The organism is Mucilaginibacter kameinonensis, assembly GCF_003675385.1.
Lineage (GTDB): Bacteria > Bacteroidota > Bacteroidia > Sphingobacteriales > Sphingobacteriaceae > Mucilaginibacter > Mucilaginibacter kameinonensis.
In genome coordinates this window covers 461,373-519,043 of sequence record NZ_RCWZ01000002.1, presented here as the reverse complement: position 1 = coordinate 519,043, position 57,671 = coordinate 461,373, and the positions used below count along the sequence as shown (strand labels likewise).

The window sequence follows — 57,671 nt, the reverse complement described above, 5'->3', positions numbered from 1 at the left end:
CAGCCAGATACAACTAACAAACAGTAACAAAGAGTAATATAAAAAAGACAAGCAATGAACTCAAGATACACATATACGCTGCTTACCTTAATAATAGCATTATACTTTGTTCCTGCTCAGGCACAAACAAAGAAACCCGCGAAGAAAGCAACTGTAAAAACCGCTACTAAGAAACCGGCTGCCAAACCAGCGCCTAAAAAGGCTGCTCCCAAACCGGTAACTAAAAAAGCTACAGATAGCAAAGGCTTAGGTGATGCCGCTGCAAAAGCCGCGGCAGATACAACTAAAAAAGGCGGTGGCAACAACGCTAATAGCGCTGCCAACGGCGGCAGCTTATCAGAAGAGATTGTAGTGACCACAGCATATAAACCGGTACTGGCCGATGCGGTAAAAATCCGCCGTAACCCGGACCTGGAGGATAAAGTGCCTTTTAAAGCGCCATTAACCTATGCTCCTTTGGATAAACGCCAGGAGCAAAACTCCGAAATCAGGCAGCTGGATCCAATGAAAAGACCGGCTGAGCAGGATTCAATCTTAACTAACAACTATGCTAAAGTTGGTTTCGGAAATCTGAAGAGCATTTATGGCGAAGGTTACTTTGCAAATGGTCGTGACGAGGCTTTACAATTTGGCGGTTTTATCAAGCACCTATCGCAGTCAGGTTCGTTGCAAAAACAAACCCAGAGCCGCGATGACATTGGTGTATTTGGTAAAAGCATTATTGGCGATAACAACATTTCAGGTCGTATCAACTACAATCGTTTAGGTACCTATTTTTACGGTTATAACCAGGATGCTCCTGACAATAATTTTGTGCCAACCAAACAGCATTTCAACACCATTAATGGTGAGGTTGAACTGGCAAAAAACTATAAAGACGTTGAAAATGATTTCACCTATGCGGTAAAACTAAAAGGCTATGCTTTCAGCAATGCTTATAACGCACGTGAAAACAATATCGTGATCTCAGGTTTCCTGAACCAAACTGTTAAACAGTTTTACGCCGGCTTAAGTGGATCATTAGATTTGGCCACTCAGAAAGACAGCCTGTACAACCTTGGTAACAATATAGCAAGGATTAACCCTTACATCAAATTTCAGGGCGATAACTATAAGATTGATGCAGGCGTTAACATCGTTAAAGAATTTGGCGATTTTGGCAAATTTTACATTTTCCCGGCTGCCAAATTAGAGGTACAGGTAATTCCTAAATATGTACGCTTGTTTGTTGAAGCCAAAGGCGATGTAAACCGTTCTTCATTGCATGATTTTGCCATGATCAACCCATTCCTTGGCCAAAATATCAACATCAAAAACTCGGTTGATCAGCTGGATATCAGCGCCGGTTTAAAAGGTACCCTTGCTCCTGGCTTAAGCTTTAAAGCTGCCGTTTATCGCAACAGCATTAAAAACATGCCTTTAATGGTGAGTAATTTCTTAGCCGAAGGCAATAAGTTCACTGTTATTTATGACGATGGCAAAGCCCGCGTAAATGGCTTTAACGGCGAGTTGGACTTTAAAGCGACCGACGACTTTAACATTTTCGGCCGTGTTGAAATCAAAGATTACCAATTGGCATCAGAAAAGGAACCATGGAACCTGCCTAAATTTTTATTAACTGCAGGTACTTCAATACACATTGATAGCAAACTGACTGTTAGCGGTTCATTGCTTATCCGCGGATCAACTACCGATAGATTATTGGTATTAGATCCTACAAGCATTTCAAGTGGTTCACCGGTTTACAACCAGGTTAAACAACCAATTAAAGGCTTTGGCGATTTAAGTGGCAGTGTTGAATACAGGATCAATAGCAGGTTTTCGGTATTTGCCCAGGCTAATAATATCCTGAGCAGCTCATACCAAAATTGGTTGTACTACCCTAACTACGGATTTAATATATTTGGCGGTGTAGGCTACGCGTTTTAAGCCCTGTTTGATGTTTTAAAATTAACTGTATTTTTACCGGATGGATATAGCCAATTATTTAAGCGAACTACTTGGCCGGTACACTGAAGTAAGTGTACCCGGCCTGGGCTGCTTTTCGCGCCTCCGTGTAAATGGCTATTATGATGATGCCCAGGCAACATTGCACCCTCCCGGTCATAAACTGCATTTTGATCAGCAGCTAAAAGACGATGAGATACTGACGCGTTACATTGCCGAAAAAAAGAAGATCTCACTGGCATCATCCAAATATTTCACCGAAAAATATATCAACAGCCTTAAACAGGAGCTTGCCCTACGCGAAGTTCCTTTTGCCGAACTGGGTTGGTTTTATTTACAGGATGGAAAAGTAGCGTTCAGGGCGCAGGAACAGGGTATAGATCCTTTATTTTTTGGTTTGCCTGCAATTAAAATCAACAAGGTAAGCTATATACCGCCACCACCTCCGCCGCCGCCTTTACCAAGTGCAATACCGTTACAGCAAACTTTTACACCGCCACCGGTAGCTACAGTTCCGCTTAATAATGAGCCGGAGTATATTGCCGATGAGCCGGAAGTTGAACGCAGCTCAAACATCTGGATTATTATCGCGCTGGTAATAGTCGCCCTTGCCGCCGCGTTATTTGGCGTTTATAAATATAACCCGGCATTGTTACATCTTAATGACCGGGACACAACAGAACAACCAAAGGTTGAAACTCCGAAAGCAACTCCTGTAGTTAAACAGGATAGTACCCAAAAGGACTCAGTTCCGGCAACCGCAGATACGACCAAGGCAATTTCCAAACCTGTTGAAGCGTTAAATAAGCCAATCGCTAATGCTGATACGGTTGCAAAAACTGAATACGCTATTTTTTTAGGATCATTTAAAACGGAAACTAAAAGCGAAGAGGCTGTTAAAGACTATAAGAGAAAAGGCATTGATGCCCACATACTGAAAGGTCCAGGCACCGGTCCGCGTATTAAAATAATCATCGGAGGATTTGCATCATCTGATGAAGCTGAAACCGCGAGAAAAAAACTCGTATCACAAGGAAAAATAACTAAAGACACATACTCAAAACAAATTACTGATTCTACGAAATGACTTTATTATTAATACAGCAACTTACAGATACCGCCAAACATCTGGCAGACACCGCAAATCACGCCGTAACAACCGCAGCCGCACCTGTTGAAGAACTTCGTTTTGGCGACCTGCTGATTAAAGGTGGCTGGGTAATGATCCCGATAGGTATTTTGGCTGTATTGGGGCTGGTTATATTTTTTGAGCGTTACTTTACCATCCGTAAAGCATCACGCGACGAATCAAACCTGATGGTACAGGTTCGTTCAAGTATTCACTCTGGTAACCTTGAATCGGCTATTGCTATTTGCCGCAATAACAACACCCCGCTTGGCCGTATGTTACAAAAAGGCTTATTACGCATTGGTCGCCCGATAAAAGATATTGAAGGTGCTATCGAAAACGTTGGTAAGCTGGAAGTATCCAAGCTGGAAAAAAACATTGGTATTTTAGGTATCGTAGCCGGTATCGCGCCTATGTTCGGGTTCCTGGGTACTATTGCCGGGGTAATCAAGATCTTTTATGATATCTCAAAAACCGATAACATCAGCATGGGTGTAATTTCGGGCGGTTTATACGTAAAAATGGTGACATCTGCGGCAGGTTTGTTTGTAGGTATTGTTGCTTACGTATGCTACCATGTTTTAAATATGATGGTTGATAAAGTGATCCTGAAACTGGAAACCGATGCCATTGAATTTATTGACTTGTTAGAGGAGCCGAGCAAATGAATTTAAGGAAACGACACAGGGGCGCATCGGCAGAGGTACATACATCGGCAATGAACGATATTATGTTCTTCCTGCTGCTGTTTTTCCTCATAGCATCAACAGTTACCAACCCTAACGTTATTAAGCTGGTATTGCCTAAATCGTCAACCGGGCAATCGGTATCTAAAAAAACGATAACGGTATCGGTAACCAAGGACCTGAAATACTACGTAGATAAAAAAGAGATCCCGGTAGATGCCCTGCAAACCACACTGGCAGGCTATAAAAACCTGGCTACCGAACTTACCATAGTTTTATATGTTGATAAAACCGTAGCCATACAGGATGTAGTACAGGTAATGGACGTAGCACAAAAATTGAATATTAAACTGGTTTTGGCAACAGAACCTAAGGGATAACAGTGGCAGTTTCGGTTTAAGATTTGCAGTAGCTTATTGCAGTAAGTTACTGTAATTGTTTAAGCAAACTGCCACTTTGTAAAAGTAGCAGTTGCAGTTTGCAGTAGCAGTTACATTTTATGGCTTTGTAACCTTTTCAACTGCCGCTGTAAACTGCCACTGCTACTAAAAAAAACTGCTAATTAAAAATTGCACTAATTTAAAAATGGAGTACAGGGAAGAAAATAACTATCCGAAAGCATTTATAGCAACAGGCATTATTATGGCTGTGCTGATAGCGGCATGTTATTTTATTGTGTTTAAAAATCCACCGGTTGAAGAGAATGGCACCGGTGGTATTCTTGTAAACTATGGTACGGTTGATGAAGGTATGGGCGATGATTATATGAGCACAGAAGAACCTTCTGTAGCCGAAAAAGCTAATCACACCAAACCCGATAAGGTTACCGAATCAAAACCTACCGAAGAAAAACCGACTCCCGAAAGCAGCGAAAAAACTGTAGTTACTCAAAATAATGAAGACGCGCCGGAAGTAGCTGCACCTACAAAAAAACCAAGCCAGAATGTAGCTCCTACGCCACCGGTGAAAACACCTCCGGCCAAGCCTACGGTTAATCAAAATGCCTTGTACAAAGGCAAGGCCTCAACCGGTACTGGCGAAGGTGATGGTACTGGCAAAACTCCGGGTAACCAGGGTAAAACGACGGGTACTACCCTTACCAATAACTATAATGGCACAGGCTCAGGCAACGGCGGAAGCCTAAACATGGCGCAACGCAACTTTGTAAGCAGACCTTCTGTAAGCGACGATAACCGTCAAAGTGGTAAAATTGTGGTTGATATTAGGGTTGATAAGGATGGCAACGTAACTTACGCCCGTGCCGGCGCTCGCGGTACAACTATATCAGATGCTGGCCTGCTTCAAAAATGCGAAGACGCTGTAAAGAATTCTAAGCTAAATCCGCTCGATAACGCCCCTGACCAGCAACAGGGTACCGTTGTTTTTGTATTTAAGGTAAATTAATTCGGCGCGAGCTACTGGACCATAGTTCATGGTTCATAGTGACGTCGAAATAATATTACAATTACCCGTTGTCATTTACTAAGCTTCAGTACTATTTTTGCCTGGTCAAGTAGTAGTTCAAACTATGAACTATGAACCATCAACCATGAACTACGAACAAACCATCCAATACCTCTACACCCAGCTCCCCATGTTTACACGTGACGGGGCTTCGGCATTTAAGAAAGACCTTACCAATACGCTTGAACTTTGCAGGCGGCTGGATGATCCTCAGTACAAATTTAAAAGCGTACACGTAGGCGGTACAAATGGTAAAGGTTCAACGTCACACATGCTGGCTGCCATTTTGCAAACGGCCGGTTATAAAACCGGACTTTATACGTCTCCGCATCTTAAAGATTTTCGTGAGCGTATCCGTGTTAACGGTCAAATGATAAGCGAGCAAACAGTTATTGACTTTGTTGAGGATCATAAGGCCGATTTTGAAGAAATAGCTCCCTCCTTTTTTGAAATGACCGTAGCGCTTGCCTTTGACGTTTTTGCAAAGGAAAAAGTAGATATCGCCATCATTGAAGTAGGTTTGGGCGGCAGATTAGATTCCACCAATGTGATTACCCCGCTCCTGTCGGTAATTACCAATATTGGATGGGACCACATGAATATGCTGGGTAACACCCTCCCGCTTATAGCAGGCGAAAAAGCGGGCATAATTAAACCGGGCATTCCGATTGTTATAGGCGAGAAACAAGAAGAAGTAGCCAAGGTTTTCACTGATAAAGCGGGCGAAACTAATAGCAAAATCCGGTTTGCATCAGAACAATGGATCACAGAAAAGGTGAAAGGTGAAAAGCAAAAGGAGAAAGGTAACGCCGAATTATTGGAGCTCCACATCCAAAGTAAAAACTCCGAACTCAAGACTTACGACTTAGCGCTTGACCTCCCCGGCACCTATCAGCTTAAAAATATAAAAACGGTTTTATCTGCAATTGATGAGCTACGTGAGCAAGGTTTCACTATTTCCGACGATGATATACAAACAGCGCTAAAGCAGGTTAAAACCCTTACCGGCCTGCATGGCCGCTGGGAAACCTTAAGTCATGATCCACTTACCATTTGCGATATCGGGCATAACCCGGATGGTATTGAGGAAGTAATGAAAAATATCGCGTCTGTTAATTACAATCGTCTGCATATGGTTATCGGAATGGTGAACGATAAAGATACAGGTAAAGTATTGCCGATGTTTCCTAAAGACGCAACCTACTACTTCTGCAAACCGGACATCCCCCGCGGACTGGATGCTGAAACCATGAAAATTCAGGCACTGGCTCATGGTTTAACTGGAGAAGCCTACCCTTCTGTAAAAGAGGCACTACTATTGGCACAAAAAAATGCCGGTAGTGATGATCTGGTATTTGTTGGGGGAAGCACTTTTGTAGTAGCGGAGGTTGTATAGTCTGAACTCGAATTCATCGAATTAAAGAATTTATTGAATTCGATAGAAAACATTATTATTCTGTCTATTCAATAAATTCTTTAAAATTTCGGCCCTGATAAAAACTGTCAAAAATACCTTTATTAATTACTTAAAGTCCTATTTTTACTCGTCCAATCCTTACCTTAAAATATGACATATATCGCATCTGCCAATAGGTATCAAACCATGCAGTACCGTCGCTGTGGAAACAGTGGCATCAAACTTCCGGCTATTTCATTAGGCCTTTGGCACAATTTCGGTCATGTTGATGTTGCCGATAACTACCGCAAAATATTACATCTCGCTTTCGATAGCGGCATCACCCATTTTGATCTGGCCAACAATTACGGCCCTCCTCCGGGCTCGGCCGAAGAAAACTTTGGCAAGATCCTGAAAGAAGATTTCCGTGACTACCGCGACGAGCTCATTATATCGAGCAAAGCCGGTTATACCATGTGGCCCGGCCCTTATGGTGATTGGGGCTCAAAGAAATATCTTGTTGCCAGTCTTGATCAAAGCCTTAAACGTATGGGGCTTGATTATGTGGATATTTTTTATCACCATCGTCCTGATCCAAACACACCCCTTGAAGAAACCATGGCAGCGCTTGATCTGATCGTTCGCCAGGGGAAAGCTTTGTATGTTGGTATTTCCAACTACCCTGCCGAACTGGCTTCTAAAGCTATTAAAATACTTAAAGAACTGGGCACGCCATGTCTTATTCATCAACCCAAATATTCCATGTTTGAGCGCTGGGTTGAAGGTGGCTTGCTTAATGTTTTAGGTAATGAAGGTGTTGGCTGTATTCCTTTTTCGCCCTTAGCACAAGGATTGTTAACCGATAAATACCTGCACGGCATCCCTGAAGATTCAAGAGCAGCACGTCCAACAGGCTTCCTTCAAAAAGCCCACATCACCGACGAACGCTTGAGCCAGATAAGGGACTTGAGCAGTCTGGCAGTGCAACGCGGACAATCACTTGCCCAAATGGCACTTGCCTGGATTCTGAAAGACGAGCGCGTAACATCAGTATTAATTGGCGCCAGCAGGCCGGAGCAACTATCTGATTCGTTGAAAGCCCCGGATAACATCCAGTTTTCAGCAGAAGAATTAGCGAGGATAGAAGAAATTTTAGCCCCATAAAGGGCTACGCAAAAGAAGAATATTTTTGCCTCCTCAGGGTTCTCTCCGGGAGACCTTGAGGAAACTTAACATCACGGGCCCCCGCTGGGCCTCGTGTTAATAGCTCTAAAACGAACACATTTTTTGGCTCCGTAGGTGCCTCCTATTGAAATTTCAGGTCGGTTTTTTTGAAGTAAAATTCCAATTCAACAGAGCATCTAACGTCGACAATTTTATGCCGATCACCCTACAAAGGAGTATATCGTAATCACAAAAAAATACCTATTTTCAAGTCCCCCTTTACAGGGCGATTTAAAAGGCTAATATGAGTACAATAAACTGGGGTATTATAGGCTGCGGCAATGTAACCGAAAAAAAAAGCGGGCCGGCATTTAAAAAAGTAGAAGGCAGTAAGCTCGTGGCTGTTATGCGCCGCGATGCTGAAAAAGCGGCCGATTATGCTACACGCCATGGTGTTGATAAATGGTACAGCGATGCCGACGCACTCTTAAATGACCCGGAACTGAACGCGGTCTATATCGCTACTCCTCCTGCGTCGCACCTCAGCTATGCTATTGACGCACTAAAAAAAGGCTTTAATGTTTATGTAGAAAAACCGGTAACCCGCAATTCGGCCGAGGCAAAGGCTATGGCGGTAGCCGTAAGTGAAAGCAGCTCGAAACTTACTGTCGCGCACTATCGCAGGGCGTTGCCCATGTTTTTAAAAGTTAAGGAACTGATAGATACTCAACTTGTGGGCGATATTCGTACTGTACAGATCAGGATGTGGCAAAGCCGCAAACCCAGCCTGGTTGCCGATGTGGAAACCAACTGGCGTGTATTGCCCGAGCTATCAGGCGGCGGCTATTTCCATGACCTTGCCCCTCATCAGCTCGACCTCATGTTATATTTTTTCGGCGAGCCTGAAGTGTATCATGGTTTTTCGCTTAACCAATCAAATTCAACACCTGCCGACGATCATGTATGCGGCCAGATCCGGTTTAAAAATAAAGTAGTAGTTAATGGTTCATGGTGCTTTAATGTAGCCGAAAGCGAAACTACCGACACCTGCGAGATAGTTGGCACCAAAGGAAAAATAACATTCCCGTTTTTTGGCAACTATATCAGCTGGAAAACCGACACAGAGGAGGAAACCATAACTATTACCCATCCGGAGCATATACAACAGCCGTTTATCACAAAAATAATAGCTTACTTTAAAGGCGAAGGGCCTAACCCCTGCCCCATTGAAGAAGCTGTAACGCTGATGGATATCATCGACGCGTTTACCTTAAAGAAATAAATGAAAAACCTAACCTTATCGTATCCGCCCATGCCAGCAGGAGCTGATAAAAATGTAGTTAAGCCCTCAAAGGCTTTTAAAAAGTATGTGTACCTTTCAATAGGTGCCATTTTACTATTTATCTTAACTTATTTATTCCTTCTGTGTGGCTCATTGGCCATTGCCGTAGCTTTTGGTATGGTTGGCTATTACATTATACTGGCTGGTATTGGCTTTTGGGGCCTGCTATTGGGCATATCTCTTATGATAGCAGGTGTGTTGCTGGTTTATTTTGTGATTAAGTTCCTTTTTAAAAGATCCCGTACCGATTACTCCGGCATGATAGAAATAAACGCCGGGGATCAGCCCGAATTATTCCGCTTTATTAATCAGGTGACTGCCGAAGCTCAGGCGCCATCGCCCAAACGTATTTTTGTTTCACCAGAAGTAAACGCAGGAGTATTTTATACATCGAGTTTTTGGAGTATGTTTTTCCCGGTAAGGAAAAACCTTAATATAGGGCTTGGGCTTGTCAACAGTGTAAACATTTCAGAATTTAAGGCTGTAATGGCCCATGAATTTGGTCATTTTTCGCAACGAAGCATGAAGTTTGGCAGCTACATATACAACCTTAATAAAGTAATATATAACATGCTTTATGATAATGAGGGATATGGTAAGCTATTGAACCAATGGGCCCGGATTTATAATATGTTCAGAATGATGGCTATGCTGAACATCCAGATCATACGTGGGATCCAATTTGTTTTACGTAAGGTATATGGTGTTTTGAACAAGACCTACCTTGGTCTTTCTCGGGAGATGGAGTTTCACGCTGATGCCGTGGCGGCGTATGTTAGCGGATCAAACCAGGTACTAACCTCTTTAAAACGGATCGATATAGGTCATGCAAGCTATTCTACACTAATAAATTACCTAAACAGCAATTACACGATAATAAAAGGGTGGCTAATATGTACCCCATGCAGCAGGAAATAACCAGGCATTTTTCCTCGCTATATAAAACCCGCATCGATGCTGCCGGTTTACCTGTAATTACCGAAGAGATGATCACACCCAACGAAAGTGAAATCATAATCAGTAACCAGTGGGCATCACACCCTACAATCGATGACCGCGAACAACACGCCAAAAAGATTAACCTTATCACTCCAGACATTACCGAAACAGCCTGGTCGCTTTTCCAAAACGCAGAACAATTACAGGTTTTGCTTACCGATCAACTATACATATCGACAACAAACAAACCAACAAGCGTTTTAAATTTTGAGGCGTTTAAAAACGACTTTTACAGCACAATAACAGCAAACTCACTCAATGAACATTATAAAGGGTATTATGACGAAAGGAATATTACCCAGTTCGATGTAGAGGAAACAGTGTTATCAACTTCAGGCTATCTTATTGTTAACATCAACAATATCTTAACAGATGAAAACTGCAACCTTCCAAAAGCTATAGCAGATAAGCAAAAGGACGTTACCCTACTTGATCAATTAACTGAAGTACGAACAGATATTAAAACATTTGATTTCAGAGGTAGTAAATACCAGAGACTTGATGCCTACCAGATACAGGCAATACTTAATGAAGAAATAGCCCGAGCTGACGAGAAAATTAAGAATTTAGATCGCGAGATCTTTATTTACTACTATAACGCGGCAAAATCTGATACCGATCGTGAGATGCTGATTAGCAAATACAAACAACTATTTGCTTTACAGACCGATGCTTTAGTTGACTACGACCTGATTAATAACATAATGTACGAATTTAACAAGGTATATAATCCGATGCCTGTAGAAAGCATTATCCGCACTTTGGGAAATGTAAGCAGACACGAGCAAAAAATAAAACCCCGAATATCTCAAATATTAGCTGATGATGTAACCAGGCCATACTTTAATGATGAACAGACTAAAATATTGGAGTCCTATATAACCGGTAACTACGTTTACTATTACGAACCAACTTATGATAATGAAGCGATAAACAAGTTTAATAATGCCATAGATACTTACTTTTCCGGCATTGCCAAACGCAATTTTGAAATCAAGAAAAGTCTGCTTAATTTTCAGCTTACACTAATTAGTTAAACTTATCCTAATCACAATGAAAAAGATCATTATCCTGCTTGTAGCAATAGCAGCCTTTGCCTTTACAGCAAAAGCCCAGACATTCCACGTTCCTGAAAATTATACCTTGAAAGAAAAGGCAGACTACGCCAAATACGAAGAAGATGTAATTAAAGGTATTGATTGGCTTCAGGACACGCCTTGGGCGCTTGAAGAACAAAAGCGCATGGAAACCAACGCTTTCCTGATGAAATGGATACAGGGCAGCCCCTCAGTAAACATCGAAATTAACAACAGCGTTGCAAAAATGACCGAAAAGAATCCGCAGTTGATCATGACCTTTATGGGCGGCTTTACCAAATATGCTTTGCAAAACAAAAATGCCTTTGATAAAAACAAGGCAAACCAGGCAGGTGTAAAATCAGTTATTGATAAATATGTTCTTGAAACAGATCATAAAAGCAACAGCCTGCTTAACAAGCTAACCAAAATTGATAAAGAAGGTAAACTGGCCGATTGGATGGCTTCAGATTTCAATAAAGCGAAATAGTGAGAATCGGGCTCATTGAAAAACTCGTAACCATTTTCAATGAGCCTATATCCCGTTATCAACTTTTCTTTTTAGGCACCTTGGCCCCCTCTTTCCTGGCCTCGGAAAGCCCTATCGCTATAGCCTGTTTTTTGCTGGTTACTTTTTTACCGCTCCCGCTTTTCAGCTTACCTTCCTTCATTTCGTGCATGGTTTTCTCAACCTTTTCCCCGGCCTTTTCTGAATACTTTGCCATAATGTTAATTTTTAAGTAAGTGACATTATTACAATGCAAAATATTTGCCAAAATGTAAATTAATAGCAGCGGCAGGTGTTAGTGGTAGTTTATTCATCCTGCTACAGCAGTAAAACTGCTACTTAAAATTGCAACCGTTACTAAGTCAGCCGGTATCGATAAGTCAAATGTTTGAAGCCTTTTCATTCCCCTGTTTCCAATTATTTATTATCTTCAAAACATCTGAAATAATTGCGTGTTAAGCCATCATAAAATAGCCCAACATTTGCCCATATGCCAACAAAAAAACTCTTAGCCCCATTTTACGAACGTCTTGCTTTAGTACTTATCGGCTTCATCGCCCTGGGCTACCTGGTTATTGTGGGTAAAGACCTGCTCGATCCCATGATCTTTGGTTTCATATTCGCGATACTCCTGCTTCCTGTATGCGAGTTTTTGGAAAAAAAACTGAGGCTTCCCCGCAGCATGGCTTCACTGGTTTCAATCCTGCTATTGGTTGGAGTAATCGCGGGAATCCTATACCTTGTTGGCTCACAGATCTCCAATATGGCCAATGACTGGCCTATGCTTCAAAAGCAGGTTAAACAATCCATACAGGACCTCCAGGAATGGATCCAGCATGCTTTTCACGTTAACGCCGCCAAACAAATGGCCTACGTGGATGACACAGCTAAAAAACTGATGGAATCGGGTACCGATGTATTGGGTACCACCTTCGGAGCAATTTCATCGCTGATGTTATTTTACGTGTTCATCCTGATCTTCACTTTTTTCATATTGCTGTACAGGCGTTTACTTATTCGTTTTATAGTATGGGTTTTCAGGGATGAAAACGAGCACGTGGTAATGGACATTGTTGAAAATATTCAAAGCATTCTAAGGCAATATATTTTAGGCCTGTTATTGGAGATGGTAATAGTTGCCGGCGTGGCCATAACCGTTTTCTGGATGATAGGTATAAAATACGCAGCATTGCTGGGCATCATTGTAGGGCTTTTCAATATCATCCCTTATATTGGCATCTTTACAGCCCTGCTGCTAAGTACCGTAATTACTTTTGCTACTGGCAGTCTCAGCAATACTATAACAGTTGCGGTAAGTGTTATTGGTATTCACGCGGTAGACGCTAACTTTTTGCTGCCTACTATTGTTGGTTCAAAGGTAAGGCTCAACGCGCTGATCTCATTTATTGGCATCATTCTGGGTGAAATGATCTGGGGACTTTCGGGTATGTTCCTTTCAATTCCAGTTATTGCCATATTCAAAATTATATTTGACCGGATAGAGACGCTTAAACCATGGGGATATTTGTTAGGAGGTGATTATGAGTACAAAAAATCAGCGGCAAAGGCCATGAAAACAGAATAAAATTCCTAAAAGGAGTAACCAATGGTTATAAACTTTCGTTTAAATAAACTAAACTTCTAAGTTTGCGAAACTATTGATACCCCTATTATAATGGAAATTGTTAGAAATACCCCTCGCGCTGTTTACAAGTGTAAAAAGTGCAACGAGCCTTTACAAAACAGGCGCAAACGCGGCTTGTTATTAAAAACGGCCTTATTTTGGCTTCCTATCCGTAAGTTTTTTTGCGAACGCTGTCTTAAAACACGTTACGTTATGTAACCAAACGCTATAACTGTTTATAAAAACAGGCAGCATTTTACTTTGATTATTTAGGCATATCCTTAATTTAGTAGCGTAGCACATTAAAGCTAAACTACCTAAAAATGAATTTCAAGCGTAAATTACTGCCGCTTTTATATATTTTACTATTCCCTGCAATTGTATCAGCACAAACATCAAAAGGCACGGCTTTTAAGCTTGTTCCTTTAGGGGTGTTGGGAGGTATCGATGAAAGTAATCTGTCGGCTTATATGCTTGCGCCTGCAGGCAGTAATAATTATATCTGCCTTGACGCCGGAACACTATACTATGGTATTAAAAAGGCCGTAGCCAATAAAAGTTTTAATGTACCTGCAAGTACTGTAATGAGGCAGTACATTAAAGGATATTTTATATCCCATTCGCATCTTGACCATATTGCCGGGCTTATCATCAACTCGCCCGAGGATAGCACCAAGAATATCTACGCACTCAACGATTGCATTGAAACCATAAAAACCCACTACTTTACCTGGAAAAGCTGGGCCAACTTTGCTGATCAGGGTGAAACTCCCGCCCTTAAAAAATACCACTATAAAGTATTAGAGCCTGGCGCAGAAACAGCTATCGAAAATACCGAACTTAAGGTACAAGCATTTCCGCTTAGTCATTCCAATTTAACAAGTACTGCCTTTTTAGTAAATAGTAACGATAATTACTTGCTTTACCTGGGCGATACCGGTCCGGATGAAATTGAAAAAAGCAGTAATATGCAAAACTTGTGGCAGGCCATTGCTCCATTGGTAAAAAGCAAAAAACTGAAAGCTATATTAATTGAGGTGTCTTTCCCTAATGAGCAGCCAGATAAAACCTTGTTCGGCCACCTTACCCCAAAATGGCTGATGGCCGAGATGAATAAACTGGCCTCATTTACTGGTAATGATGCTCTTAAAGGTTTAAATATTGTGGTAACGCATTTAAAACCACCAGTTACCAGCATCGGTAAAATTAAAGTCCAGCTAAAGGAAGCCAATAAATTACAGCTAAACCTGATATATCCGCAACAAGGCAAAGCACTTAATTTTTAAACCTGAAATATCTGCACTATGAAAATACTAAAACCTGCTTTTTTATTTCTGCTGATGATAGGCAGCTTCAGTTTGTTTGCTCAGCAGGGCAAAGTACTTGAGGAGCAAAACATAAAAAGCAAAATTTTAAAGCGCAGCGTCAACTACGCGGTGTACCTTCCCCCCGATTATGAATCCGCCAATCGTAGTTACCCGGTAGTTTACCTGTTACACGGCTATACCGATGACCATACGGGCTGGCTGCAATTTGGAGAAGTTAACCGCTATGCCGATAAGGCCATTGCCGATGGCACTATCCCGCCAATGATCATAGTAATGCCTAATGCCGATTCGAGCTGGTACATCAACTCCTACGATGGTAAGGAAAAATATGAGGACTTTTTTATCAAGGAGTTTATGCCTCATGTTGAAAAGATATTTCGCGTTAAAGCCGAGAAAAAATATCGCGGCGTAGCGGGTCTTTCGATGGGCGGTTATGGTACGTTGATCTATACACTTAAACATCCTGACCTGTTTGCGGCAGGAGCGGCTCTAAGTGCCGCCGTATTTCCAGATGATCAATTGATCAGCACTCCAGACGATACTTATGATAAGATATTCGCCCAGCTTTATGGCCGGGGCTTAAAAGGGAAAGACCGGGTTAACAATGCCTGGCAAAGCAATTCGGTTTTAAATATGGTGCAAACCAAAACTACCGATGAACTTAAAAGTGTCAGGTACTGGATAGACTGCGGTGATGAAGATTTCCTGAGCAAAGGCAATTGTTTGTTGCATATCGCCCTTACTGAAAAAAATGTACCGCATGAATTCCGGGTGCGCGACGGAGCCCATACCTGGACTTACTGGCGTACCGGTATCATCAATGCGCTGGCATTTATTGGAGATAGCTTCAGACAGAAATAATTAGGTAGATGTGCAGATTTCAGATGTGCAGATATGCAATTGAATATTTCAAATCTGCAATTGGCCATTTAATTGATTTTACAAGAATATGAGTACTATAAAAAGGATTTTGCTGCTTTGCTTACTATCTATTTCGGTAAGTGCATTTGCGCAAACTACCGGCAAAGTGATTGAGGAACAATACGTAAAAAGCGATATTTTAAATCACAACGTAAAATACGCTGTCTACCTGCCTGCCGATTATGAAACATCCAACCGCACCTACCCGGTGGTATACCTGCTGCATGGCTACGGTGATGATCATACCGGCTGGCTTCAGTTTGGAGAAGTTAACCGCTATGCTGATAAAGCCATTGCCGATGGTACTATCCCTCCAATGATCATTGTTATGCCCGATGCAGGAACAAGTTGGTACATCAATGCCTATAATGGCAAACAGAGTTACGAAGATTTCTTTTTTAAAGAGTTTATACCGGCTATCGAAAATGAGTTCCGGATCAAAGGCACCAAACAATATCGCGGTGTAGCCGGTCTTTCTATGGGTGGTTTCGGCACTTTGGAGTACAGCATAAAACATCCCGACATGTTCTCTGCAGCAGCAGCTCTAAGCGCGGCCGTACGCACCGATGAAGATTTTATGGCGGTGACTGATGAACGCTGGAAAGAAGCATACAGTAAAGTATTTGGCCCCGAGCTTAAAGGGAAAGAACGCCTTAATGCTACCTGGCAGGCTAACTCTATATTAGGGCTGGTGCAAATCAAAACGACCGACGAACTTAAAAGCGTTAGGTACTGGATAGATTGCGGTGATGACGATGCCCTGAGCAAAGGAAATAGCCTGCTGCATATAGCCTTAACAGAAAAGAAAGTGCCCCATGAGTTCCGCATCCGTGATGGCGCCCACAACTGGACTTACTGGCGCACCGGTATTACCGACGCGCTGGCATTTATTGGGGATAGTTTCAGGCAAAAGTAAGAGAAATCCTTAATCAACCATGTCATTGCGAATGAAGCGTGGCAACCGCACGGAAGCTTAGCGGCTCTGTATGGTATGCGATTGCCGCGTCCCCCCAAAAGGCACTACCCGCAAGGCTCCTCGCAATGACATATTTTTTATATCAATCACTCAAAATATCCTCACACTTCCCTTTCAAAGCTTTTAATCGTTTATCCAAGCCGCTTAACCCAACATCGTCTCCGATGTTTTTGTAAAGCGTTTTTATAAGGGCAAGGGTACTATCGTCAGCATCGCAGGCCTGGGCTTTTTCTAATTGTGGTAGTGCTTTCTTAGCGGCTTTAATATATTCAGCATCGGCAGATGGACTGCTCAGTGGCTTATCCGCATCCGGGAAATTTTTGAGATACAGGTATCCTAAAGCACGGTGGGCCACATAATAATCAGGTTCGGCAGCAATAACCCGCTCATATAAAGGTATGGCGTTTACGCTTTGATCATCATCTTCATAAAGCCTGGCCAGTGAATTGAAAAAATTGATTTTTACTTTGGCAGAAAGCTTAGCCGTATCCTGCATGATCTGCCGGGATAAATCCATCGCCTTATCCTGTTCACCCTGCAAGCGCGCCAGGTTAAAGTCGAGATATTTATTGTAGGCATCTTCGGCCGTTTGAGCGTATACTGATGTAACACTCACTAATAAAATTATGGCTACCACTATTTTCCTGAACATGATTACGGGCTTGGTTTTAGCTATAACGCCGAAAAAATTGGTTTAATATGAAGCCACCAGTCTATAAAACTTTGAACATCTTAACCAAAGGCAATATCACACCATCGGGCATAGGCTGATCAATATTTTCCATTGCTCTATAACCCATGGCTTCATAAAGCGGTACACCGGGCAATGTAGCACCCAATTGCAGGCTTTTAAAGCCATTGTTTTTGACTGCTGTTTCACAAACCTTCATGATGTAACTTCCAACTCCCTTCCGGGCGTAATCAGGATGAACAAAAAATGCCCTGATCCTTGCAGCATCATGTTCGGGGTCAAGCAGCGGATCTTCAATTTCTTTATGCTGATCGCCGCCATACAGGGTGTTGCGTTTACTCCAGCCGCCGCAGCCAACTGTGATGCCATCTATTTCAGCAACGTGATAGGTTCCGTCAATAACCAGCTGGGTATCTACTCCAAAAATGTATTTAATAGCGCTTTCAATTTGTTGCTGGTTATAATAATTGGTGCTTAACCCACGAACCGAAAAGGCGATCAGTTCCTGCAGTTCGGGTATATCATCAAAGGTTGCTAAACGTGTAGTAATTGCAGACATGCCGGTAAATGTAATACTTTAGCCAACAGTTCAACATTCGGCATCAAATAATTACCTGATTCTGAAAATTCAATACCTCTGTAAATTATGATTCAGACAGATTTTTCTCCCCAAACCTCACCGTAAAATCATTTTATCCGGGCTATAAATATTTTACAAAAACCGTACATGCACACTGCTTGTTAGTGAGCATATTTGTAAAAAAACAAAAAGTATGTCTACACTTTTTTCTCCTCTGAAAATAAAAAACATCGAACTTAAGAACCGCGTCGTAGTATCACCTATGTGCGAATATTCAAGCCAGGACGGCTTTGCTAACGACTGGCACCTTGTACACCTTGGCAGTTTTGCTACCGGAGGTGCGGCAATGATCATTACCGAAGCCATTGCTGTATCGCCCGAGGGCCGCATTACCTATGCCGATCTGGGTTTATACAAAGACGAACATATTGAGAAATTAAAACAGATCACTGATTTCGTCAAAGCGCAGGGCGCTGTTCCTGGTACGCAATTAGCTCATGCCGGTCGCAAGGCCAGCCATCAAAGGCCCTGGGATGGCGGTAAACAAATACCATCTGATCAGCCCCACGGTTGGCAAAGTGTTTCGGCAAGTGCCGTTTCTTTTACTGAAACTGAAGAAGCTCCAATAGCGTTGGATAAGGCAGGTATTGAAAAAGTGAAAGCTGATTTTAAAGCCGCAGCTGTAAGGGCAATAGCCGCAGGTTTCCAGGTAATTGAACTGCATGGCGCCCATGGTTACCTGATCAACCAGTTTCTTTCGCCATTCAGCAATCAGCGTACCGACGAATATGGCGGCAGTTTTGAAAACCGGATCCGCTTACTGTTGGAGATTATTGAAGATATCAAGCAGGTATGGCCCGAAGAAAACCTGCTATTTGTACGTATTTCGGCAACCGAATGGGTAGACGGTGGCTGGAGCGTCGATGATTCAGTAACTTTGGCCAAAATCTTAAAAGATAAAGGCGTTGACCTTGTAGACTGCTCAACAGGCGGCAACATACCAAATGTTAAAATTCCATTAATACCAGGTTATCAAGTTGAATTTGCTGAGAAAGTTAAAAAAGAAAGCGGTATACTTACAGGTACGGTAGGTTTGATCACCAAATCTGACCAGGCCAATGAAATTATAAAAAATGAACGTGCCGATCTGGTGTTTTTTGCAAGGGAAATGCTCCGCGATCCGCATTTTGCCCTACGCGCGGCACATGAACTTGGCGAAGAAATAAAATGGCCGGTACAATATGAGCGGGCCAAATGGCATTAATTGGTTAATGGCTAATAGTTCATGGTTCATAGCAAAACCTAAAACTATTACCTAAAAATCAAACCATGAACTATGAACCATAAACTATGAACTAAATACACAAAAACCACACACTATGAAACGTACAGCAAACGCCCATTGGAACGGTACATTACAGGCAGGTCAGGGAGAAATCACTACCCAAAGCACTGTATTAAACAAAACCCAGTATTCATTTAAAACCCGCTTTGCCGATGGCATTGGCACCAACCCTGAAGAGTTATTGGCTGCTGCCCATGCAGGCTGTTTCACTATGGCTGTTGGCGCTGCTTTAACCCAGGCAGGCTTCACACCTAACGACCTAACTACTGATGCTATCCTTGATCTGGATATGCAGGCTTTAGAAGTAACCGGTATTCTTTTGCAATTAAAAGGAGCGGCAATTGACGGTGTGTCTGAAGAGCAGTTTAAAGAAATTGCAGAAGGCGCTAAAGCTAATTGCATTATTTCAAAAGCATTGAGCGTGCCAATTAGTTTAGAAGTTACTTACGCTTAATTTCGTTCAATAGAGCAATAAAAAGGGGATTGTGCAGTGCACAATCCCCTTTTTATTTTATCCCGGATACCATAAAGCCGCCGGTTTCGCTCCCGGCGGCTTTTCAGCACAATATTTAATTAGGGGTAAAATAAGCGATATTTATAGCATAAATACCAGCAACATGGTAATATGTACCAAAACGCTGAATGCAAACAAACCGAGTAAGCTCCGGATGCCTAAACCACCCATGCCGGCTATAATGTTACCAAAGAACAGGACAAGTGTAACAGCCAGTATAGCTATCGGAGCATTATAGTAATAAAGCAAAAAAGCAGGTATAGGTAAAAAAAGAACACCCTGTGAAACAAGAGAAAACATAAACCAGATGGTTTTATTAGGAGCCTGGCTATCGGCAAAGGCTATTAGTTTAGTCCAGATATTGTTATTGGCTTTAGCAGTATTGGTATTTGCAGCGGTCCATTCAGGAGCATTTATTTTTAAAGTTGCCATGATTGTTATCTTTTATTGATACAAAGATGGCCTGAACGGCTCAGTTGTACCATGACGATAGCGCGTTCAAAAAGTGATCGTAATCACTTTTAGCACAAGTCACGTTCCTCAGAAAAAAAATGTCATTGCGAGGCACGAAGCAATCGCATGCTATACAGGGCAGTCGTACTTCTTTGCAATGATATAACCCTTGTTTATTTACAAGGCAAAAGCTCTTACCTGGCTGTATTCAGAAATGCAAGGATCTTCTTGGTCTCGTTTGGATAAATAGCGATGCGATGGGTACGCACCAGGTAAGGTGATGAACTTTTACCCGAAGTATCATTAACGGCAATAGTATTTGATGGCTTAAGCGGCATGTGGCAGTCAATACAATTATTTTGCATCATGGCACTTAATTTAGGTGCAACCTTACACAGGTTATGATTGGCTTCGGTGTGGCAGTTCATACATTTTTTAGAGTACAGCGCAAGATTACCGCCGTTATTTACATGCGTGTTATGACAGGTACTGCAATCCATATTGCTCATTAAATAACACTTGCTGGTGGTCAATAGCCCGTTCTGGTTACCATGCACATCAAGCGAAGCCGCGTTGGTTTGTATATTTAAATAATCGGGCTCCTTGAAGCGGGCCAGGGTATCCCCCATCTTAAATTTAAAGGTTGATAGCTGGAACGCCTGTTTACTGCTTGAATGACACACCCCGCAGGCATCCATTTTTTGAGCTCGTGTAAGCGATGCAAAACGGGTGATATATTTAGCGGTCTTTTCTTCGGGATAAGCCTCGTGATAATTTACGTGGTTGGCTGCCGGACCGTGGCAGCGTTCACAGTCGATACCATAAATAATCGAAGCGGGTTCAAACTCGATCTTGCGATTTTGCAGATCTATATTTTGTTGGGATGCCTGCCTGATAAATGATGCATGGCACTCAAAACATCTTTGCAAAATTGGCCGGTTAAAATCCGGCTTAGTACCATCATAACCGGGGCTGTTAGCCCAGCCATGTACCGTATTAAAGTAAGATACCGGCAATTCAAACAACTGCTTATCCTGCCAGTACATATAGGTTTGCGCCTTGGTTACCCCAAAAGTGATATCCATTTTATGGGCAACAGTTTCTTTATTGTTGGTATAGCTTACCTGGTAAAGCTCGCCGTTACGCTTTTCCATTTTAACAACAGTGCCATCGGCATATTGCAGCGTGTTATTATGAGGGTCGAAACTTCCGTGTACAATTTCGGCAGATGTTGGCCGCGAAGAAAGATAGTGCGCTGTATGCAGATAACTATCATAAACGTCCTTATGGCATTTCTGACAACTTGCCGATCCCGCGAAGATCTCAGCTCTTTGATCCTCCGGTTTGTCGCTAAAGCACTGTACCAGTAAGAAACTCAAAGGAATCAGTAACGACAAAGCCAAAAAGAATGTGCGCTGCTTAAGCATAATAGTACGTGTAAAAATTGACGAGGCAATGTGATACCCCTCCATATAAAGATAAAAAGGCTGCCATGTAACATGACAGCCTTTTTATTAATTAAACAGGTTAAATTAATAACCCGGGTTTTGTTTAAGCTTTGTACCGTTAAGCGTTTCGTTTAACGGGATAGGCAATATCTCGTTCACGCCTGCTTTAAAGTTTTTAAATGCAAGTACACTTGGCGCCTGTCCCCAGCGTACCAGGTCAAACCAGCGGTGGCCTTCAGTAGCCAGCTCAAGCCTTCTTTCATCATAGATGTTTTGAAGTGTAGCGGGTTTTGAAGCTAAGCCAACACGGGCACGTACAGCATCAAGCAAAGTTTGCGCACGTCCCTGATCGCCGCCACCATTCAATTCTGCTTCAGCTTCCATCAGGTAGGTATCAGCCAAACGGATCTCAATATAGTCGTTAGGCCAGTTCAAATCGGTGGTACCGGTTGTAACTTTGTTAGCCAACACCGGTGCATACTTTTGGATAAAGTAACCGGTATTCTGATAACTTGGTGAATAGCTTGTTTTAGTAGCTTTTGTTAAACTATCGATATTAACAACAGTATAGCCATAACGCGGGTCGCCTTTTAAGGCGGTAGCCAGCTGCGTTGTAACCGGATTAAAACCATAACCACCACTGTAATATATCGGGCCTGTATAGCTACGCGGACCAATCATTTGTGTATAAATGTTTGATTTAAATTGGTTCCAGTTGCTCCAGGTATAGCTTTGTGAACCTGAGTGAACCAATTCAAAAATCGACTCGCTGTTGAATTTATTTGTCGGGCTGAAAATAGCACCGTAATTAGTTAACAGTTTATAGCCATAATTAGTATTCACATCTTTCAGCATGGTAGCTGCATCGGCCCATTTCTTTTCATACAGATAAACTTTACCCAATAAGGCCTTAGCTGCGCCTTGTGTTACACGGCCGCCATCACTTGTAGGTACAGTAGCAGGTAAACCCGGGATAGCCGCTTTCAAATCGTTTTCAATTTGAGTATAAACAGCTTCAGGAGTAGCTTGTACCTGGTCGTATACGTTAGTCAGGTTTAATGAATTAAGGATCAACGGCACATTTTTAAATAACCTTACCAGGTCAAAATAATAGTGTGCACGTAAAAACTGACCTTCAGCAGTATAACGCTTTAACAAATCAGCGCTTAAGCCTGGTACTTTAGGCAAATTTTCAAGCAATACGTCGGTACGGTTAACACCCTGAAAGTTGATAGCCCAAAACTGGTTTTGCGGTCCTTGTGCCGGTGTAAGTGTATAGTTGTTGATCACCTGCCAAGGGGTAACGTCTGATGCGCTACCACCGCCTGCAAAGCAATCATCAGAAGCTGAGTTTAATGCACCAAGGGGATCTGAATAGGTATTGTCGATACCACCGGTTTCAGTTACCAAAGGGTCATAAGCAGCAATTACCGCTGCAAAAGCCTCATCGGGGTTTGCATAATAGTTTGATTCTAAGAACTGCCCTTTAGGTTGCAGTTCAAGGAATGATTTTTTGCATGATACCATGGCACCCATTCCCATCAACGCCAGCCCTGTATATATAATATGTTTCGATTTCATGATAATTGTAATTTGTTATTATAAAGTGATATCCAAACCAGCCATAAACGTGCGGGCCTGAGGATAAAGACCCATATCAATGCCACCGCTGATTTCCGGATCAAAGCCTTTGTAACCTGTAATAGTTACCAGGTTATTGCTGCTCAAGAATACCCTTACCCTTTTAATATCAGCCGATTTTAACCATGTTGCAGGCAAATTGTAACCTAACTGCAAGGTTTTAATACGGAAGTAAGCACCGCTTTGCAGGTAGAAATTTGATGGGTTTTTAAAGTTATTATTCGGATCGGCATCACTTAAACGCGGGTAATTGCTGCCACTGTTGTCTGGCGTCCAGGCGTTAAGTGCTGCAATAGGATAGTTTGCAGATGGGATATCTAACCTGCGGTAAGCCTGGTAAATTTTGTTGCCCCAAACACCTTGTCCAAATAATTTGATATCAAAGTTTTTGTAGTTAGCATTAAAGTTAATACCGTAAGTAAATGTAGGCAGCGGATTGCCCAGGAACTGGCGATCTGCCTGGGTGATTTTGCCATCACCATCAGTGTCCTGCCATTTAAAATCGCCTGGTTTAGCGTTTGGCTGTATCAGCTGACCATTTTTGGTATAGGCGTTAATCTCGGCCTGCGAATGGAACACGCCCAACTCTTTGAAACCGTAAAACTCGCCGATAGGTTGTCCCGGAGTGATTCGTCCAATTTCGTAAGTAGTGCTTTGCACTGTACCTTGTACAAAATGATCAATCTGGTTGCCTAAGCTTACTACTGTATTTTTGTTGTATGAAATGTTACCGCCAACGCTGTAATTAAACTCACCGATTTTGTTGGTATAGTTAAGGCTTAACTCCACACCTTTGTTTTCCATGTCACCAACGTTATCAGATGGCTGACCGGCAAAACCCGCGTATGAAGGCAACTGCACATCCTGTAACATACCTTTTGTAAGCTTTTTGTACACGTCAAACGTTACGCTCAGGTTATTGAACAATGTCGCGTCGAAACCGATATCTGTAGTGTGGGTTTCTTCCCATTTCAGGTTCGGGTTAGGTGGCTGGTTAGGGCTGTAACCAATACCCACAGCATCGCCGAAAATAGCATTACGACCGCTACCGATGGTTGCAGCATATCTGAACGGACCAAGTGCCCTTTCGTTACCTACAGAACCATATGAAGCACGTAATTTGAAGAAATCAACAAATGTATTTTTAGGGAACCAATCCTCACGGCTCACTACATAACCTACCTGACCGGCAGGGAACGTACCATAAAGGTGGTTAGCACCAAAACGTGATGAACCATCACGACGGATAATGCCAGAGAACAGATATTTTTGATCGTAATCATAAGTAACCCTGCCAAAGTATGAAGCAAGGGTATGTGGCTGCACATCATCCAAACCAAGCGCGCTTGCCGCAATCCTGTTAGCTGCAGGCAGAGCATAAAGTATCGACGCGTCGGCAAGTGAAGTTGCAGGTTCGCCCAAGAATGAGCCTTGCAAGCCTGAAGCAGTAGTTTTTTGAGCGCTTGTACCAACCAAAGCTGTCAGGTTGTTTTTACCAAAAGAACGGGTGTAGGTAATAGTATTATCTACGTTCCATGACAGGTTCCTGTTGTAGGCCTGGGTTTGGTTGGTTGTAGTATTTGATGTACTTGAGTTAAGATAGTACAAAGGCGTAAAACCGTCAGAGCCGTAGTAAGCTTGTTTTGCACTAATCTGTGACCTTAATTTCAAACCCTGAATTGGTTCAACTTCAACAAAAGCGCTACCTAATAAGTTGGTAGCATCGCTGTAGTTACCCAAAACAGTTTGAGCATAAGCCAATGGGTTAGTGATTTCCTGACCTACATAGCCAGATATACCGTAAGGCAAACCTTGTCCGTTACGGATGATATTTGCTTTCTGATAATCACCCACATTTGGCTGACCATTAATATCGCTAACGGTAACCGGGGTTATAGGATCAAGGTTTAACGATGAACTTAACGGACCGCCAAATACGCTGTTGGTATTACCGAAAGCTTTGTTTTTGGTGTATGAGTAAGTAAAGTTTTCGCCAATGGTTAACCATTTTTTAGGCTTGTATGAAGTGTTAACTGTAAAGTTAAACTTTTTGTAACCTGAAATATCCGGCATTACCACACCTTGCTGATCAAGGTAACCGAAAGATGTATAGTAGTTAGCTTTATCGGATGCACCACTGATGTTCAGGTTATGATTTTGAATAAGCGCATTGTTATCAAAAATCTGATCCTGCCAGTTGGTACCAGTACCATATGACGCAGGGTTAGCAAAAATTGCCGTTCCTCCATCATTTATTTTAGACTGATTTCTTAAAGTAGCGTATTGAGAAGCGTTAGCTAATTTAACCTTGCTAACCGGCGACTGGATACCTACATAGCCATTGTAAGAGATCTGCGCATCACCTTTTTTACCTTTTTTGGTGGTTACAATAATTACACCGTTTGACGAACGAGAACCGTAAATAGCAGCAGAAGCATCTTTCAATACCTCAATTGATTCAACATCATTAGGGTTAACGTTATCTAAACCGCCGTTATCAACCACAATACCGTCAATAACATAAAGCGGGTCGCTGTTTAACCTTGAAGTAACACCCCTCACCCTGATTTGAGGCGAAGAACCTGGCGAACCAGAGCTTTGTACAACGCTAACACCAGTTACACGACCGCGAAGCGCGTCGTCAACACGGGTAACCTGCTGGTCTTGCAGATCGCTGGCTTTAACGCTGCTGATAGCACCGGTAACCGTTACCTTTTTCTGGGTACCATAACCTACAACTACAACTTCGTTAATGGCTTTCACATCTTCGGCCAATACAACGTTGATAACAGTTTGGTTACCAACTACAATTTCCTGTTTGGCGTAGCCGATAAACTGCACTACGATAACAGATTGCGGACCAGCAACCGACAATTTAAAGCCACCATCGGCACCGGCTGTGATACCATTTGTAGTACCTTTTTCGGTAATGGTAGCTCCCGGAACAGGCTGACCTGTGTTATCGGTGATTTTACCTGTAATGGTAACGTTAGCGGCAGCCTGCTCGATGATTACCACACCTGGCTCAGCGGCGTTAACAGTTGGCGTGGTAGCAGCCTTTTTTTCAAGCACTACCCTATCGTTCATTACATCGTAATTGATGCCGTTGTTTTTAAACACCTGGTCAAGTACGGTTTTTAATGTTTGGTTATTGATATCTAATGAAAAGTGCTTATTAGCATCCAGTGAGCTGGCGCTGTAAATAAACTTTACATTGTTATTTTTTTGAAGGTACTGTAAAGCCTCAAGCATAGTTGTGTTGCTGAGCGTAACATTTACCTTTTTGTTAAGTATACCCTGAGCTTTAATTGGGCTTGCGTAAGTCATGCTGCTTACCATTATTGCTATCAGGACCTGGCTAAAAGTGATCTTCATGATTTTACCCCATGGGATGGGCCTTCGTAAACGAAAATTCATATATTTGTTATGTTTCTTTGTTAAAAATGAGACAATTAATAGCCCGCACACCTCCTTGAGGTGTTCTTCGCGGAACGGGCTTTTGATCCTTAAAACTTAGGGGTGCTCGCAACACTTCTAAGTTTTTTTATGCAGATCATTTCGGGTGTGTTTTGCTTTCTTCTTTAGGTTTGTAGTTTTTTGTGCATCTTATAATTTTGAGCGTTTAATAGGATTGGTTATTTAAGTTCGATATGGTTGTTCACAATAGCGTAGTCAACGTTGAGCGATTTCTTTAGCGCGTCAAGCACGTCAGGTAAGTTAAAACCTTCAAAATCGGCATTCAGGATATAATGGTTAAGTCTTTCGCTGCTTACTTTAATATTAACATTAAAACTTGAGTCAAGCACCGGGATGATATCCTTCAACGGTTTATTATCAAACACCAGGCGGGTACGCTGGTATTGTTTTACTGTCGATTTTTCTTCAACAGCCTGCGCAGTCAGGGTATGCCTATCGTTCAGGTAAACTGCCTTTTGATGCGGATAGATCATTACCTCATTTTTGGTAAGCCTGGTTGTAATAGCACCGCCTTTAGCGCTTACCGAAACTTTACCGGTCAATACAGATACATCGGCTACATTACTCTGCTCGTTATCACGTACCAGGAAACTGGTACCCCAAACTTTGGTAACTATCGACCGGCTGCTGATAATAAAAGGACGCTGAGGATTCTTAGTCACCTCAAAAAAACATTCGCCGGATATGCTTACCATCCTTGAGTTAGGGGCAAACACATTAGGATAACTAATTTTTGCCGATGGACTTAACCAAACGGCGCTGCTATCGGGTAGGGTAACTTTATAAATATGACCAGTGTTATTGGCAACATTAAACAAATGCACCTCGCTTATTGTAGATGCAGCCAGGTGCTGGTCTTTCGCTTTCTGAGTATACAGAACAGCCACAGCGGATACGGCAAAAACAACAGCAGCGGCAGCCGCGGCAGCATACCACCTCCGAAACAGCCTAACTTTTGGCTGCTCTTCAGTTGCAGGCAGATTAACAAGATTAAGATTGCTTATAATACTGAAATAGATATTCTCCTCCAGTTGCTTTTCTTCGGCAGGCGAAAGATCCGAAACATGATCATTTTCATGCTCAAAGCTGAAATACCATTGCTTAACCAAAGCTATCTCGGCCTCGGTGCAATCGCCTTTAATGTATTTCTCAAGCAAATCAATGCGTATAGGTTCTTTCATGAAAGAAAATAATTCCGGTTTATAAATCACATGACGTACGGGAGATAGTGTACCCCCTACACCCTTGTAATATTTTTTTGAAAAAATATTACAAGGGTGGTATTGCAATCAATCCATACAGAATACAGGGTTTTATAATTTAAATTTTATGCCGCCATTAACCACAAATCCATCCAAAGGCGCATAAATATCCTTAAATGTGGGATTGGTAATGCTTCCGGTATATATCGAACCGAATTTAGTTTGGCGGGTATCAGTAAGGTTTTCGAAGTTTATAAACAATGAAAAACGCTTCCACATCTTCTCCGCCATAAATCCGGCCGTCCAGTATCCACGGCCTACCGAACCATCACTCAAATGCTGCGGACTGAAATAGTATGCTTCGGCTCCAAGTTTTAATTGATCTTCTATTTCGTAAACCAATACGTTGTTAATCCTATGGCGGGACACCAAAGGGTAGTTAATTATCTTATCACCAATATGTTGAGTAACATCTGCAAAAGTATAACCTATAAATAGCTTAAACTCATCATAGGTTAGTTTAACATTGGTTTCCATTCCTTTGGTATTTAAATCACCGGGAGGTTGCTGGTATTGCAGGTTGCCATCGGCAAGTAGGGTAAGCAAAATAGGCCTTTCAATACGGGTGTAAAAGAAAAGCTGGTTAATACTCAGGCTTACCATGTTATCAAACAAACCGGTTTTGTAAGTTATATCATAGTTGGCACCATAAGATCGTTCGGCTTTCGTATTTGCCACGTCTATAGGCAATACATTCCTGAACTGTATCCGCTCGGCATCTTCAGTAAATACGGTTGGTGCTTTATAGCCCAATCCGCCGCCTAAACGGGTCGAAAAATGATCATTTATCTTATACAGCCCCGAAATTCTCGGCAATAAAAAGAATCCATACTTATTATGATAATCGCCCCTTAACCCCGACTCTAAGGTAAATTTACCTGTCAGATTCCAGGTATTTTGTACAAAAGCCCCAATGGTACCATAATTGTAGCTTCGTAACGCGAAAGCACTATTCCTGTCTTCGGAAAACTTATCGGTCAGGTAATTTATTCCGGCAACCCAATCGGTTTTACTGCTATTATAAGCGTAATTAGCCTCGGTGTAAGAGGAAACCTGCGAGCCCGAAAATTTGTAAGACGGCAGGCCGATGCTTCGGTCAAAATAACTCAGGCTGTTTTTAACCGTAAATTTCTCCTGGTCATTAATGGTATGATTAAGCTCCAGTTGAGAGCTGTACCGGCCCGTTTTATTCACTTCAAAATAAGAATGCTGCGCATCGCCATTGCCCCGGAGGTATTGCATATCTCCACCTATCCTGTTTTCGACGGTTGAATTTATACCAGCGATTAGTTGCGTGCGATCATTAAGATAGAAAAACAATTTAGGGTTAAGTGTATAGCGGTTAAACCGGGGGATGGCCGATAAACCAATATCCGAAGGATCATAAGCCGTACCATGATTATACGCGGCGTAAACCGTTGCGCCAATTTTATTAAACTTTTGCGAATAAAACCCGCTTGCGTCAAGCCCCAAGGCCGATGTACCGTTTAACAGGAAACTTAACTGGCGCTCTTTTGTGGGCGTTTTAGATACCAGGTTTACAAGCCCGGCAATAGCACCGCCACCATAAAGCGTAGACGACGAACCTTTAATAACCTCAACTTGCTTCAGATCAAGCGGGGCTATTTGTAATAAGCCAAGTCCACCAGAAAAACCAGAGTACAACGGAAAGCCATCACGGATGATCTGTGTGTATTTACCATCCAAGCCCTGTATCCGGATGCTCGAATTACCACTGGTTGCCGAAGTTTGTTGTGTTTGGATACCCGTACTCTCGGCGAGCAACATACGGATATCTCCTGGTTTCATGTTTCCTTTTTCGTCCAGTTCTTCGCCCGAAATCACTTCTACCCTCGTAGGTATATTTGCGATAGTGCGACTGCTTCGAGTAGCGCCAACTACAACCTCGGCAAGGCTTTCCCCTTCCTCTTTCGCAGGTTGCAAAAAAATAAATAAAGGAACCTTCCCACTAAGCGGGAAAATAAGGGTATCTGTTCTGGTTTGATATCCGATAAAGCTATACCGGATAATTTGTTTACCATCCGGAACGCCATTAATAATAATCATTCCGCTTGTATCGGCTGCAGCGCCTTTAGTTGTTCCGGATATTAAGGCGGTGGCGCCAATTAATGGTTCTTTTGTTTTTTCATCTTTAACGATGACTTTAAATGTGTTTTGAGCGTAAGTTAAAGCAGTATATAGCAGTGCAATAAAAAGCACAGTTATTTTTTTCATGATGTTGGTATAAATTAAGTGAATACAGAATTTGGGCCGGGCGGCCGGGTATTAACTTAATTTGGGAGGTAACCAGATAGTAGAAGAAATTTTAGTAATACGTGGCTGGCGGTACGCGGCATATTCATTTGATGTGCTTTCAACAAGCATTGGTAAGCTGATAATAACAGCTTTGCCGGTAATAAAGCCCACGCATGATCCACATGTAAAAAAAGGAGAACAGCCTAAACATTCTTTTTGAACCGGGGCCTGTTTGCTAGTCTTCTCCTTGCTCAACGCCAGGCAATCACTATCCGTACAGCATGGTTTAGCTGAAAGGATAATAACATACAATGACAAAATGAGGCAAATAATTTTCACTTGCCAAAGCTATTTAATTATTACCGGCTTGAAAAATAATTTATAAAAATCAATTAATTTGGATTGATTAAAAGAGATTAAAGCCTGTGCAACAGCGCTGCAATCACCCAAAGCAAATGGTGACTTAAACCAACCCGAAGCCTTTTTATAGCCTTAGTAATCTGGTTTTCAACAGTTTTTTCTGATATGCCGAGCAATTGAGCTATTTCCTTATTGGTTTTATACTCTTTACGGCTCAACTCAAAAACCGAGCGGCACTTATCAGGCAGGTGGCTTATTTCGGTTTCGAGGGTATGGGTAAGATCACGCAGCATGATCGTATCTTCGGTTCCGGTATCGGTCTCGGTACTTAATAATTTAAGCGCCTCGGTATGTTTTGCGCGGATGCTTTGTTTGCGGTACTGATCAACCACCTGATTTAAAACCGCCAGGTGCAGGTAACCGCCAATAGTAGTATTAATTTGCAGCGTATGCCTTTTATGCCAAAGGTTTGAAAATATTTCCTGGACAACTTCCTCGCACAGCTCCTTGTTTTTCAGGCGCTTGTAGGCATCTCCATACAGTTTTTTCCAATAACGCTGGTAAATCTCCCTGAACGCACTAAGCTTATCCTGCTGCAGCAATCCCAACAAATCCTCCTCAGTCAGCCTGGTAAAATCGTTCATTTGTTAAATAACGTGGCAATTAGTGTTAAATGATTGGCAAAACTGAAAATAATTATGTCAACTAACAAGACGTGAATTGTAATACTTTTAACATAAAAGTCCTCATTATGTAGCTTTGACACAATGAGATAATAGATTTACTGTGTTGATTTTACAGGGAATAAATTGAGAATTTCCGCTTATTTCATTCGATTTTAAGCGAATTTATATTGACCATAAATTGACGTAACGCAAATATTTCTGCCGCTTAGTGGGGTAAAATATCGTTAAGGAGATAGGGCAATTTGATTTAATAACGGGAGATCGAGTATTTATTATGTAATAGTTTGGTTAGGAGATGCTAAGTGGATATCGCTTATTAAAGTTCACGCAATATCAATTTGTTGAGTTTTGCCCAAAATTGATGTTATTTATTTTTAATTAATAATGGCGCTCCCGTCAGCTGACGGCCAGGCAATCCGCTCATACTGCACGGGCATTATCCGCCGGCTTACGGACGGTATCCGCTCCTATCCCTAACGCAAATTGAGAATGTATTATATGATTTAATAATTTAGTGAATTCATAAAGCTTTAACCAGAGCCGAATTATTCCCGGCCAAATCCACCGCCCTCACACTCAATTTACCATTTTTACCTGCCACAAAGTAGTTAAGTGGTGTAAACCCTATCCTTTTGCCATTGCTGTAAATGTTATAACCCAGTATCCGTTTATTATCCGTAGATACCTGCCACTTCAAAACGCCATTTATCAACTTAACCTGCTTTGGGGCTGTCGGTGGCATTTTATCAGGGTCGAGCTGCATCACACAGTTCATCAAGGCTCGGAAAGTGTGATAAGTCCCTTTCCAGATCTGGCCTTTGAGGGCTGTTTTATATTGAGGTTGCTTATCTATGCCGCCCTGGTACCAGTCGCCGTGTTTATGATCTATCAGATAGGTTTGGGTGTATTGCCAAAGGGTTTTAAATTGATCAAAGTATTGGTGCTTATCGGCAGGATACTTAGCGGCCATAATAAGCAGTGTATTTAAACCTTCGGCCTGGGCCCACCAATTTTTGGTATCCTCGGTAATGGTAACGCCGGGTTTGTCTTTAAAATAATAGCCCTCATCATAAAAGCCGCCCACTTTATTGTCCCAGCCGTGCTCCAGGGCATCATCAACCATTTTTTTACCTATTGCTAAAGTTTTGGCATCATCCTCCAAACCCAGGGCATGAGATGCTTCGAGCATGAGGTAAGCCGTCTCTACGTTGTGCCCGTACGATATATGGTCGAGGCTATGGTGCTGTTTATAAACTGCCAGGCTCGAATCGCGGAAAGACACCGGGGTCCAATCCGGTTGAAAAAAAAGGATGAGGTTACCCTTATCGTTAGTGATCTTATCACGTACCAGCAGCAGCATTTCTTGCAAACGGGTTTTGAGCAGTGCATCAGGCCATACGCTGTACAGTTCGGTAAATGATTCCAGCAGGTGGATAGATGAGTTTTGATCTTTATACCCTGTTTCGGCAGTTGATTTTATGGTGGCGTCCCTTACAATAGGTGTCCCATCCCGTTCCATATGCTGATAATACCCTTTATAAACCGGGTCGTGCGCGTGCTTTTCCAGCCACCAAAAACATTGTTTAGCCAGGTTTAAGGCGCTGGTATCGCCCGATGCCTGGTAATAAGCCGCAAGCGCGTAAATAGCAAAGGAATTACCATAAGCCTCTTTAGAAGCGAAACCTCCTTGCTTAGGGTTACCCTGTTTATCGGTAAAAATGTAAAAACCACCATATTGCTTGTCCCAGAGTTTATCCCGTAAAAACTCGTAGCCATGGCGTGCCCCAATCATATAGTATTTTTTATCAGGGAAAAGCTCAGCAGCTTTACTGTTGCTCCAAACGTGGCGCGCCTGTGTCACAATCATTTTATCCTGGTTTCCGGTTGGTTTAAAATCATAGGTAAAGGCGCTCAAAAAACCACCATCGGCTGTATCAATGGCAGCCGGGTACCAGGGCTTAAGCAACTCATCTACCATAGATTTTTGCATTTCATGGGCTATCTTTTGCTTTTGGCTCTGGTGATTTTGCGCAAATGCTATAGTTGCAGTGCCTATTAAAACCGCAAGCAAACTGATCTTCAATTTCATAACTTACTTTTTATTTAGAACGTGATCGGCTGCTAAAACCAGGAACAGGTAATCAGTGGTGCCTCCACCTAAAACATATTCGCCTTGTTGCCACAGATATGGCCAGTTAAGCAGTTCAGGAAAATCGGGGCGGATAAGTGCCGTGCCCGAAGTAATACCTCCGGGAATATAAGAGCGATCGGCCCGGTTAAAGCCATAAGCCGTAGTCATTGACCTTGCGCCAACACCGGATACAAACGATGCCGTATTAGAACCAGGATGGCAGCCCAGCACAAAATCAATAGCGTGCAGCATATAAGTATCGCTGAAAACCGACGGAAAACCGCTGTATAAAAAGTATTGTTTGTAGCCAAAATTCTGGATCCCCCAGCCAGCACCCCAAATATTGGGCTCGTAAGGAACGCCATAAGGGGTTTTAGCCCCTTGTTGCTGAATATTTGCATATAGTTTTTTGACCGCTTCGGTTATTTTGCCATGATAGTTTACATCATTGATCAAACCCATGGTACGGCCAACCAGCCAACCGGTGTTATCAATGTTGCTTGCTATCCCTTCGGTATTGTTAACCAAATAATCAGCATACGTTTTATTTTTTGTGGTGATGAATAACTCAACGGCTAAAGCAACACGATGGCGTAAGGTTTGATCTGCTGTGTTTTTCCAAACCTCCTGCGCTATTTGCAGGCATTGGGTTGCCAGTGTATCGTTATACCCCTTCATTACGCGACTTGCAGCGGCCAGCGCGGCGGCAGTTTCCAATGAGCGACCGGGATTATCTTCTGTAAACACCCACCTGTCATCTGCCGCTGCAGGAGTCTTCAATACGGGATCGGTATTATTAGCATTGGTTACAAAAGGTTTGTTATCGGTAATATTAGCGGCATCACCCAAAACTGTGTACTGCCTGATGGTTGGCTCAATAACACCACGATAAAAACGCCCCATAGCCTGATAGCCGCCTGTTATGGCCAGTAAACCATGCTCAATCTGTTGCAGCATATCCGGTTTGCCATCGGGTTGATGAATCTCTACAATGTGGTTCTTTTGGTCGATGGTTGTATTATCATACTTTACATCAAAAGCCTCGTAAGCCAATGTAAGTCCGTGCACGGTTTCGGCCTGCGATTCAACCCTTAAATCAAAATCACCGGCATCGTGCCAGGCGCCGCGATCAAGAAAAGGCACATTATCACCCGGTTTATATTTATTAAGCGTGCTGTGCCCCTGGATATAGCCATCAAAATGATTGGAATCAATTGGCGCCATCCGGGCATCGTCCATATGGCATAGGCCATGCCATACGCGATATTTTTCGTTAACACGCATGTGGCACATCTGTATAGGTAAAAAGTATGAAAGCGTTGGCTGCCAAACATCGTTCTTAAATACGTCGGTGCTGATCTGGAACGGCTCCGTTTGATAGCTGCCATATTTAACCACATACATACCCGGTTTGGTGATCTTTGTAAAATCAAATTGCAGGTAGTGATACCTTAAAAAGTCGCCCCAGTTGGTAGGGTTGGCTTTTAATGCCGGGATCAACCCGCCGTTTTCGCCTACTCTTAATAATGATACGGGCAGCACCTTTTTATCATTCTTATCCAACTCGATAACCGCTATTTTTTGTTGTGCAGGGTGATATCCCACCTGAGATATTTGTATAACCGGTTCCGATTGCCAACCATCTACGGCGTTTGGGGTAACCAGCCATTCTACAGCATTTTTTGATGCTCCTTTAGCTACTAATGATCTTACCACAAACCATCCATTATTGTGCTTAGCCCTACCATCAAGCAGTTGTATGTTACCGCCCGAAAGGTTTTCGATGGTCATGCGCTGCAGATCAGTTTCGGGTACTATGGTAAGTTTTTTACCCTCTGCCATCGGCATTACCTGGGTCTCCCCTTCCTGATCAGTATAGGTTTGCCCGTTGGCTTGTTGGGGGAAAATGCCGAATTGCTTATCCATATAATATGATTTTCCAAACAGGATGCCAGGGAACAGCTCCAGGTTAAAACCAATCTTACCAATCCAGTTATCGGGCAGGGGTTTATCTAAATCCACTATAATTTTAAAGGCTTTTCCGGCGGGAATTACCCTGATGTTATAAGCAAAATTCAGGTCGGGATAAATGATAGGATTAAAGCCATGACGGTTCATATCCGGATTAGGAAACTCCATGCGTACACTTACCTCGCCGGTGCTTTTGTTCACCACCCTTTTACCCACCTTAGGTATGGGCGACCATTGCCCTGGCGTAGGTTCAAGCCTGATATCCCCATTGGTGGCTACGCGCTGTCCGTTTTGGATAATGCCTACGCCACCCTGATGCCCTTCGGGGTAAAAATCATGGGCAAGCATTACGTTTACACCCTTATATTCAAGATACTCCTGCGCGTTAAGCTTCATTAAATTAGCTGCAGGTTTAACCTGGGCATTCAAAAAAAAGGGAAACGAACAGCAGGCAGCAACAATGGCGGTGAAGGTAAATTTAAATCTCATCGGGATAATGGTTAGCCGGTAATATGCAATACGATATTTGCACGGCTAAAAATAACGCCACAGTAAAGGCACGATGTAATGATATATTAACCTTTTGTAGCTGATTTTATACGACAACACAGATTTTACAAGATGTCGCCGCCCCTAAAAGCGAAGAAGCGCCACCACAAAACACTAACTACCAGATAATTAAAATAAAAATACCCGCCACCGGGTATTCATTTTGTGCATTTATTAGTTAAATTTGGTTACCAATAATACCTGCGTGCCGAAAAAGGGATCAAAGAGTAGGCAACAATCATCCAACCCATGGCCTTATTATTAGTTTTTGCCTTAATGGCGTCGCTGTCGCTAATTCCCCTGTCGTTAAAAAAACGGCTAATTAAGCTATCAGCAAGCGCGTTGATATTGATGATTCCCATTTGCGCCGCTGCCCAGACAGGAGCAGGCGACAGTACAAAAACAGCCCCGATTAAAGCAGATTCCGTTAAAACTGCCACCCTCCCCGATTCGATCTTAAGCATTACTAATTTAAGCGGGCGAAAAGATTCGGCCAGGCTTAACGAGATCATCGCTATCAGGATAAAAACCAAATTGCCTATCGATTCATTTAAAACACTTTATGTAGATGACATTAAGGTGGGAGAGACTGCCTTCTGGAGCAGTAACGACTATGAAAAGATCATTTATTTTAAGATCGATGAATCTGTACAAAACCTTGCCGTTCAGTTTTTAGCCAGCAAATCTATCGATAAGGCCCGTATCCCCGTCTATTTTTCGGTCGGCGATTCGCATGGCTATATCACCAAAGGCCTGATCAAAACCCAGCTTGAGGTTAAACAAAAAATAAACCGGGTTTGGGTATGGATAATGGCTGTTGTTATGGCCGGCTTCCTGGCGATGGGCCTGAAGAATAATATTTTAAAAGACGATGCCAATATTTACTACAGCCTCAGCCGTACACAATTATTATACTGGACCGTGATCTTTTCCGGCGCGTATCTGTACATCTGTAACGAAACCGGGGCTCTGCCCGATATTCCGGGTTCATTACTGGCTATCCTGGGTATCAGTGCCGCAACTATGGCCGCGGGCAAGGTTATCGAAAACGATCAGAAACCTAAAACAGATATTGATCCCAAAGCGCACAGCGAAGGCTTTTTTCATGATATCCTGTCCGACAGGAGCAGCATCAACATTCAACGCCTCCAAAATGTGATGTTCAATGTTTTGTTTGGGTTGATCTTTATCCAACGAACAATATCATCAAACCTGTTAGCCGATTTTGACAACAATATTCTGTTAATGATGGGGATAAGCGCCGGTACTTATGCAGGTTTAAAAGCCACCGAACCTACCAAAGATCAACCAACGGAACAACACGACTCTACCACGGTTGGCAATGAGCCTCCGCCGTCACCTGCGGACAAACCTGCAGTAGATACCGGTAATGGAGGAACGGCTCAGCCAGGTTAAACCGGTATTTACTTAGCCAAAAACTCGTTGATAACCGCGAATTCTTTTTCCGGCTCTTCAACCTGTGGGTTATGGCCCGATTTTTCAAAAATCTCGAATTGCGCTTGCGGGCAGTACTCTTTGTATTTAACCGCCATCCACGGTGTTGCCACCCGGTCAAAGCGGCCGGTTACAATCAGGATCGGCATTTTCAGATCTTTAAGCTGTTTACGGTAATCGAAAGTACCTATATCGCTGCCTACAATAAAATCGCCGTCTTTACCTACCATCTGATAGTAAACCTGGCTATAGTGCGGATTTGGATAATAGCGGACACTTACTCCTTTCTTAGGTTCAAAATTGCCGGGGTTATACGCATATAAAAACCCGTAAGGCACTTCGCTATATATGGCCTGATGATCCCGATCGCTTGATACAGCTCCTTCATCCCTGATCTTCATCAGCCTTTCCCAAACTTCAGGATAGTTGGTTTTTATTTCATGGTTGGAATTATCATCATTTTCCTGCCACATTACAAAACTGTGAAAGGTATCGGCCAAAATAAGGTGGCTCAAATGTGCAGGGTATTTAATCGCATAGCCCTGTGCTACCACCCCACCATACGAATGACCCAATACGGTGATTTTATCCAATTTTAAAGCTACACGCAAGCCTTCTATATCATCAATGTCACGCGCAAGGCTATATTCTGTAACATTCTTAACCGAATCAGATTTACCACGGCCCAACGCGTCGAAATAAATTAACTGGTGATGATTATTGGCCAGCGAATCAAAACTACGCAGCCCCAAATGGGTACCACCCGGACCACCTGCAATAAAAACAATCGGATCGCCCTCCCCAACTGTTACCACCCATAGCTTCGCCCCATTTACAGTAACGTACTTGCCGTCGGTCCAGCTGTCAACGTGTTTTACCTGAGCCTTTGCAAAAGTTGCAATTAAGATTAATGCTATGGCGATATATAAGTGTTTCATGCTTGTGTTTAGAGCAACTAAAATAGAAATTTAAATGATAGTGCGAGACACTCTGAGGGCACAAAAGCTCCCTTCTGATAGAGACGACATTTTCCGTAAAAAAAGCGCCCCGGATCTCACCCCGGAGCGCTTCATAGTATAAACTTATACTAATCAACTAAATCTCAATTTATTATTGAGAATCGGTTGGCTATTTCTTGCAGATTTATTAATTCACTCTTCTGAAATCAATATTGGTGACCTTGATACCTGTTGTACCCAGGCTCGAGCCGCCCGAACGGATAAGCACATAAGCAGTACCGCTTTTAGGAAACGATACAACGTTACCACTACCCGCACACGATATTGCCGACAATAAACCGTTGAAAGGCGATTTGCCGCAGCCGTTCCAGGTGTTCAGCGCGATACGGGTACCTCCGTCTGCGTAATCACTCGCTTCAGAAGGTACTGCCTGACCTACATAAACCTCAAACCAGCAATCGGATGCGCCTGAGCCTGCTACAGTCATATCAATTTTATACTTTTTGTTAGCCCTTACTTCAACAGCCTGAACTATACCTTGCTGCCCCCAGTTACCACCTGTTGCCAGTACACTGCCATCGGCATTTACTTTAAATGTTACTCCATCCGTACGGTGATAAATTTGCCATTTGGTATTATCTATCACATTGGTTTTAGGAGTAATAGCATCTATCAGGTCTGCAACGGTAAAATAAATGACAGCCTTATTCATATCGGTATTAACTTCCTGCTTTGATGAGTTTGCGATTTTTATACCCAGGGCTGCTACTTTACCATCATACTTGCTGAGGCTGGCAATTTTTATTTTAGGGGTGATACTCCCTTTCATAATGTTATTATCCAGCTTCACAGTATCCTTTGCGACCAATGTAAAATCGGCCGGATCAAGGACAACCGTATTTGCGGGTAATTTACCCGCTGTGACAAGTCCTGCTATGGCCGCATTATCGGTACTTACATCAACTGTAAGGGTTTCAAAGTTTGATTCGCCGCCCCGGTAAACCGGAATGGAAAAATTAACTGTATTTGTTGTACTATCAACCTTAAGTGAACTTCCGGCCATTACATCAACCAAACCATCAGGTTTTTCAGAATCAGGCAGGTATACTTTTACGGCAGGGTCCGACTTTACACCGTTCAGGTGCTCCTGTTTACAACCTGCAACTCCCAGCAACAGGCACGCCGCCGAAAGCTTTACTAATGATGCATTAATTTTCATGAAAATATTTTTTACATTATTAATTTAAATCATTCAACAGCCCATCGCCCTGGTTTAAAGACGATGGGGCTGCTTGTATCTACCAGCCCGGATTTTGTGTCCAGCCTGTTTTTGAAATCTCTGACTGCGGTATAGGATACCACTCCATTTTAGCGGTAAATACCCTGTCTTCCAATTTTTTCACGCTGTAAACACCAGCACTGGTTATGTCAATACGGTTAACCGGCTTGCTGAAATAGCTTACACCTTTTTTCCACCTGCGCACGTCCCATAAGCGGTTGTTTTCAAAGCTTAACTCAACGTTACGCTCATGCTCAATAGCCTGCTGATTTAGCTGGGCCACTGTAAGTGCAGGCATCTGCACACGCTGCCTTACCCTGTTAATAGCCTGGAGCGCTGTCATGCCATACCCCTGCGGATCGGCACTTGGACCGTAAGCATTAAACATGGCCTCGGCATAGCTTAACAAAACATCGGCATATCTGAAATACATCCAGGCATGATTGGTAGTTGTATTGTTGATGAGATCGACAGATTGGTTAACCCATTTTGACAGGTAATAACCTGTTTTAGTTGCATTTTGCTTAGGTAAACCACTGTTACCGCCAAAATAGGTTTGGATAGCAGTTCCTTTAAAGGTCCCACCATTGTACACGATAGTTGCTGCAAAACGCGGGTCGCGGTTAGTATAAGGAGCAGCAGCATGGGCCGGATTAGTCCAGTCAAACGGAACCGAACCTGTAATGGTACTTCCTGATTTTACCAGCACTTCGTAATCGCTAACCAGGTTTTCGGCCGGTGTAATGCTGTTACCATTACTGTTTTGAAATACAATAGGGAAGTTATTGTATTCGATCAGATTCATGGCGCCATACCTGCGGAAAAAGATAGCCTCACCCGATGAAGTATTATTGGCGCCAAAAAGGTTGGAGTAATTAGCATCAAGCGAATAACTGCCCATTGCAATTACATCATGTGCCGCTGACGCAGCCTGAGCCCAGGTAGTAGTTGAACCATTTGCCGTAAACAGCGGACTTGCACCGTAAAGCAGGGCTTTAGCCTTCAGGGTTTTGATAGCCCCGTTGGTTACCCGGCCAGACTCATACCATGAATACGGCGAAAGGTTAGCCGGGATAATAGCGGCAGCCTTATCACACAATGAGGCAATGTATTTGATACATTCATCAACCGAATTACGCTGTACGTTTTTCCATGAGTTTGGATCATTATAATCAAGCGGCTGCTCAAAAATAGGGACACCACCATAGCGTTTTACCAGCTCAAAGTAAAAGTAGGCCTTTAAAAACAGGGCCTCGCCTTCCATAAACTTAACGTTATTGCGGGCGTTATAATAAGTGGTTGAATCTGTAGATGTAATTTTATCCTTGATGTAGTTGATATCAACCTTGTCCTTATTTTTAAGATAAAGATTTGCCTGGCGGATGCCATCAAAATTAGTTGCCCAAACATTGTCGGGGTTGGTGTACTGGTTCCAGGTACCGTAGTTAAATACCTGTACAGGATCAACCGAGTTGGTAGCTTCCGCTTCATCAGTAGCCCCTTCAAGGTTAAGATTACTTATGCCATCGGGCAGGTAACTGTATGTGTTCCACATCTGTTGCTGCACATAGGTATAGTTTGAGTACAACTTATCGGTGGTAATGTCGGCCTTAATGGTTTGCACCTCCAGGTAATCGTGCTTACATGATGAATAAAGCAGGGTACCCAGGGCCAGCATTGTTATTGTATATCGATTTCTTTTCATTTCCTTGCAATCAAATTTTAATACTACAATTTCACTTTCATACCAAATGTTACTGCTTTTACCAAAGGATAGCCCATTGAAAGGCGCTCGGCTTCAAGGCTTTCTATTTTATCCCATGTAAACAGGTTGGTACCATTCACGAAAACCCTTACAGCATCCAGCTTCCTTAAAAATCCGCGCTGAGGTAGCGTATAACCTAATTCAACACTGCGCAGTTTCAGGAAGTTGCCGTTGCGCATCCAGAAATCAGATTGTTGGTCGTTATTAGGATTTGCAAGCGTTGATAACCGCGGCGAGGTAGCAGTTGCGGCGTTTTGAGGCGTCCAGCTATTTGCCGAAAACTCAGAGATGTTATTATTGAATACAAAAGGATGGGTATAGGTATAAGCAGAATTTAACAAGCTCACAGTACGGTGCAATACGCCCTGCAGATACGCGTCAAAATCAAAACCCGCGTATTTGAAGCCAAGGTTAAAACCTAAAGTAATTTCAGGGAGTACTGAATACTTCATTGGCACCTTGTCATAATCATTGATGATACCGTTACCATCCTGGTCTTTAAATTTCAGGTCGCCTGGCTTAACATTGGTATATGATGATGCTGCAATACCCGGTTTAAGGTTACCGTTAGCATCAAAATCCGACTGCTGGTAAAAACCTGTATATACCAGTCCCTTCATTTGGCCAATAGGATAGCCTTGGGTATACAGGTAGCTATACGGCTGCGGATTTTCCGAACGCTTAACTATTTTGTTGCGGGCATAAGCAAATGAACCGCCTACATAATATTTGAATTTGTTATCATTTTGCTCATACTTCAATGATGCTTCCAAACCTTTGTTGTGTACTTCGCCGGTGTTAGCATATTGCAAGTTAAAGCCGGTATAATCAGGTACACTTGCTGTCGGAACTTCAAGGATGCCGGTACGTTTTTCGGTAAACACATCTAATGTACCCGAAAGGTTTTTCCATAAGGTGAAATCTAAACCAACGTTAAAGGTTGTTTTTTTCTCCCAGGCAAAATCAAGATTGGCAAAAGGGCCTTCGGTCAAGCCTCCGTGCCCGGTGTTACCTGTACCTGTGATCCAACCTGGTGCGCCAACTGCAAATTGCTGGTATAAAAAGCGGTAAGCCTCATTGATGTTACCCACAGTACCATATGAAGCACGTACCTTCAGGAAGTTAATGGTTGAGTTATCCTTCAGGAAATCTTCTTTTGAAGCAATCCAGCCTAAACCAACAGCCGGGAACCAGCCATAACGATGACCGGGGCCAAAATCAGCAGATCCGCTGTATGAACCTGAAAGATCAACGATGTATTTTTTATCGTAATCGTAAGTTACATTACCGGCAATACCTTGTGTACGCACCTGGTACACGATGCCGTCATGCGTATAGCCCTGCCTGCGTGCCTGGATCATACCCGTAAAGGTTGATTTGCCGAAAGTACGGTCATAATCAAAACCCATCCTAACAGTTGTACGGTTCCAGTGTGCCCCCCCGCCATCACTGCTCGATTGACTGATAGGTGTTACCGGGGTTGAGCCATAAATAGCATTACCCTGTGCATCCTGACCGGTAATTTCGTACGAGTTTACCGAGAATTGTTTTTGGTAGATACCTACATACTGGTTGGCAAAAGATACTTCACCTTTAAGGTCGAGACCTTTGGTTAACTTATCCAGTTTTTGCACAAAGCTGAAATTGGTTTGCAGGTTACGGGTATGTGACTGATAAACGCCGTTTTGCTGTAAAAGCTGTATAGGGTTAAATTTATATACCGAGCTGTTACCCCAGGTGCCGTTAGGGTTTTTAACCGGGAAAGCAGCTGCCGGGATAGCCATAATATTGTTAAACAGCTGATCTGCGGTAAAGCCTGAAGGCGTATTTCTATCTTCGGTAATACCGCTGATATTGGCTGTTACCACCAGGTTTTTATTCAGTTGTAACTCAATATTTGCCCTGAGGTTTAACTTGGTGTATTTTGCATTAGTACCAAAATCCTTATCAATGATGTCGGCGTTTTTGTATAAACCTTCAAAATTGGTATAGTTCATCAGTACAAAAAACTTGGCTGTGTTATTGCCACCACGGAAACCAAAGTTATAATCCTGGATAGCCGAAGTTTTTTTAAGCAGCTGATCATACCAGTTCACATTCGGGTGAAAAGGATCATTAGCGGCCTTGTATAACTCCGGATTAGCATATTTAATTGGCAAACCATCGTTGGTTAGCGCATTGTTATAGTTTGTGGTATAACCGTAAGCATCCATCACCTTTGGCAGGTCGATAGGGCTCAGAATGCCATATTTACCATTTACAAATACCTGTGTTTTGTTTAAAACAGCACCTTTTTTGGTGCGGATACTTAATACGCCCGAACCACCTTCAAGTCCGTAAACTGCCAATGCAGCAGCATCTTTAAGTAAGGTAACCGATTCAATTTCATAAGCCGACAGACCGCTGATTGCACCCATATCAACCTGGAAACCATCAAGGTAAATCAACACCTGGTTACCCTGAAGGTTCCAGCTGCTCACCCCTCTCATATAAAAGGTTGGGTTATCATAACCTGGCTCGCCCGATCCGGTAACTACGGTTAAACCCGGAATGCGGCCCTGTAATGTATTAAGCAGGTTTCCCGAGGTCATGCGGGTTAAGTCTTCGCCCGAAAGCGTGAAAACCGCCCCTGTATTACGCCATGCTTTATCTATTCTCAAGCCGCCGTCAACAAAGTCTTTATAGGAGCTTGCCTTTTTTATAGTGTCGGCCGGTGCCGTACCTGCAGTTTGGGCGTTTGCCGCCGAAAAACTGCAGAACGCAAGCATCCAGGCCAAAAAGTTTTTATAATCTTTTTTCATTGTTTTTCACTAATTGTTAATGTGTAAAAGCCTATTACCAACCTGGATTTTGTCCGTCCCAACTACTGTTACCTAAATACCTCAAACTGATCTCGGTACTTGGGAATGGTACATAGTAGTATTTGGCAGGGAACACCCTTGTAACAAATGGAACTGTTGTCCATGTACGTTTTAACTGTCCGCCAACGTTCCTGGCAGTGGTTTGAATACCGTGCAACACCGTATTCAATACAGTTTTGGCTTTTAACCAGCGGTTCAGGTCATTATAGCGGTGTCCCTCATAAGCAAACTCAATGGTTTCCTCATTCTGAACCGCGTCCCTGAACGCATCAATAGTGGCCGGGTTTTTATCAGGCATCCCGGCACGTTGCCTGATCTTGTTCAGATAATTTGCAGCTTCGGCACTTGGGCCCTGGTATTCGTTAAGCGCTTCGGCATAACCAAGGTAAAACTCGGCAAGGCGGAAAACCGGCCACGCAAAATGGTTATCGGTCATGTTATCAACCCTTGCAACAAATTTGTAGGTTTCAGTAGCGTAACCATCTACACCGGCATCACTGCTGGCCAGGTTACCATCGGTACTGTAATCGCCTTTTTTGTAGTAAGCAAGAATACCGCGCTGGCTGCTGTAGTATTTACCATCATAAGCAATGGTTTGATAAAAACGCGGGTCAAGGTTCCATGCTGCTGCATCAACCGGTAAATCGGTGCCGCTTGCAGGCATTGTCCATTTGGTGCCATCAATTTTTTCATACTGCTGTATAAACTCGATAGGTACATTGTTTTTAACACCCCACTGCGCCAAACGTAATTTTGATGAAAGGTACTGGCCCCATGCAGAACCATCAGCCCAGCCAGCAGAACTCGGAACCTGGTTTGAAGTATTAACCAAGATTAGCTCCTGGTTGGCAAACACATTCCATACCGACTCATAGTCACCCAACGTGGCGTATGTTTCACCGGTTGTTAGCGGATGTCCTGTATTTAACAGGGAAACACCACCAGCAGCGGCATTATCAATCACATCTTTAGCAGCTTTGGCAGCTTTGTTCCAGCGCTCTTTATCATAGCTGGCATAAGCTAACACCGTATCGCGGGTGTCATTAAACCTTGCGCCAGATACATCGCCTTTCATATTGCCAGGGGTATTATAAAGCGGGCTTGCTGCATACAGTAAGATCCTTGCTTTTAAAGCCATAGCTGCCAGCTTGGTAACGCGACCAAAATCGGCAGAAGGACGGGTTGCAGGCAACATTGACGCGGCCTGGTCGCACCATTTAACCACACTATCAACAACTGATTGTACCGAACTGCGCGGGATTGCAATTTTCAGGGTACCATCAAGTGGTTTGTTTACAATAGGCACACCTCCATAATACCTGAACAATTCATAATGCTGCATAGCACGGCAAAACAATGCTTGTCCTTTAACATCGGTTTTCCAGGCGTTATCAGCGTCTGCTACTTTATCGATATTTTTCAATACCAGGTTAGCTTGCCTGATGCCTTTATAGTGCCAGTAAAAACCGGCCCCGTTATCCTGGCCAAAACCATAATCGCAGTTATTATCGGCACTCATGTTACCGGTAATGTATGAACCAGTGTTAATGGTATTTGAGGCCCAGTCATAAGCCGGGTGAATGATATAAAGCTGATCGGTAACTGCTTCGGGACGGCAGCCGTCATAAGTTTCAGGAAAGTATCCCCTCACACATAACATATACATTTGGGCTACCGCGTACTGCGCCTGGTTGCGGGTATCAAAAATGGTATCAACTGTTACCGCACCGCCTTTAGGCTTTTCAAGAAAAGTTTTTTTACAGCTTGTTGAAAGCATACCACCTATGAAACAAGCCACAAGCAGTAAAATAATATTTGTTCTTTTCATCATTGCTATATTTTATGATTAAAAATTAACATTAACGCCTACGTTATAGGTGCGGGTAAGCGGATAACCGATGTAACCTAAGTTTTCAGGATCGCCCCAGATCTTGTTTGGCGACCATGTATACAGGTTATATCCGTTGATATAAAAACGGGCCGAGCGAACGCCTATCTTTTTCAAAAGCTCGGGTTTAAGCGTATAGCCTATTTCCGCGTTTTTCAATCGTACAAAAGCGGTGCTTTTTAAAAAGAAGGTATTGTAAGCTGCATCCTGATTATATGCAGCAATAGGGAAATCAATACGGTCGCCATGGTCATAACGATCCTGGGTGTACCTGTTCAAATCCACATCAAACAATGATTGCTGCTTGTTAAAGTGCAACTCCTGCATGGCATATTTAGCCACCCCTGATTGCCCCTGGAACAAGGCCGAAAAATCAAAACCATGAAAGCTAAAGCCAAATGATACACCGTAGCTCAATGTAGGCAAGTCGGTTTTACCAGAGCGTACATAGTCTTTTTCATTGATGACACCATCGCCATTAACGTCTTTAAGCCTAACCTCACCCGGTTGTAAAGGCGCACCGGCATAACCCAAATCTTTCTGATAAACCGGGTTACCCGCCGCGTTGTTGTATGGTTTGCCATCGGCGCCAACCGCCAAAACAGGCTGTGAAAGTATCGGGTTGCCGTTACCATCAATTTTGTATAACTGCGACCATGAAGTATAAAGCCCATCGGCCTGCAGGTATGAGCCCTGGTTGATAGGACGACCGGTAGCTGCCTGGTACTCTAAGCCCGGCGCAATCGCTTCATCTTTAAACAGGATCTTGTTGTGGTTTGTTGAGGCATTACCTTTTATCCACCAGGTAAATTTACCAGGAGCACTGGTATAGCTCAGTTCAATCTCATCGCCCCAGTTCTTTACTTCGCCCAGGTTGTACGGAGGCAGGGTTGCCTGCACTATGCCTGGTACACTGCCTTTGTATGAAAGGATGTTTTTACGATGCTCGTTATAGTGATCATAAATAAGCGAAAGACGATCATTAAACAGGTGAGTTTCCAAACCGATGTTTGATTTGGTTGCTGTTTCCCAGGTAACATTAGGGTTACCCAATACGTTTTCCTGAGCCCCCTGGATCCTGTTACGATCATTAAGCGTACCAAATGTATAACCACCGCCAGCGTTGTAACCATTTACATATTGCCAGGTATCAGGCAGGTAAAGGTAACGGGCTGACGTGTTTGTACCGGGAATATTGATCCCGTCATTACCTACTTTACCTAATGATCCGCGGATTTTTAAATAAGTTATATAATCGGTTTTAGGAAAAAACGACTCATTACTTGCAATCCATCCTAATGAATATGCAGGCAGGAAACCGAACCTTTTACCTTCAGGGAAGTTTTCCGAACCGTTATAACCCATGTTATACTCGGCCAGGTAACGGTCTGCATAATTATAAGTTACCCTACCCGATACACCTTCGTAAGCGTGCGGAAGGTCATACAGCAAATTCGGATCGTATTTTTTCTCGGCATTGGCAAGGATCAACGCGGTTACCGTGTGTTTTTTAGCAAATACACGGTTATAGTTGATAGAGAACTCACCATATACCTTACGCCATTTATCGGTGTAAAAATCTGTCCAGCGGGCTGGCGCAACGTCATTGGTTAGCTGTACCAGGATAGGATCGAGCTTATTGCCGTTAGGATTTGGACGCAAACCGTACAATAACGGTGTGTATTTACCACCAGTACGGCTCTGGAAATAACTATCATAAGCACCACGGGCGTTTACCGATAAACCAGGGGTAATATCATCTAATTTATAGGTTAATTTGATGGCCGAGTTTAAGGTACTATTGGTTGTAATATTGTAGTTGTTGCTGTTGGCGATAGCGTACAGCGGGTTAAGCTGATCGTTTTGATTAGAGAAAGGCACTACAAACTTGCCGTTTATAATACCGGGAGAACCAAGCGGCGATGACCATAAAATACGTTTTTCCCAGGTGTAGCCATCGTTATCCATACCGGTGATGGTTACGTATTGAGTTGATACATCTACAGACACCCTGAAATCGCTGTTTACATCAAAATCGAGGTTTGAGCGCAGGTTATAACGTTTCTTTTTAAACTGCATCTCGTCAGAAAAAGGCATATAATCGGTGTTGAACAAACCGCCTTGTGCCAAATAGCCCAAGGAAACAAAGTATTTGGTTGCCTTAGTACCGCCGGTAATGTTGGCGTTTACCTGTGTTTGAGGAGCAAACTTATTGAAGATCTGTTTTTTCCAGTCCTGATCAGGGTGACCATACGGATCATAATAAGGGTTTGCCTGCCCGTTAATAGTTGGCGTATGCGCGTTTTGATAATACTTCAGGTCTTCGGGCGAGTAGTATATCGTCGCGTCTTTGATCCAGTTAGCATCACGTTTGGTAGCGAAGTCGTTCCAGGTTTTCACATCGGCATCCCTTGAATGCTGGACCCAGTAGTTTTCATAACTCTGCTCATTTAACAGCGTAGCATACTGGTACGAGTTAACAAAGTTGGGCATGCTCGAAAACTGCGAAATCGCTGTCTGGAATGTTGCACTCACTTTTGGTGCACCTTCTTTACCTCGTTTGGTAGTAATAAGGATAACACCATTTGCACCACGCACACCATATACTGCTGTTGCCGAAGCGTCTTTCAGGATACTGATAGATTCCACCTCGTTAGGGTCGATATCATTATAGCTGTCGCGGGCAATGCCGTCAACCATGATCAGCGGTGCTGTTTGACCAGTGTAAGTACCCACACCACGTACATATAATGTAGCGCCGTCTGCACCCGGTTTACCGCTGGTTTGAGTTACCGTTAAGCCTGATAAGCGACCGGCCAGCGCATTACTCAGGTTAGCAACCGGCGACTGCACCAGGTCTTTGGTGCCAATTGATGTAATAGCGCCGGTTACGGTTTCTTTTCTTTGTACGCCATAGGCCACAACCACAACCTCGGTAAGGTCTTGCGGTGCATCTTCAAGTATTACACTTATTTCAGATCGGCCGTTAAGGGCAACTTCCTTAGTTCTGAAACCAACGAAAGAGAATACCAGAGTGGCGTTTGGCTCGGTAACGTTAATGGAATAATTACCATTAATATCGGTTATGGCGGCAGCCGTCGAACCTTTCTGTTTTACAGTTACACCAGGTAAGGGTAATCCTTTACTGTCCACAACTTTACCATTGATCTTTTTAGGCGCATTACTTTCTGCCGCTGTTTTTCTGCGGATAAGAATGGTTTTGTTGTCGATGGTATAAGTTAACGACTGATTGCTTAAACACAGGTCCATAACCTGGTTTATAGTAGCGTTGGTAAGATCAACAGTTACCGGTTTGGCCAACTTAATGTCTTCAGAATTGTACAGAAAATCATAATTGGTTTGATTTCTGATCTCTTCAAAAACTTCTTTTAAAGTTGTTTGTTTAACCTTTAAAGTAACTTTCTGTGCATAAGTTGCGGCAGACACCTGTAAGAAGGTAACTGTTAGCAAAATGAGTGTCAGTTTCATAATAAGCACAGGTTTATATAGGCGCCCACGATGTTTGCCGCAAGTAAATGCAGTAAAATTTTTATACATTTGAATGTCAGTTTATTAATAAGTGGTTGTAATCGCTGCAATTAGTTTTACTATCTGGCATTGCCATAAAACGGCTTAGGTCAGGGGCGGTCCGAAACGCTCCTGGCTTTATTTTTTATGCTGATAGATAATTGGTTGGGGATATTGAAGAGTGTAGATCTATTGCATAACGGTGATCCTCCTTCCTGTAATTTTAAAATGCACATTACTTATCTGTTCAAGGTTTTTCAGCAGATCTGTTATGCTTTTTGAGCGGGTAAACGTACCACCAAAACGTTGGTTAGCAAAGTTGCCCTGGTATTCAATATCTGCATCATACCAGCGGGATACCTTTTTCATGATATCCACTATATTATCATCATTAAACATGAAATAGCCGTTTTTCCAGGCCATCGCTTCGTTTATATGCGCCTTTGAAACCGCTATGGTATTTGCGTTACCGCCTATCACTGCCTGCTGCCCCGGTTTTAATAAGGCCAGGCTACCATTTTTGCTGATCTGCACAGAACCTTCAAGCAAAGTGGTGGTCAGATCATTATCATCAGCATAGGCCGAGATATTGAAATGTGTACCCAATACTTTCACTTGCACATTGTTCATCTCTACATAAAAAGGCTTGTCTTTATTTTTTGCTACTTCAAAGTAAGCTTCACCGGTAAGTTTTACAGTACGACTGTTGCCGGTAAATTCGGTTGGATAGCTTAACGACGATGATGAGTTTAACCAAACCTGCGTACCATCAGGTAGTACCACCTGGTACTGGCCGCCCGGCGGTATGGTTAAGGTATTATACAATACGGCGTTAACACCTGCATGGGTGGCATTTGGCAGCACATCATAAACCAACTTACCGTCACCAACTTTATTCACTTTGCATTTTCCATTGCTGGCCAATGCGCCATTAGCCGCGCTATCCAATACTATACTTTTACCTGTTGCCAGCGTTAGGATGGCTTTGTTGCTTCCGGGAACAATTTTGGCCGTGTTATTGGCTGCTATTTCATTTTTAACCGCTCCCATTTTTTGGCGGCGAACAAAGTAAAACCCAACAGACGCAAAAATTAAAACTGCGGCAGCTATTTTAACCCAGCCGGCGTATAGCTTCACTACATTACTTTTCCCGATAACAGGTACGGGAATAATGGCATCATCTTTAAAGCGGGGATCGGCCTTGATATCGGCTAACACTTTTTGCGCACGGGCATTATCAAACCCTGGAGCACCCTCAAGGTTCAGCATTTCTTCGTCAACAACGCCCGATACATCATCCGGATTATTGTTCAGATAACTGAACAACTCTTCACGGTCGGCATCGTTTATAGCGTCGTTAAAATACTGTTCAAGTAAACTCCTGAGCCTATCGTTATTCATGTTTTTGGTTTATATACAAATTCCCCGGGAGGGGCATTTGTGTATAGAACACACAACTCAAAGCATAGGACTACCCGAATGTGAAATATTTTTTTAAAAATTAACCGCTGTCATTATTCACAGCTTATCATACATTCTCGCGACGCTATGGCAGCAATTGATTCGGCTCCGAAAAATCCTCCCCCGTATTCTTAAACCCCTCTGTTTAAGATGAAAAAGTTTTTTTTAGCACATGCAACTACCCCGCACGGCCCGCGTCATTTAACAAAACCTAAGATTATGTTCAAGAACAATTTCAAAATCGCCTGGCGTAATCTCACCAGGAACAGAGCGTCGTCTTTCATTAACATCGGTGGCCTTGCTGTGGGTATGGCAGTATCTATGATGATTGGCTTATGGATATGGGACGAACTATCATTCAATAAATATCATCAAAACTATGACCGCATTGTAGCAGTAATGCAGCGGGAAAAATTTCTCGGCAATATCGCTGTAACAGACCATATGCCTTACCGGCTGGTTAATGAACTCAAAACAAATTACCACAATGATTTTAAGCACATAGTAACGGCAACTGAAACCCGTGAATACTACCTGTCACAAGGTGAAAATAAAATAGCGCAGACGGGGCAATACGTTGAAGCCGCTGCGCCGGAAATGCTAACATTGAAAATGCTCCGTGGCTCTTGGTCGGCATTAAATGATCCGCGTTCGGTACTACTTTCGGCATCTGCGGCAAAAAAGCTTTTCGGTAATACCAACCCTATGGATAAAACGGTGAAAGTGAGCGACACCTGGGATGTACATTCAACCACAGATGTGAAAGTAACGGGGATATATGAAGACCTTCCGCAAAACGTTCAATTTCACGATGTTCAATTTTTTATGCCCTGGGAACTGTATGCGGCTAAAGATACGCGTCTAAGCACAATGGCCTGGGATGATCATCGTTTTTTGATCTATGGCGAGATCTGGCCAGGCGCCGATTTAAATAAAGTATCAGCCGCTGTTAAAGATGCTGAGCTTAATGTGATCAGGCATCTGGACAATATGCGGGACGAGGTTGTGGCAAACCCCGAAATACTGCTAAATCCGATGAAGAACTGGCACCTCTATTCAACCTTTAAGGATGGTGTTGCCGATAGAGGGCCTATCCGGTTTGTGTGGATAGTTGGCATTATCGGTGGTTTCGTGTTGTTATTGGCATGTATCAATTTTATGAATTTCAGTACCGCACGTTCCGAAAAAAGAGCAACTGAGGTAGGCATACGCAAAGCCATAGGATCGGCCAGGGTACAACTGGTCAGCCAGTTTTTTAGTGAATCCATACTGGTAGCGCTGTTGGCATTTATGATAGCGCTGTTGTTTCTCGTACTTGCTTTGCCAACGTTAAATGATTTGTCGGCAAAGCAAATCGCGCTGCCCTATACCAATATTTGGTTTTGGCTTTTTTGTTTCAGTTTTATCGTATTTACGGGTTTGCTTGCCGGAATTTATCCGGCTTTATACCTGTCTTCCTTCCAGCCCGTAAAAGTTTTAAAAGGGGCATTTCGTGCAGGCCGTATGGCTTCTCTTCCGCGCAAAGTATTAGTAGTGATGCAATTCACGATCTCGATCGTATTAATCATTTGTACCATCATTATATATAACCAGTTGATCTTTAGCAAAGACCGCCCTGTTGGCTACACGCGCGATGGCCTTGTTATAGTACCTATGCAGTCGATTGACTATCAGGGGAAACAGGACGTTCTCCGCAACGAGTTAAAAAATACAGGTTTGGTGACCGAAGTAGCTGAATCAGAAAGCCCGGTTACAGGGATTTCATCAAATAACGGCGGCTTTAACTGGCAAGGTAAGGCCCCCGGTGTAGAAGAAAAATTTGGGACGCTAACTGTTACAGCAGAATACGGAAAAACAATTGGCTGGCAATTTAAAGATGGCCGCAACTTTTACGCCGGGTCTGTGGCGGATTCGTCCGGTTTCGTGATCAATGAGGCTGCCGCAAAGTATATGGGCTTCAAAAACCCGGTAGGCGAAACCATCCATTGGAAAAGCAAATGGAACAATGTTGATAAGGATTATAAAATTATCGGTGTAATAAAAAACATGGTGATGGAATCGCCTTACGATGCGATAAGGCCTGTTGTTTTCCGCCTGGGAGGTAACCCCAACTGGATTTTTATCAGGATAAGTCCGCAGGCAAGCGTTAGTAAGGCATTGCCCCAAATAGCCGGCGTTTTCAAAAAAATCGTCCCTTCCGTTCCTTTTACCTACAGCTTTGCCGATGAAGACTATGCTAAAAAATTTACAACCGAAGAGCATATCGGCAAGCTGACAAAATTCTTCTCTTGCCTTGCCATTTTCATAAGCTGCCTCGGGCTCTTCGGCATGGCAATGTTCATGGCCGAACAACGCACTAAAGAAATTGGCCTGCGCAAAGTATTAGGTGCTACTGCATTCACGCTATGGCGGTTATTGTCAAAGGATTTTGTGGCGCTGGTAATTATTTCTATCATCATAGCAACACCAATGGCCTGGTATTTTATGTCGAAATGGTTGCAAGGTTATCAATATCGTATACAGATAACCTGGTGGGTATTTGTACTTACAGGTATAGGCGCCGTCCTGATCACCTTACTTACAATAAGCTATCAAACCATTAAAGCCGCACTGGCAAATCCGGTAAAGAGTTTGCGAAGTGAGTGATTCGTGGCAAAAAGTTTGGAGCATCAGGGCGCTACCCTATTACACTTACGCTAATTATAATCTGTAAAATTACCGATCAAAAATGCACGGTTGCTGTTCTCTTTTGATACACTTACAAAAGTTCAAAAATCATTCAAATAACTAATAATCAACAACATAATCAATTGGCATCATATTTACGAATAATTTCGTATAATTTAAAACTTCCCGGTTATGATCAGAAATTATCTCAAAATCGCTTTGCGCAACCTGGTGAACAATAAAGTTTACAGCGCTTTGAATATCATAGGTTTAGCTACAGGTATGGCTGTAGCCATGCTCATTGGTTTGTGGATTTATGCCCAGGTTTCGTACGATCGCTTTTTGCCAGGATATCAGCTGGCTTACAGGGTAAAATTCAACGTAAATAATAACGGGGAGATCAACACTGTTGGCTCTACAAATTTACCCCTTGCCGATGCCTTAAAAAAAGACTTTCCGGAGATTAAATATGTAGCGCAAACAGACTGGATGGGTTCACACCCGCTTATGGTTGGCGATAAAAGGATAAACGTTAACGGAGCAATGGCCGGCAGCGATTTCCTGAAAATTTTTCAGTACCCGCTTATAAAAGGCAATGCGGATGCTGTGTTAAGCGATCCATATTCTATTGTGTTATCACAGGCCACCGCCACAGCATTATTTGGCAAAACGGAAGCCGTTGGTAAAATGGTAAAGATTGATAATTTTCATGATCTGCGGGTTACCGGTATCCTGAAAGATGTGCCAGCCAATTCAACCTTTCAATTTAGCTTTGTTGTACCTTTTACATATTATTCAATTACTAATGATGAGGTTAAGCAATCGCTTACCAATTGGGACAATAACTCGTTTCAAACTTTTGTTGCATTACAGCCCAACGTATCATATGCCGAACTGGCACCCAAATTAAAAGGGGCTATGGTTAGGCACAGCCCCCAATATTATGCACAAACCAAGGCCGAGCTTTTCCTGGAACCGCTGAAAGACTGGCATTTATTTTCAGAATACAGAAATGGCACGGTATCGGGAGGCTTGATAGATTATGTGAGGATGTTCGCGCTCATCGGCACGCTGATCCTGATCATCGCTTGTATCAATTTCACCAATCTGGCTACCGCCCGATCAGAGAAGAGGGCCCGTGAGGTTGGTGTCCGTAAAGCCATTGGCTCCAGCCGCAAAAACCTGATCTTCCAGTTCCTGACCGAATCCATGACTTTAACCTTCCTGGCCTTTTTGTTATCACTACTTTTTGTTTCCCTGGCATTACCCGTTTTCAATAACCTCACCCATACAGAAATCAGCATTCCATTCACTAATGGTACTTTCTGGTTACTTATGATGGGCTTTGTTATTTTAACCGGGCTCCTTTCAGGTGGGCGACCTGCTTTTTACCTCTCATCCTTCAACCCTGTAAAAGTTTTAAAGGGAACTTTGCAAACGGGCAAAGCGGGTAACCTTCCGCGCGAGATCCTCGTGGTGCTTCAATTTACCTGTTCTATAGCGCTCATCATTAGCACTATGGTTATTTATCAACAAATAAATCATGCCAAAGACAGGCCCGTAGGTTACGACAACAACCGTTTGGTGATGACCGATGCCACCGGCGACCTGACACGTAATTACGATGCTTTCAAGAATGAAATGCTGGCATCCGGCATGGTGAGCAGTGTTACCAAATCCTCAAGTCCTGTTACCGATATCTGGGCCAATAATAGCGTAACAGACTGGTCGGGCAGGTTACCCGGCGAAACATTGAGCCTTGCTATCATTGGCGTATCTGATGCTGATTATTTTAAAACGCTGGGCATGAAAATAGAGCGCGGGCGTGATTTCACCGGCAACCTTGGGGCCGATTCTTTGAGTGTGATACTCAATGAGGCGGCTGTTAAACGCATGCGATATAAATCTCCTGTTAACGAGGTTATCACTTGGCATACCGTACAGCAGCGGGCTACAGTAATCGGGGTAGTTAAAGATGCCTTAATGGCTTCGCCATATTCAAACTCGGTACCAACTATCTTCATTTACCAGCCAAGCTGGTCGAGCGTGGTAACATACCGGCTTGCTCCAAAAGTAAATACCCATACGGCATTGGCTAAGCTTGCCCCGATATTCGGTCGTTATAATCCAACCATTCCTTTTCAGTATAGTTTTGTGGATGAAAGCTACGCCTCAAAGTTTGATTTTGAATCGCTTATAGGGAAGCTGGCCGGTTTATTCGCCTCGCTTGCCATTGTGATTTCCTGCATAGGCCTATTTGGCTTAGCAGCCTATATGGCCGAAAAACGCACCAAAGAGATTGGTATCCGGAAAGTATTGGGCGCCACCGTACCACAGGTTTGGATGCTATTATCTAAGGAGTTTATAATTCTTGTGGTCATCAGTTGCCTGATAGCAAGTCCGGTTTCTTATTACTACCTCAATGCCTGGCTGTTAAAGTATCAATACCGCATCAGTATTGGGTCAGATGTATTCCTGTTAGCCGGAGCAGGGGCTATCATGCTTACTTTGCTAACCATCAGCTTTCAGGCTATAAAAGCAGCGTTAATGAATCCGGTAAAAAGTTTAAGAACGGAGTAAGCATGATTTAAACAAACGTGGCCTTTTAAACAAAGCATCTTAGGGCTTTTAAACAAACCTGCGTGTAGCTATTTGCGAGAACTTTGCATTATAAATTTTTAATGCAAATGACAACAACAAATTTAAATAGCAATACCCAGGTACTGGTAACGGGCGGCTCAGGCTTTATCGCGGTATACTGCATTCTGCAACTTATTGAAGCAGGTTACAAGGTTAAAACAACCGTACGTTCATTAAACCGTGAGGCCGAAGTACGCGATATGCTTAGGACCGGCGGCGTTGAAGCTGGGGACCGTTTATCTTTTATAGCTGCCGACCTGAGCGCTGATGCCGGCTGGGCCGAAGCGGCTGAAGATTGCACATACGTGATACATGTAGCCTCTCCTACCCCGCTTAAAGGCTACAAACATGAAGACGAAATGATCATACCCGCAAGGGAGGGTGTATTAAGGGTGCTGAAAGCGGCCAGGGATGCCGGTGTTAAACGTGTTGTGTTTACTTCGGCATTTGGCGCGGTCGGCTTTGGCCACAAACCACGCACTACCCCATTCAATGAAAACGACTGGACACCGATAAATGATAAGGTACCGGCTTATCAAAAATCAAAAACACTTTCAGAAAAAGCCGCATGGGAGTTTATTAAAACCGAAGGCGGGGGGCTGGAAATGGCTACGGTAAATCCGGTTGCGGTTGCAGGCCCTGTTTTGGGCCCCGATTATTCGCATTCAATACAACTGATACAGAACATGCTATTTGGCAAATTAAAAGGCTGCCCGAGAATAAACACTGGTTTAGTAGATGTACGTGATGTGGCTGATCTTCACTTACGGGCCATGACCAACCCGGCAGCAAATGGACAACGTTTCCTGGCAATTTCGGGCGAAAGCTTATGGACTATTGACATAGCACGCATTCTGAAAAGACGCCTGGGGCATCATGCAGATAAAGTTACGGCGAAAAACGTGCCTAACTGGCTAATACATTTAACCGCCCTGTGGAACCCCACCGCAAAAGTTATCGCGCCTATGCTTGATCAAAACATGAATGCCACAAGCGAAAAAGCACGGCGCCTACTTGGCTGGTCGCCCCGCCCGGCAGAAGAAGCGATTGTTGCTACTGCTGAAAGCCTGATACAATTGGGAATAGTAAAATAAAGCTTTCAGCTTTATGCATTTTGCTTTCAGCCTCAATAAATAGCTATTTTTACATTAATGGAACAACCGGGAGCGGCCAGCAGGTCGATGGTATTCGTATCCTGTAAACGGGAAAAGCATTACAGTCGGGAAGTGATCCTTCCGTGGCAT

General features: G+C 43.0%; 42 protein-coding genes (2 of these 42 cut by a window edge). 23 read left to right on the top strand and 19 right to left on the bottom strand.

Going from position 1 to position 57,671, the window contains the following annotated elements; genetic code table 11:
- The 12 genes from EAH55_RS09215 to EAH55_RS09160 form a co-directional block, all read left to right on the top strand.
- On the top strand, positions 1-27 hold the final stretch of the coding sequence (locus tag EAH55_RS09215) for a tetratricopeptide repeat protein (protein WP_112567842.1). It extends 3,066 nt beyond the left edge of the window; the window shows 27 of its 3,093 coding nt (coding positions 3,067-3,093); its start codon lies beyond the left edge, outside the window; its stop codon occupies positions 25-27.
- Positions 28-54: 27 nt separating this feature from the next.
- Positions 55-1,929: a porin family protein gene (locus EAH55_RS09210; RefSeq protein ID WP_121809367.1), complete on the top strand. Its 1,875-nt coding sequence runs from the start codon at positions 55-57 to the stop codon at positions 1,927-1,929.
- A 40-nt stretch (positions 1,930-1,969) separates the two neighbouring features.
- Complete coding sequence (locus EAH55_RS09205) at positions 1,970-3,034, top strand: SPOR domain-containing protein (protein WP_121809366.1); 1,065 nt, start codon at positions 1,970-1,972, stop codon at positions 3,032-3,034.
- Positions 3,031-3,744 (top strand): MotA/TolQ/ExbB proton channel family protein, encoded by a 714-nt coding sequence (locus EAH55_RS09200; protein WP_112567836.1) that lies wholly within the window; start codon positions 3,031-3,033, stop codon positions 3,742-3,744. Before EAH55_RS09205 ends, EAH55_RS09200 begins: the two co-directional genes overlap by 4 nt.
- Positions 3,741-4,142, top strand: coding sequence for an ExbD/TolR family protein (locus EAH55_RS09195; RefSeq protein ID WP_091219820.1), 402 nt, complete (start codon positions 3,741-3,743; stop codon positions 4,140-4,142). Before EAH55_RS09200 ends, EAH55_RS09195 begins: the two co-directional genes overlap by 4 nt.
- A 205-nt stretch (positions 4,143-4,347) precedes the next feature.
- Positions 4,348-5,166, top strand: coding sequence for an energy transducer TonB (locus tag EAH55_RS09190; RefSeq protein ID WP_090523406.1), 819 nt, complete (start codon positions 4,348-4,350; stop codon positions 5,164-5,166).
- A gap of 145 nt (positions 5,167-5,311) precedes the next feature.
- A complete protein-coding gene (locus EAH55_RS09185; RefSeq protein WP_121810026.1) occupies positions 5,312-6,622 on the top strand; it encodes a bifunctional folylpolyglutamate synthase/dihydrofolate synthase in 1,311 nt (436 codons plus the stop codon).
- A gap of 171 nt (positions 6,623-6,793) precedes the next feature.
- The gene (gene mgrA / locus EAH55_RS09180; RefSeq protein ID WP_121809365.1) at positions 6,794-7,786 is read left to right on the top strand and encodes an L-glyceraldehyde 3-phosphate reductase; all 993 of its coding nucleotides are present in this window, start codon (positions 6,794-6,796) and stop codon (positions 7,784-7,786) included.
- Between the two features lie 304 nt (positions 7,787-8,090).
- Positions 8,091-9,068, top strand: coding sequence for a Gfo/Idh/MocA family protein (locus EAH55_RS09175; protein ID WP_121809364.1), 978 nt, complete (start codon positions 8,091-8,093; stop codon positions 9,066-9,068).
- Positions 9,069-10,046, top strand: a complete 978-nt coding sequence (locus EAH55_RS09170; RefSeq protein WP_121809363.1) for a M48 family metallopeptidase — start codon at positions 9,069-9,071, stop codon at positions 10,044-10,046. It begins immediately after the preceding gene.
- On the top strand, positions 10,031-11,164 hold the full coding sequence (locus EAH55_RS09165; protein WP_121809362.1) for a hypothetical protein: 1,134 nt from the start codon (positions 10,031-10,033) through the stop codon (positions 11,162-11,164). The genes EAH55_RS09170 and EAH55_RS09165 overlap by 16 nt, the downstream gene beginning before the upstream one ends.
- Before the next feature lie 16 nt (positions 11,165-11,180).
- Positions 11,181-11,693 (top strand): hypothetical protein, encoded by a 513-nt coding sequence (locus tag EAH55_RS09160; protein WP_121809361.1) that lies wholly within the window; start codon positions 11,181-11,183, stop codon positions 11,691-11,693.
- 58 nt (positions 11,694-11,751) lie between these two features.
- On the opposite strand, the gene EAH55_RS30825 is transcribed toward EAH55_RS09160, so the two are convergent.
- A complete protein-coding gene (locus tag EAH55_RS30825) occupies positions 11,752-11,928 on the bottom strand; it encodes a DUF6496 domain-containing protein (RefSeq protein ID WP_162996252.1) in 177 nt (58 codons plus the stop codon).
- 273 nt (positions 11,929-12,201) lie between these two features.
- On the opposite strand from EAH55_RS30825, the gene EAH55_RS09155 reads away from it, so the two are divergent.
- The 4 genes from EAH55_RS09155 to EAH55_RS09140 all read left to right on the top strand — a co-directional run bounded on the left by EAH55_RS09155 (position 12,202) and on the right by EAH55_RS09140 (position 16,500).
- A complete protein-coding gene (locus EAH55_RS09155; protein WP_112567824.1) occupies positions 12,202-13,296 on the top strand; it encodes an AI-2E family transporter in 1,095 nt (364 codons plus the stop codon).
- Positions 13,297-13,658: 362 nt separating this feature from the next.
- Positions 13,659-14,621 carry an MBL fold metallo-hydrolase gene (locus EAH55_RS09150; protein ID WP_121809360.1) on the top strand — a complete coding sequence of 321 codons (963 nt, stop codon included), beginning with the start codon at positions 13,659-13,661 and terminating at the stop codon, positions 14,619-14,621.
- An 18-nt stretch (positions 14,622-14,639) separates the two neighbouring features.
- Positions 14,640-15,524, top strand: a complete 885-nt coding sequence (locus tag EAH55_RS09145) for an alpha/beta hydrolase (RefSeq protein WP_121809359.1) — start codon at positions 14,640-14,642, stop codon at positions 15,522-15,524.
- A gap of 88 nt (positions 15,525-15,612) precedes the next feature.
- Positions 15,613-16,500 (top strand): alpha/beta hydrolase, encoded by an 888-nt coding sequence (locus EAH55_RS09140; protein WP_121809358.1) that lies wholly within the window; start codon positions 15,613-15,615, stop codon positions 16,498-16,500.
- Between the two features lie 142 nt (positions 16,501-16,642).
- On the opposite strand, the gene EAH55_RS09135 is transcribed toward EAH55_RS09140, so the two are convergent.
- Positions 16,643-17,212 (bottom strand): tetratricopeptide repeat protein, encoded by a 570-nt coding sequence (locus EAH55_RS09135; RefSeq protein ID WP_121809357.1) that lies wholly within the window; start codon positions 17,210-17,212, stop codon positions 16,643-16,645.
- Between the two features lie 61 nt (positions 17,213-17,273).
- Positions 17,274-17,810: a GNAT family N-acetyltransferase gene (locus EAH55_RS09130; RefSeq protein ID WP_121809356.1), complete on the bottom strand. Its 537-nt coding sequence runs from the start codon at positions 17,808-17,810 to the stop codon at positions 17,274-17,276.
- Positions 17,811-18,024: 214 nt separating this feature from the next.
- Between EAH55_RS09130 and EAH55_RS09125 the strand changes: the two genes are divergently transcribed.
- Both EAH55_RS09125 and EAH55_RS09120 read left to right on the top strand, forming a co-directional pair.
- Positions 18,025-19,095 carry an NADH:flavin oxidoreductase/NADH oxidase gene (locus EAH55_RS09125; protein ID WP_121809355.1) on the top strand — a complete coding sequence of 357 codons (1,071 nt, stop codon included), beginning with the start codon at positions 18,025-18,027 and terminating at the stop codon, positions 19,093-19,095.
- A gap of 115 nt (positions 19,096-19,210) precedes the next feature.
- Positions 19,211-19,630, top strand: coding sequence for an OsmC family peroxiredoxin (locus tag EAH55_RS09120; protein WP_121809354.1), 420 nt, complete (start codon positions 19,211-19,213; stop codon positions 19,628-19,630).
- A gap of 141 nt (positions 19,631-19,771) precedes the next feature.
- On the opposite strand, the gene EAH55_RS09115 is transcribed toward EAH55_RS09120, so the two are convergent.
- The 9 genes from EAH55_RS09115 to EAH55_RS09075 form a co-directional block, all read right to left on the bottom strand.
- Positions 19,772-20,122: a hypothetical protein gene (locus EAH55_RS09115; protein ID WP_121809353.1), complete on the bottom strand. Its 351-nt coding sequence runs from the start codon at positions 20,120-20,122 to the stop codon at positions 19,772-19,774.
- Positions 20,123-20,337: 215 nt separating this feature from the next.
- A complete protein-coding gene (locus EAH55_RS09110; protein WP_162996797.1) occupies positions 20,338-21,570 on the bottom strand; it encodes a cytochrome c3 family protein in 1,233 nt (410 codons plus the stop codon).
- Positions 21,571-21,675: 105 nt separating this feature from the next.
- A complete protein-coding gene (locus tag EAH55_RS09105; protein WP_121809351.1) occupies positions 21,676-23,172 on the bottom strand; it encodes a RagB/SusD family nutrient uptake outer membrane protein in 1,497 nt (498 codons plus the stop codon).
- 18 nt (positions 23,173-23,190) lie between these two features.
- Positions 23,191-26,607 carry a TonB-dependent receptor gene (locus EAH55_RS09100; protein ID WP_162996796.1) on the bottom strand — a complete coding sequence of 1,139 codons (3,417 nt, stop codon included), beginning with the start codon at positions 26,605-26,607 and terminating at the stop codon, positions 23,191-23,193.
- Between the two features lie 260 nt (positions 26,608-26,867).
- Complete coding sequence (locus tag EAH55_RS09095) at positions 26,868-27,890, bottom strand: FecR family protein (RefSeq protein WP_121809349.1); 1,023 nt, start codon at positions 27,888-27,890, stop codon at positions 26,868-26,870.
- A 132-nt stretch (positions 27,891-28,022) separates the two neighbouring features.
- The gene (locus EAH55_RS09090) at positions 28,023-30,206 is read right to left on the bottom strand and encodes a TonB-dependent receptor (protein ID WP_121809348.1); all 2,184 of its coding nucleotides are present in this window, start codon (positions 30,204-30,206) and stop codon (positions 28,023-28,025) included.
- 437 nt (positions 30,207-30,643) lie between these two features.
- The gene (locus tag EAH55_RS09085) at positions 30,644-31,231 is read right to left on the bottom strand and encodes an RNA polymerase sigma-70 factor (RefSeq protein WP_114936724.1); all 588 of its coding nucleotides are present in this window, start codon (positions 31,229-31,231) and stop codon (positions 30,644-30,646) included.
- 562 nt (positions 31,232-31,793) lie between these two features.
- On the bottom strand, positions 31,794-33,362 hold the full coding sequence (locus EAH55_RS09080) for an AGE family epimerase/isomerase (RefSeq protein WP_121809347.1): 1,569 nt from the start codon (positions 33,360-33,362) through the stop codon (positions 31,794-31,796).
- A 3-nt stretch (positions 33,363-33,365) separates the two neighbouring features.
- Positions 33,366-35,864, bottom strand: a complete 2,499-nt coding sequence (locus tag EAH55_RS09075) for a glycoside hydrolase family 9 protein (protein ID WP_121809346.1) — start codon at positions 35,862-35,864, stop codon at positions 33,366-33,368.
- 309 nt (positions 35,865-36,173) lie between these two features.
- Between EAH55_RS09075 and EAH55_RS09070 the strand changes: the two genes are divergently transcribed.
- Positions 36,174-37,340 carry a hypothetical protein gene (locus tag EAH55_RS09070; RefSeq protein ID WP_162996795.1) on the top strand — a complete coding sequence of 389 codons (1,167 nt, stop codon included), beginning with the start codon at positions 36,174-36,176 and terminating at the stop codon, positions 37,338-37,340.
- An 8-nt stretch (positions 37,341-37,348) separates the two neighbouring features.
- On the opposite strand, the gene EAH55_RS09065 is transcribed toward EAH55_RS09070, so the two are convergent.
- From EAH55_RS09065 to EAH55_RS09035, 7 genes are all read right to left on the bottom strand, one after another.
- A complete protein-coding gene (locus tag EAH55_RS09065; protein WP_121809344.1) occupies positions 37,349-38,317 on the bottom strand; it encodes an alpha/beta fold hydrolase in 969 nt (322 codons plus the stop codon).
- Positions 38,318-38,525: 208 nt separating this feature from the next.
- The gene (locus EAH55_RS09060; RefSeq protein ID WP_121809343.1) at positions 38,526-39,557 is read right to left on the bottom strand and encodes a DUF1735 domain-containing protein; all 1,032 of its coding nucleotides are present in this window, start codon (positions 39,555-39,557) and stop codon (positions 38,526-38,528) included.
- 79 nt (positions 39,558-39,636) lie between these two features.
- Positions 39,637-41,322, bottom strand: a complete 1,686-nt coding sequence (locus EAH55_RS09055) for a RagB/SusD family nutrient uptake outer membrane protein (protein ID WP_121809342.1) — start codon at positions 41,320-41,322, stop codon at positions 39,637-39,639.
- A gap of 23 nt (positions 41,323-41,345) precedes the next feature.
- Complete coding sequence (locus EAH55_RS09050) at positions 41,346-44,183, bottom strand: SusC/RagA family TonB-linked outer membrane protein (protein WP_121809341.1); 2,838 nt, start codon at positions 44,181-44,183, stop codon at positions 41,346-41,348.
- Between the two features lie 34 nt (positions 44,184-44,217).
- The gene (locus EAH55_RS09045) at positions 44,218-46,074 is read right to left on the bottom strand and encodes a RagB/SusD family nutrient uptake outer membrane protein (RefSeq protein ID WP_244228138.1); all 1,857 of its coding nucleotides are present in this window, start codon (positions 46,072-46,074) and stop codon (positions 44,218-44,220) included.
- Positions 46,075-46,089: 15 nt separating this feature from the next.
- A complete protein-coding gene (locus tag EAH55_RS09040) occupies positions 46,090-49,620 on the bottom strand; it encodes a TonB-dependent receptor (protein WP_244228136.1) in 3,531 nt (1,176 codons plus the stop codon).
- 228 nt (positions 49,621-49,848) lie between these two features.
- Positions 49,849-51,060, bottom strand: coding sequence for a FecR family protein (locus EAH55_RS09035; protein ID WP_121809338.1), 1,212 nt, complete (start codon positions 51,058-51,060; stop codon positions 49,849-49,851).
- A 279-nt stretch (positions 51,061-51,339) separates the two neighbouring features.
- Between EAH55_RS09035 and EAH55_RS09030 the strand changes: the two genes are divergently transcribed.
- From EAH55_RS09030 to EAH55_RS09015, 4 genes are all read left to right on the top strand, one after another.
- Positions 51,340-53,766 (top strand): ABC transporter permease, encoded by a 2,427-nt coding sequence (locus EAH55_RS09030; RefSeq protein WP_121810025.1) that lies wholly within the window; start codon positions 51,340-51,342, stop codon positions 53,764-53,766.
- Between the two features lie 213 nt (positions 53,767-53,979).
- Complete coding sequence (locus EAH55_RS09025; RefSeq protein ID WP_121809337.1) at positions 53,980-56,367, top strand: ABC transporter permease; 2,388 nt, start codon at positions 53,980-53,982, stop codon at positions 56,365-56,367.
- A 107-nt stretch (positions 56,368-56,474) separates the two neighbouring features.
- Entirely contained in the window at positions 56,475-57,521 is a 1,047-nt protein-coding gene (locus tag EAH55_RS09020; protein ID WP_121809336.1) for an SDR family oxidoreductase, read from the top strand.
- A gap of 57 nt (positions 57,522-57,578) precedes the next feature.
- Positions 57,579-57,671: the beginning of a helix-turn-helix domain-containing protein gene (locus tag EAH55_RS09015; protein WP_121809335.1), read on the top strand. It continues 735 nt past the right edge of the window; 93 of the gene's 828 nt are visible here — the first part of the coding sequence; it begins with the start codon at positions 57,579-57,581; the stop codon falls past the right edge of the window.

Coding starts and splice junctions, on each gene's coding strand:
- EAH55_RS09210 (WP_121809367.1), top strand. CDS start 55: ATGAACTCAAGATACACATATACGCTGCTTACCTTAATAATAGCATTA.
- EAH55_RS09205 (WP_121809366.1), top strand. CDS start 1,970: ATGGATATAGCCAATTATTTAAGCGAACTACTTGGCCGGTACACTGAA.
- EAH55_RS09200 (WP_112567836.1), top strand. CDS start 3,031: ATGACTTTATTATTAATACAGCAACTTACAGATACCGCCAAACATCTG.
- EAH55_RS09195 (WP_091219820.1), top strand. CDS start 3,741: ATGAATTTAAGGAAACGACACAGGGGCGCATCGGCAGAGGTACATACA.
- EAH55_RS09190 (WP_090523406.1), top strand. CDS start 4,348: ATGGAGTACAGGGAAGAAAATAACTATCCGAAAGCATTTATAGCAACA.
- EAH55_RS09185 (WP_121810026.1), top strand. CDS start 5,312: ATGAACTACGAACAAACCATCCAATACCTCTACACCCAGCTCCCCATG.
- mgrA (WP_121809365.1), top strand. CDS start 6,794: ATGACATATATCGCATCTGCCAATAGGTATCAAACCATGCAGTACCGT.
- EAH55_RS09175 (WP_121809364.1), top strand. CDS start 8,091: ATGAGTACAATAAACTGGGGTATTATAGGCTGCGGCAATGTAACCGAA.
- EAH55_RS09170 (WP_121809363.1), top strand. CDS start 9,069: ATGAAAAACCTAACCTTATCGTATCCGCCCATGCCAGCAGGAGCTGAT.
- EAH55_RS09165 (WP_121809362.1), top strand. CDS start 10,031: ATGCAGCAGGAAATAACCAGGCATTTTTCCTCGCTATATAAAACCCGC.
- EAH55_RS09160 (WP_121809361.1), top strand. CDS start 11,181: ATGAAAAAGATCATTATCCTGCTTGTAGCAATAGCAGCCTTTGCCTTT.
- EAH55_RS30825 (WP_162996252.1), bottom strand. CDS start 11,928: ATGGCAAAGTATTCAGAAAAGGCCGGGGAAAAGGTTGAGAAAACCATG.
- EAH55_RS09155 (WP_112567824.1), top strand. CDS start 12,202: ATGCCAACAAAAAAACTCTTAGCCCCATTTTACGAACGTCTTGCTTTA.
- EAH55_RS09150 (WP_121809360.1), top strand. CDS start 13,659: ATGAATTTCAAGCGTAAATTACTGCCGCTTTTATATATTTTACTATTC.
- EAH55_RS09145 (WP_121809359.1), top strand. CDS start 14,640: ATGAAAATACTAAAACCTGCTTTTTTATTTCTGCTGATGATAGGCAGC.
- EAH55_RS09140 (WP_121809358.1), top strand. CDS start 15,613: ATGAGTACTATAAAAAGGATTTTGCTGCTTTGCTTACTATCTATTTCG.
- EAH55_RS09135 (WP_121809357.1), bottom strand. CDS start 17,212: ATGTTCAGGAAAATAGTGGTAGCCATAATTTTATTAGTGAGTGTTACA.
- EAH55_RS09130 (WP_121809356.1), bottom strand. CDS start 17,810: ATGTCTGCAATTACTACACGTTTAGCAACCTTTGATGATATACCCGAA.
- EAH55_RS09125 (WP_121809355.1), top strand. CDS start 18,025: ATGTCTACACTTTTTTCTCCTCTGAAAATAAAAAACATCGAACTTAAG.
- EAH55_RS09120 (WP_121809354.1), top strand. CDS start 19,211: ATGAAACGTACAGCAAACGCCCATTGGAACGGTACATTACAGGCAGGT.
- EAH55_RS09115 (WP_121809353.1), bottom strand. CDS start 20,122: ATGGCAACTTTAAAAATAAATGCTCCTGAATGGACCGCTGCAAATACC.
- EAH55_RS09110 (WP_162996797.1), bottom strand. CDS start 21,570: ATGCTTAAGCAGCGCACATTCTTTTTGGCTTTGTCGTTACTGATTCCT.
- EAH55_RS09105 (WP_121809351.1), bottom strand. CDS start 23,172: ATGAAATCGAAACATATTATATATACAGGGCTGGCGTTGATGGGAATG.
- EAH55_RS09100 (WP_162996796.1), bottom strand. CDS start 26,607: ATGAAGATCACTTTTAGCCAGGTCCTGATAGCAATAATGGTAAGCAGC.
- EAH55_RS09095 (WP_121809349.1), bottom strand. CDS start 27,890: ATGAAAGAACCTATACGCATTGATTTGCTTGAGAAATACATTAAAGGC.
- EAH55_RS09090 (WP_121809348.1), bottom strand. CDS start 30,206: ATGAAAAAAATAACTGTGCTTTTTATTGCACTGCTATATACTGCTTTA.
- EAH55_RS09085 (WP_114936724.1), bottom strand. CDS start 31,231: ATGAACGATTTTACCAGGCTGACTGAGGAGGATTTGTTGGGATTGCTG.
- EAH55_RS09080 (WP_121809347.1), bottom strand. CDS start 33,362: ATGAAATTGAAGATCAGTTTGCTTGCGGTTTTAATAGGCACTGCAACT.
- EAH55_RS09075 (WP_121809346.1), bottom strand. CDS start 35,864: ATGAGATTTAAATTTACCTTCACCGCCATTGTTGCTGCCTGCTGTTCG.
- EAH55_RS09070 (WP_162996795.1), top strand. CDS start 36,174: ATGGCCTTATTATTAGTTTTTGCCTTAATGGCGTCGCTGTCGCTAATT.
- EAH55_RS09065 (WP_121809344.1), bottom strand. CDS start 38,317: ATGAAACACTTATATATCGCCATAGCATTAATCTTAATTGCAACTTTT.
- EAH55_RS09060 (WP_121809343.1), bottom strand. CDS start 39,557: ATGAAAATTAATGCATCATTAGTAAAGCTTTCGGCGGCGTGCCTGTTG.
- EAH55_RS09055 (WP_121809342.1), bottom strand. CDS start 41,322: ATGAAAAGAAATCGATATACAATAACAATGCTGGCCCTGGGTACCCTG.
- EAH55_RS09050 (WP_121809341.1), bottom strand. CDS start 44,183: ATGAAAAAAGATTATAAAAACTTTTTGGCCTGGATGCTTGCGTTCTGC.
- EAH55_RS09045 (WP_244228138.1), bottom strand. CDS start 46,074: ATGATGAAAAGAACAAATATTATTTTACTGCTTGTGGCTTGTTTCATA.
- EAH55_RS09040 (WP_244228136.1), bottom strand. CDS start 49,620: ATGAAACTGACACTCATTTTGCTAACAGTTACCTTCTTACAGGTGTCT.
- EAH55_RS09035 (WP_121809338.1), bottom strand. CDS start 51,060: ATGAATAACGATAGGCTCAGGAGTTTACTTGAACAGTATTTTAACGAC.
- EAH55_RS09030 (WP_121810025.1), top strand. CDS start 51,340: ATGTTCAAGAACAATTTCAAAATCGCCTGGCGTAATCTCACCAGGAAC.
- EAH55_RS09025 (WP_121809337.1), top strand. CDS start 53,980: ATGATCAGAAATTATCTCAAAATCGCTTTGCGCAACCTGGTGAACAAT.
- EAH55_RS09020 (WP_121809336.1), top strand. CDS start 56,475: ATGACAACAACAAATTTAAATAGCAATACCCAGGTACTGGTAACGGGC.